This is a genomic window from Pseudalkalibacillus sp. SCS-8 (genome assembly GCF_040126055.1).
Lineage (GTDB): Bacteria > Bacillota > Bacilli > Bacillales > Fictibacillaceae > Pseudalkalibacillus > Pseudalkalibacillus nanhaiensis.
Genome location: NZ_CP143541.1, coordinates 1,785,865 through 1,842,980 on the forward strand (window position 1 = coordinate 1,785,865; position 57,116 = coordinate 1,842,980).

Consider the following 57,116-nt stretch of genomic DNA (forward strand, 5'->3'; position numbering starts at 1 on the left):
TCAACTGAAAAACGGGTGATGAGAGCAAAATTCGGCTATCAATCGAATCAAAAATTGATGATCTACACAGCAGAGTTCAATAAAAACAAAAATCATCAAATGTTGATAAATGTATTGCGTTTCTTAAAAGAAGATAGGCCAAACATTAAATTATTGCTCGCTGGCGATGGTCCTCTGTTGGAGCAATGCCGAAATTATGCCAAACGATTGGGCGTAGCTTCTGAAGTTGATTTCTTAGGCTATCGGAATGATATTTCGAAAATCGTCCCAATGTGTGATTTAGCTTTATCCAGCAGTTACAGAGAGGGCTTGCCGGTCAATATCATGGAGACGATGGCATGTGGCTTACCGGTGATTGCAACTCGTAACCGTGGACATGTTGAATTAATAAAGGAAGATGAAAATGGATATTTAGTGGGTTGTAATGATACCAAAGCGATGGGAGAGCGAATAAAGCAAATTCTAAATGATTCGGACCTTCAGTTACGGTTAGGACAATCTGGTAGGAAAATGATCGAGAATAAATATTCAACCGTATCGACATTAATGCAATATAAGAGGATATATGAAGGAATCATGAGGTCAGATGGGGGAATTGAATGGAAAGCCCAATGAGAGTGCTTCATACTGTAGTGAACATGAATCGTGGTGGAGCAGAAACGTTACTGATGAATCTATATCGGAGAATCAATCGTAAGACAATACAATTTGATTTCTTGACTAGTCGGGAAGGGATATTTGATGACGAAATCCGGAAATTAGGTGGCCGTATTTATCGAATTCCTTATATCACTGACTTAGGTCCTATAGCATATCAGAAAGCTCTTGAACAATTTTTCTCCTCAGATATGAAATACCAAATTGTACATTCTCACATGGACAAGATGGGCGGATTGATTTTAAGTACAGCAAAGAAGAGCGGAATTCCGATACGGATTGCACACAGTCACAACACAATGAGTGAAGGGAATAAGCTGCAACAACTCTTTAAATGGTATGTCGGGAGAAGAATTCTTAGTGATTCTACCCATCAAATTGCTTGTTCGAAAGATGCTGCTAGTTGGCTCTTTTCCAAACAGGCTGAGAATGCGTATATTCTTAAGAATGGTATCGAGACTAAAAAGTTCAAATTCTGTGCACTAAACAGGTTGAAAAAGAGGTTCGAATTACAGTTGAGGGAAGATGATTTTGTAATTGGGCATGTAGGCAGATTTAACCAACAAAAGAACCATAACTTCCTTCTGGATATCTTTGCAAAGGTGAAAAAAGTAATTCCTAATGCGAAGCTGGTTCTGGTCGGTGATGGTGCATTGCAAGGAGAGATGAAGGCACGTGCGGAGGTTATGAAAATTGAAAAGCATGTACTTTTCACGGGTGTCCAGGAAGATATCGCTTCTTATCTTCATGCTTTCGATCTATTCCTATTTCCATCCTTACATGAAGGATTGGGGATTGCCCTGATTGAAGCTCAAGCGGCAGGATTGAATTGTATCGTTTCAGATCAGATTCCCAAAGAAGTGGATTTGGGAATAGGGCTTATACATTATACACCATTGGATGATCCTTTTGAATGGGTTAAGAAAACCATTCATTTTCAAAACAATCGTTTTCCGCGCTCAATTTATCAAGGCAAAATTATAGAGGCTGGATATGATATTCAAAATGTCACCATGGAAATGGAACGTTTCTACCTTTCTTTAAAAGGAGGCAATCATGAAAACGTTGACGGTGTTTACGCCAACTTATAATCGAGCTTACTGCCTTCATAAATGCTATGAAAGCTTAAAGAGACAAACGTGTAAAGATTTTAAATGGCTGATCGTTGATGATGGCTCGACAGACCGAACAAAAGCACTGGTATCTTCTTGGCAGGAAGAAGATCTTGTGGAAATCATCTATGTAGAACAAGAAAACATGGGCATGCATGGTGCCCACAATACTGCATACGAAATCATCGATACTGAACTAAATGTCTGTGTCGATTCCGATGATTATCTTACAGAAGAAGCGGTAGAAAAAATACTATCCTTTTGGAAGGAAAGTGGGGGAGAGCATGTTGGTGGGATCATGGCACTCAATATTTCTCCAGAAGGAAGAGTCATTGGAACACCTTTTCCTGCTTCATTAAAGACTTCCACGCTATATGATCTCTATCAAAAACATCATATACGAGGAGATAAGAAGCTGATCTATCGGACTGAACTAACAAAGCGATACCCGTATCCCATCTTTGGTGCTGAAAAGTATGTCGGTCTGGATTATAAATATCTCAAGTTGGATCAGGAATTTGAATTGTTAGTTTTGAATGAAGCGATTTGTGTGGTCGAATACCAGGAAGATGGATCCTCAAAGAATATGTTGTTTCAATATCGCAACAATCCAAGGGGATTCTCCTTCTATAGGAAGGAATTGATGAAGCTCCCATTCGCGACCTATCGGTTCAAATTACGACAGTCTATTCACTATGTATCTAGCAGTTTACTCGACCGGAACTCTCACTTCATCAAAGAGAGTCCATCGAAATTCCTGACACTCATATCAATACCTTTTGGACTACTTCTCTACTATTACATCATTAGTAAGACGACGATCGCAAGAAAAGAATATGTGAGTAAGATGCGATCTTGGAAGGATAGTTAGTATGGGCATCTTGTGGGTTAATCTAGGTCTTGTTTACAGCTTTTCATTATTAGCCCGATATTTTTCGTACTCCAAGTCTCATTTTGAAAATAAGCCGAACATGTTTTTTGTTCTGAGTACGATGCTTTGCCTCATTCTTGTTTCTGGATTGCGTTCCAATATTGGTGATACCTATTATTATATGCATGCTTTTGTCGTCAACGAATTTACATTGGAGACGATATTAGGGCAAAAAGATATCGGTTTCGGCCTTTTACAGATGATTATTAAGCAATATACGAATGATCCACAGGTTCTTATCTTCTTATGTGCTCTCATAACCAACCTACTGATCGTACTTGTTGTGTACCACTATTCGAGATTGATTGAATTGAGTTTATATATTTATATCACAAGTGGCCTCTTTCTTGTTTCCATGAATGGTATAAGACAATTTGTAGCAGCCGCGATCCTGTTTGCTGGCACGAAATTCATATTAAATGGTGACTGGATCAAGTTTCTGATGGTCGTTTTGTTCGCATCGGCTTTTCATCAAAGCGCCCTTATCATGATACCGGTTTACTTTGTAGTTCGTACCAAAGCTTGGTCAAAAGCTACCCTATATATTATCCTTGGCTCTTTCGTGTTTGCCATCGGATTCGAACAAACTTCTTCCTTGTTCTTCAAAATAATTGAAGATACTCAGTATGGTCACTATGTAGAATTTGAAGAAGGTGGCGCAAACTATATCAGGGTCGGAATATATAGTTTGCCGATCATTGCAGCATTTTTAGCAAGAAACAGATTAGGTCAAATTTTTCCGTATAGTGATTACCTTGTAAACCTTAGCATCATCGGATTGGTATTCATGATCATATCCACACAAAATTGGATATTTGCCAGATTCTCCATTTATTTCAGTCTATATCAATTAATTCTCATAACGTGGATTGTGAAATCCTTCCGTCATCATGATCAAAAGTTTGTTTATTATTTAATCTTAATTTTCTATGCCCTATTTTTCTATTATGAACATGTTGTCACGCTTAATGTATTTTATAAGAGTGACTTTATCCAGTTTTAAGAGAGTGGAAGGCATGAGGTGATTAATCATGGATAACGTAAAATATTCCATCCCTAAAAAAATTCATTATTGCTGGTTTGGTGGTTATGAAAAGCCGACGATCGTGAGTAAGTGTTTGGAAAGTTGGAAGGACAAACTTGATGGGTATGAGCTGATCGAGTGGAATGAAAGGAACTTTGATATTGAGTTCAACCAGTATGTAAAGGAAGCTTATCGGAAGAAAAAGTATGCGTTCGTAAGTGATTACGTTCGATTATATGCATTAAACACCATCGGGGGAATTTATCTTGATACGGATGTAGAAGTGTTGAAGCCATTTGACGACCTCTTAAATCATCAATCATTTTGGGGTTTTGAACAAGAGAACTTCATTGCTACTAGTACATTTGGAGCTAAGAAATCACACCCGATCATCCAACAATTACTTGATTCATATGAGGAGCGCCCATTTGTTCTGGAAAATGGAAAGTTTGATAGCTTGACCAATGTGGCTATGATAACCAGAACGTTTCAGTGTATAGGTGTTAAGTTGAATGGAGCCTTTCAGGAACCTACAAGTGAAATTACGATCTATCCGCAAACCTATTTTTCCCCATATGATTACATCAATTGCAGGTATTTCACCAATGACGAAACATACACAATCCATCATTTCCATAAAAGTTGGTTAAAGCCCAGTGAGAGGATGAAAAGTACACTCAAGAAATCCTTGTCGAAGGTAATAGGTGGAGATAATCTCCATAGAATGCGTACCTTCGTGACAGAAAGCAGGAATCGATCATGAAAAAAGTGTTGATATCCACATTCGATCTAGAAGTAGGAGGTGTTGAAAGAAGCCTCCTCAGTTTATTGAACCATTTTGATTATGAATCCTATGAAGTTGATTTGATGTTGTATAAGCAACAAGGTGATTTTCTCCAACAGCTGTCTCATAAGCCCACGCTGTTAGAGGAGGTCCCAGAATATGCCACCTTTAGACAAACCATTAGTGACACCCTTAAACAAAGGTATTTCCATATCGGCTTGGCAAGATTGATGGCGAAAAGTATGGCATCATATGCCGGCAGGAAAAAAAGATTGGAAGAACCCGGGTATTATCAAATGCAGCTGATGTGGAAATTATCCTTACCCTATCTTCCGGACTTGGGCAGAACGTACGATGTAGCGATCAGCTACCTGTGGCCCCACTATTTTGTTGCCGATAAAGTAAAAGCAAAAAAGAAAATCGCATGGATTCATACAGATTACTCGACCATTGATACGAATACACGCATGGATTTGAAGATGTGGAAGAATTTCGACCACATTATCGCAGTGTCCGAAGCCTGTAAAACATCTTTTATAAAGAAGTATCCCGAGTTAAGTGGGAAAGTCATCATCATGGAGAATATCACCTCACCAGATTTAGTAAATACACTGGCAGATCATGAGGAAGCACAGGAAATGAAAAATGATCCTCGCACCAAATTGTTGACCATAGCGAGACTTTGTCATCAAAAAGGAATTGATAATGCCATTAAAGCGATGAAACGACTTCGAGATAAAGGATATGAAAATGTAGCCTGGTATGTCGTAGGTTATGGTGGAGATCGAGGAGAATTGGAAAAACTGATTCGTCATCATGGTCTTCAAGATTCATTTTACCTCTTAGGAAAGAAAACGAACCCATATCCATACTTGAGAGCATGTGATATCTATGTTCAACCATCTCGTTACGAAGGTAAAGCCGTAACCGTCCTCGAAGCACAAATCATGGGAAAACCCGTACTCATCACAAATTACGCGACAGCAAACAGTCAACTGAAGCATGGAATAGACGGTTACATTACTGATCAAGGTGTAGACGGTATTGTCCAAGGCGTCGAGGAACTATTGTCAAACCACACGTTATGTAATGAATTGATAAAGAACACTAAAAAAAGGAGCTATCGTAATCAAAGCGAAATCAAGACATTGTATCAATTGATTAATCAATGATCATATCATTTGGAGTTGTTGCCCGATGAAAAGGATATTCGACATCATCTTTGCAATCGTCCATCTCTTCCTCTTTTCGATTTTGCTAGTGACGTTATATTTCTTAGTAAAAGTAAACATGGGGAAGCCTGTAATCCTTAAACAGCAACGTCCGGGCTTGTATGGTATGCCTTTCTATGTATACAAGTTTCGGACGATGACAAATGAAAAAGATGAAAAAGGGCGATTACTTGAAGACAGCAAACGGTTGACTTCATTCGGGGGTTTTCTTCGCAAATATAGTCTCGATGAACTCCCACAACTTTTCAACGTATTAAAGGGAGATATGAGTGTTGTCGGCCCAAGACCACTCTTAATGGAATATCTCCCATTATACAGTGAGGAGCAAATGAAAAGACATGATGTACGACCAGGAATTACCGGTTGGGCACAGGTCAATGGACGGAACGATCTTTCCTGGGAAGATAAATTCAAAATGGACACATGGTACGTCAAACATCAGTCCTTTAAGTTGGATTTAAAGATTATCGGAATGACAATTGTAAAAGTGCTAAAGGCAGAGGGAACAGCGAAGAAGGGACATGTTTCCACTGAAAAATTCAAAGGCTCCATTAAAAAGGGAGTGTAAATATGGACATCGTCGTGATAGGTAACGGAGGCCATGCTAAAGTCATACTTGATCTCATAGAAGCTGCCGGATTATACCGTGTGATCGGATATGTTGATGAAAAGTATGAGCGAACATCCTTTGAACAAGGTGTTTTTTATACCTCTTTTCATTCATTGGATTTGAAACGGCTCTCTCCTGAATGTAAAGTCATCATTGCCATCGGTGATAATCTCACTCGAAGGAAAATATACAAGAAATTAGCACTCTCAGAAGAAAAGTTTGCCACACTGATTCATCCGACAGCAGTCATCAGTCCACGAGCTTCCATCGGTCCGGGGTCCATCATAATGGCAAACGCGGTCATACATGCCGATGCGAACGTTGGAAGCCAAACGATCATCAACACCAATTCAGTAGTAGAGCATGACTGTCAGATCGGAGATTTTGTCCATCTTTCTCCTAGTGCCACTTTGACGGGTAACGTAACAATTGAGGATGATGTGTTCATTGGAGCAGGTTCAACAGTGATTCCTAGTGTATCCGTGAGAAAGGGTTCAATTATAGGAGCAGGGTCGATTGTCATCAAAGATGTTCCTCCAAACCGGAAAGCAGTCGGAAATCCAGCCGTTGTATTGGAGAAAAGGAAAGAGGGTGCATAACATGTCAGTACGAGATAAAGAAAAGATCTTTCTGTCTCCTCCACACATGACAGGTAATGAAATGGAATATGTCCAAGAAGCTTTCAATTCGAATTGGATTGCTCCATTAGGACCGAATGTGGATGCATTTGAAAAAGGGATAGCAGAATATGTTGGAGCCAAGGGAGCGTTAGCGGTCAGTTCAGGGACAGCTGCCATCCACTTGGCTCTTTCATTATTAGGCATCGGAGAAGGAGATACGGTATTATGTTCAACGTTGACGTTTGTTGCCAGTGCGAATCCAATACTCTATCTAGGGGCTGAACCTGTCTTCGTGGACTCGGAGCCTGATTCATGGAATATGTCACCGGCAGCACTCGAAAAAGCAATAAGAGAAGAGATGAAAAGAGGTAAAATTCCGAAAGCGATTATTGTCGTCCATATCTATGGACTAGTGGCTGATATGGATAAAATTTGCGAAATCAGTAAGAGGTATGGAATACCCATCATTGAAGATGCGGCAGAATCACTCGGATCAACGTACAAAGGGAGACAAAGCGGATCAATTGGAGATTTTGGCATTTATTCCTTCAACGGGAATAAGATCATTACCACATCTGGCGGCGGGATGTTGGTTTCGAATGATATCGAATCCATTGAGCGAGCACGATTTTTATCAACCCAGGCAAGGGATCCTGCGATTCATTATCAACATAGTCAAGTAGGGTATAACTATCGAATGAGCAATATCCTTGCAGGTATAGGTCTCTCACAATTAAAGGTGATCAAAGAAAGAATTAAACAGAAGAGAACAGTTTTCGAACGTTATGTCCATGGCTTTCAAGGTATCCCAGAAATTACATTTATGCCCGAATTAGAACAAACGTATTCGAACCGTTGGTTGACCACGATCCTTCTTCAACCTTCTCGGGGACCAGGGAGTCCTTCTTATATCTTAAATAAACTAAGAGACGAACAAATTGAAGCAAGACCAATTTGGAAACCATTGCACCTACAACCATTGTTCAAAAAGATGCGTTTTTATACGCATTTCAATGATAAGAGTGTCGCAGAAGGCATTTATGCAAATGGGCTATGTCTTCCTTCAGGATCAAACCTGAGCCTAATCCAACAGAGAAGAGTGATTGATTGTATACTTGGTTGTTTCATGTTAAGGGTTAAGTCCGGTTGATCAAGTTTCCTGATGGCCGGTTACGACTAAAATAAAATGGGGTAAAGCTATGATCGGGAAAAATATTATTGGTCTTCGTAAAAAGAAAGGACTTTCATTGACGGAATTAGCTGAAAGGGCGGGGATCAGCAAATCATATTTAAGTAACATCGAACGTGATGTGAATACCAATCCATCCATCCAGGTCTTGCTTAAACTCGCTCATGTTCTGCAAGTAGATATCGCAGACATCGTGAAAGACCGTAAGGAGACGACAATAGACAGAGAAATGGAGGAACTAATCAGAGCGTTTAAGCAATCCGGTGTGAAAAAAGAGGATATTGAGGACTACCGTAAATTGATTGATTTTATCCAATGGCAAAAGGAGCACGACGGGAAATGAGCAGGGGGTGAGTTGAAATGTCAACGGTGAGTATCGTCGTACCCATTTATAATGTTGAACGTTATCTGAGCAGATGCCTTGAAAGTATTAAGAATCAAAGCTATAAGAACCTGGAAATCATCTTGGTGGTGGATGGAGCAACAGATGGGTCTTTAAAAATTGCGAAGGGATATGAAAATCAGGATAGCAGGATTAAAGTCTTCCAAAAGGAGAACGGTGGACTGTCAGATGCAAGGAATTATGGAATGGGAAAGGTTACTGGAAGATATACGATGTTCGTAGATAGTGATGATTGGTTAGAAATGAATATCGTGGAACGATTGAAAGAAACCTTGGAAGAACATGAGGCCCAAGTGGTCCAGTCCGCTTTCTATTATACCTATGATCATTACATGCTTGTCGATGAGAGAGAGAGGAAAATCGGTTCTCCGCCGGTCAAATTGAACAATCTTCAGCTTATGAACGAATTAATCCGGAATAAACTTGTGAAAAACTTCGTATGGGCAAAGTTATATCAAACAGAATTAATCAAAAATATACCTTTCAAGAAAGGGGTCATTTTTGAGGATATGTACTGGAGTTATAAGGTCATGAAGGAAGTTCAACAGTATGTAATCATCAATGAACCCTTATATCACTATTACCAGCGATCCAGCAGTATATCAGGTACTTACAGTCCGAGGAGTATGGATTTAATCTATGGTATGAAAGAGCGACATACTTTTTTGAAGGAACAATATCCTGATTTGGTCTACGAATCATCAAGGCATATTCTTATGGAATACCTCAACCAGTATCAAAGGCTATTCTTACATTCACATGGATATAGAAAGACAAAAAAACATCGAGATGAGGTCCAGAAACATATTGAAAATCATCGAGATTATTATTTGGATCTGTTAAACGAAGAAAAGGATATGATCTTGATGTTACGTATGTTCCTAATTCACCCATTACTTTATATGACTCTAATGGTAGTGAAGAAACTCTTGAGCCGGCTTAGAATCCTGCAAAAAGATGAACCATTGACTATTGTGAAGCAAGATGCAAGTTAATTGAATAGACATCTCCAGTGCTTGGTCTGCTTCCATAAATGAGGAGGCTTTTTTTATGCAATCGATACTCATACAAATACGCTCCAGACTTAAAGAGATTTTAGTACTGATGGTTCAACAGCTGATGATGCTCTTTCCTATAAAGAAAAATAAATTGTTCTTCTATAGTTATTATGGTGCTCAATATGGATGTAATCCGAAGTATATAACAGAGTATATACGAAAGCATTATCCAGAAGATCATTTCAGATTGGTGTGGGCGTTCCATCAACCAGATGAGAAACCTAATTTACCTGGTGTTAAGAAAGTGAAGACGATGTCCCTTTCGTACTTTTATGAACTTTGCACCTCGAAGGTCATTATCACGAATTTTCGAACGACAAACCTTTTTAGAAAAAGAAAAGGACAATATTATATACAAACATGGCATAGCTCAATTCGTTTAAAAAAGAGTGAGAAGGATACGGAAGCTTCCTTGCCAACCAAGTATGTCAAAATGGCTGTTGAAGACTCTGAAAAATGTGATTTGCTCCTATCAGGAAGTCAGTTCAGTTCAGAGTTATACAAGCGGGCGTTTTGGTATGACGGGGAAATTTTTGAGCACGGAACTCCTCGAAACGACTTGCTGGTCTGTCATGACCTTACAGAAAGACAGAGGATTCTAAAAAAACTAGACCTGTCCGAAAAGGACAAGGTCTTATTGTTTGCACCTACCTTTCGAAATCATCATAAAGTAGACATTTATGATTTGGACTATCGACTCATTCTAAAAACGCTTAATGAAATTTCTTCGGCGAATTGGAACATATTAGTCAGGTTGCATCCCCATCTTTACAATGAGGGTGCTCATTTAGCAATGCCTGAGAAGGTAACAGATGTATCAAAATACGATGATACTCAAGAGCTATTGAGTATAGCTGACATACTCATCACAGATTATTCCTCTTTAATGTTTGATTACTCTTTGACAAGGCGCCCTTGCTTTCTTCATACACCAGACTTAAAAGAATACCTTGAAAAGGAAAGAGGACTTTATTTTCAAATTTGTGATTTGCCATTTCCTCATGCATTAAACAACGAACAATTAATCAAGCAAATGCAAGAGTTTGATGATGGGATCTTTCAGCAAAAATTGGAGCAGTTTATGAAAGAAACGGGCTCATATGAAAAGGGTGAAGCATCTTACAATCTTGTCAAAAAAATCGAATCGATCTGTTATCCCGCAAGTAATCTTCAGACGAATCAATCCAAACCGATTCAGATCCAATAAAAAGTTTTAAGGTGGAAAGTCAATGTACAAGTATATTCCAGTAACTGAGACTGTAAGGATCAATAAAGAAATTCCAGTCATGAAACTACCTTTCATTTTGTATCGATGTAAACCGCTCATGCCTCAGAAAATAGTTAAACAGATGAAGGTCGTTTTGACATATCTAGCTCTGTACATGAAAAAAGATTATGGTGAGCAACACCTACCGATTAAAGGAGATGTAGCTTTGAAGGTGGGGGATGGCCATCATAAAGTGATTGACCTGAGTTCAAATCGAATTTACACCCTTTTTCGTGAGCGTGATAAAAAACTTGTCCTCGATCAATTGGGATTTGAAAATCATAGCGGCATGTATGAGGAGATCATCTCGATTAATTGCTCTGCACATATTATTGAAGCCATTTTTTACAATGGTCATCATCCTGATCTATGTGATCATTCTCTAAAGTATTTAAAGAAACTCAACAAGATGTTTTTGAACCTCCTATTGGAATCAGAATTAACTTCAATTGACGAAATCACCTATGTAAGAAAACTTCGAAAACAGTGCCTTGAACTTCTTATGAGAAACCAGAATAAAATGACGAGCCATCAATTTCGAATGATTAAGGAGTTCGTTGACGATACGTATGCACAATTCATGGAATGTGCATACGATGCAACAATCGATTTGACATTGAGCCATGGGGATGTGAAACAGGAAAATATCATCGAAATGAAAGGAGAATACAAATTAATTGATTGGGAGTTTTGCAAGTACCGTAATCCTTATTTTGATCTTCTCAAATTCATTACGAGGTACCCGATGTTTTCTCCTTTAATGACTCAAATCCACCATGAAGAAGCACACAACCTGAACAATACCTTAACGAATCGATCACGTTATTGTCTATTATTCTATTTGGAAGACATCGAGTTAAGATTGACTCAGTCAGAACATCGAGCATTTGCAAAGGATATCTCTAAAATCATCAGATTCATAAAAGTCATGAAAGAGGATCGACCATTTAGGGATTTTTAAACGCCTTTAACGTACTTTTGGATATGAACAAATTTTGAAAAGGTGTGAAAAGAATGATGGACATCTTAAACAAACTGAAGACTTTGTTCAATAAAAAAGAAAAGAACAAGATGATCCTTCTTTTTATAATGATGATCATAGCAGCTTCAGTGGAAACCCTAGGGATTGGTTTAATCGTTCCGTTCGTCAATATCATCACTAAACCTGATTTTATCAAGGAGAACGTCGTATTGGACAACATCTATACGCTTTTTGGATTCCAAACGTATACGTCCTTTGTCATTTTTTCAGTCGTTTGTTTACTGATGGTATATGTTTTGAAGAACGTTTATCTTTACTTTTTCAATCACATTCAATTCAAGTTCATTCTGAATCAAGAGGTAGTCTTATCACGAAAACTATTGTCTCAGTATTTAAGAAAACCTTATGTATTCCATATTGAGCAAAACTCTGCCAATCTTAATCGAAATATCAATAGTGAAGTATCAAAAGTGTTTCAAGGAATCATTATCGCTGGTTTTCAGCTTATAACAGAGGTGCTGGTCGTTATTTGCATCCTCGGATTGTTATTATTCGTGGCACCTTTAGCAACAGCTACAACTGTTCTTATAATGGGGAGTACAGTTTTTATCTTTTTCATCTCTTTCAAGAAAAAAATGAACATGATGGGAAAACAATACCAAGGAGTAAGCGGACTGGTAATCAAGTGGATCAACCAGGCTTTAGGTGCACTAAAAGAAATCAAAGTGAATGGTAAGGAAACCTTTTTCCTAGAGGCGTATACAAAACATAGCCAATTGAAGGCAGATACAACAAAATACAAAAAAATAATGGAACAAGTTCCACGGTTGGTAATCGAGTCTATACTCGTCTTTACTGTTTTACTTACAATGTTGATCACATTCTTCCAATATTCAGATACTAGTCAGATGGTAACAACTATGGCATTGTTCGCGATGGCAGCCTTCCGTCTAATGCCTTCCATAACACGAATACTAGCGTTGTTAACGACGGTACGTTACAATCAGCCAGCTCTCGATGTTGTTTACGAGGATCTTCTAAGCATGAAAGGTGATTCAACAGCGTCTGAGGATAATATAAAAGATGTAAAAGCCTGGAATGAAAAGTTCTTTACGAACGAAATACGTTTATCAGGCATTTGCTTTCGATACCCAAATCAACAGCAGCTAGCATTAAAGGATTTATCGTTGTCAATTCCTATCGGTGGATCCGTAGCAATCATCGGTCCTTCTGGATCAGGGAAGTCGACTTTATTGGATGTCATGCTCGGCCTGTTAGAGCCTGAATCAGGTTCCGTAATCATCGATGGGAAAAAACTCCGCTCTCAAGAAAAATTATGGAAGAAAAAAATCGGTTACATTCCGCAATCCATCTATTTAACAGACGATACGATAAGAAATAACATCGCATTTGGTATCTCTAAAGAACGTATTGATGATCATAAAATTTGGAGAGTACTTGAACAAGCTCAGTTGAAGGATTTTGTAGCAGGGCTTCCAGGTAAACTGAATGCTACGATTGGTGAAAGGGGAGTTAAACTATCAGGAGGGCAAAGACAACGGATCGGTATAGCCAGGGCCTTGTATCATGATCCGGAAATATTGTTCATGGATGAAGCTACCTCTGCACTTGATGACTCCACAGAAAAAGAAATCATGCGTGCAATTGATGGTTTAAAGGGAGACAAGACATTAATTATCATTGCACATCGGTTAAGTACAATCGAAAATTGCGACCTTGTCTTCAATATTAACGACGGCAAACTCGTATCAACAACAAAAAAAGTGAATATGATAAGCAGTTGATTATACTGCTAAACACCCCCGTATCGGTGGTGTTTTTTTATTTTCTATAGAAGGAGTGGATTATATCATGCTCGTACTCGTAACCGGGGGGACTGGATATATTGGAAGTCATACTTGCATTGAATTGATCAATGAGGGATTTGAGGTGGTGATTCTTGATAACTTATCGAACAGTTCATTTGAAGTCATACATCGTATCAAAGAAATAACAGGTAAGAAGCCTCATTTTATTCATGGCGATCTCTTGGATGAAAAGGAACTCCAAAAAGTGTTCAATGTATACGACATAGAAGCCGTTCTCCATTTTGCAGGTTTGAAAGCAGTAGGGGAGTCGGTCCATTTTCCACTTCGTTATTATCATAACAATGTTACAGGTACACTGAATTTGTCTAAGGCCATGCAAGAAACTGGAACAAAGAAGATGGTTTTCAGTTCTTCAGCTACTGTTTATAGTTTGCATGGAACTCCCCCTTTCAATGAAGAAACACCTTTGGGAGCGATGAATCCCTATGGAAGAACAAAGCAAATGGTAGAAGAGATGATGCATGATCTTTATCATGCGGATCCTGAATGGAGCATTTCTCTTCTAAGATATTTCAATCCAATAGGAGCACACCCAAGTGGATTGATAGGTGAGGATCCTCAAGGTCTTCCGAATAACCTGATTCCATATATCACTCAAGTCTGCGTCGGGAAACTTCCGTATTTGAACATCTATGGGAATGATTACGATACACATGATGGTACAGGGGTAAGAGATTATATCCATGTTTGTGATCTAGCTCGAGGTCACGTGTTAGCACTAAAGGACTTGTATAACAAGAGAGGCGTTTCAACTTATAACTTAGGTACTGGAAGAGGATATAGTGTCATGGAAATCGTTGAAACCTTTGAACGGATTACCGGAAATCGGATTCCATATCGATTCACGGAAAGAAGACCTGGAGATATACACGTTTGTCTTGCCGATCCGAATAAAGCAGCGCTTGAATTAGGCTGGCAAGCAGAAAAAGATTTGACGGAGATGTGCAAGGATACATGGAAATGGCAGAAAAACAATCCTGATGGTTATTCCACCGCAAAGAAAGTAGTCGTTACAAGCTGATTTGTCCCGCTATGTTCGTTATTAAGAATTAAAAAGCACGCCACTATATCGAAGAGGGTGATTGTATGATCCGTAAATTGAATGGGGAGCTTATTTCGTATATCCATAATCGAAAAGTGAGTTTAACGCACATTGAAGAGGATATCGGCTTGTTGAAAATCGACAATCAAACCGTGGGGAAATGTCCATTTTCATATACGAAATCGGAGATTGAAAAGGTAGAACAGATGGCAAAAACCAGAAGGGTATACATTGAAGACGATGAGGTCTTATATAAAGATTTGTCAGTTGGAACGTTAATTGACTACAAAGGGTAGGTTTGAATATTAAAAATGAAGCATTGCGAGTCTTCAATATGACTTGCAATGCTTCATTTTGTTTCTTGTTTCTTTTTCCACTTGTTAAATTCCAAAAAGTCTTTGAAATCATCTTTTGATATTCCGGATGCCATCGCTTCATGAACAAGATCGAGCCATTCATCGTCGAGCGATTCATCATCGTTTGTTTTTGCAGGTTCGTCTAACAAAGCTTCCAATGGAACATGTAGAACTTTCGAAACCTTCTCCAGGAACTGTATGGAAGGGTTTGATTGAATATTACGTTCAATGGAACTTAGATATGATTTGGCTATTCCAGCTTTCTCAGCTAGTTCGGTTAAAGATAAGCCATTTCGATTTCTGTAATATTTTAATCGGTCTCCTATCATAATTAACTCCTTAAATCCTTTATTACTACTCACAAACCATTATATCATATTTATGTACCATAAGGTTAAGCAACTAACTTTTATTACTTACTTGACCTGTTGAAAGAGTCTTTATGAATGATCGGACTTCAGCTACCGTAAATCCTTGGCGTTTCGCTTCCTTAATTAAATTTACCCATTGCATGTCCAGGTTGTCAGATTGACTTCTCTCACTCATTAGAGATTCCCTCCTTCGAACACTCTCCCTCATGGTAGTCCAGCCCTCATAGTATAAGAACCTTAGATCTGTGACTTTGCGTCCCCGCTTTTCAACGGGTTTGCCGTTTAACAGAGAGGTTGTCCGGATTTTATCTTATTACTATGATATGACAGAGATGATACAAAAGTTGTAGTTCCGCGTAAGAAAAAACTTCTATTTTTGTCGAATGGACATAGAACATCCGACAAAATGCCCTGTTAATTCCCTTTAACTACCTTTTACTTCCCCTTTAGTCGTAATGTTAAAACCTTTATTTTCCAATCGAGCAACCTATTATTTTCGAATCTTTTGTATTTGCGTGGTCTGCTTTACAAAAGGAATGATACTCGTTATAATAAAATTCCTGCATTGTTAGTGACACGTTTATGTCTTAAACCGATGTCATGACATAGGGAACCCTAGATCTCAATCTGGACGTCATGCCGTTATTCGGAAGACGAAAGGATTGATGCGGGTACCCACCTGCCAATAGTGGGTTTATGAGTCATGAAGTGTCACGGCAAGTGCGGGATACATATAACATTTACAAAGTGAGCCGGCTTCTATCAGAATTACATGGAGGCTGGCTCTTCTTATTTGTAGGATATGATACAATTGGATTGGGTATGTCCATTGCAAAGGGGATTTTATGATGAAAAATCGATTTATAATTATAGATGGATTCAATTTGTTGAGCAGATGTTATTTTGCAACGAGCTATGGTCGAGAGGACCATGAATTAACGACGAACAGCGCAGGGCTATATACGAATGCACTACGGGTGAAGATTCAGAAGCTGCTTAATCTCATTGAGGAGTATGAGCCTTCTCATTTTGCGATTGCATGGGATGTGAAGCGGGAAGAAACCCTTCGCCGACAGCGATATGCAGATTATAAGGATACAAGGAATGAACTTCCTGAACCATTGATCCAACAATATAATACAGTCACAGAAGTATTTGACATCATCGGCATTCCGCAGCTCACGATCAGCCCTTATGAAGCGGATGATATTATGGGAACCTTATCAAGGCGGTGGTCGGAGGAAATGGATGGCGATTGCTTCATCTACAGCAACGATCGCGACCTACTTCAACTACTGACCGATAAAGTATCACAAATCATTGCAAAGAAAAAAGAAGAAAATCCATATACACTCAAACATTTTACTGATGAATATGGCATCCAGCCTAACCAGTGGATTGATGTGAAGGCATTACTTGGAGATAAAAGTGATAATATCCCTGGTGTCCATGGTGTTGGTGAAAAAGCTGCATTACCGATGATCCAACAATATGGATCTGTTGAAGCGATTTATGAAGAAGAAGAATTGGACCCGATTTTCAAGAGATACAGGAAGCAGATTGAGGCAGGCCGTGATATGGCGATACTAAGTAAAGAACTTGTCACAATTGATACGCAAATCCCATTATTGAATGAAACACCTTGGGATGGATTTGCGATGAGGCTGGATCGAGAAAAATTGAAACAGGAAGTGGATCGTCTCGAATTACGGATCAGAATGTAGAAAAGATAAAAGAGCTGACTAAAAAGTATGGTAAAACGTCCTTTTTAGTCAGCTCTAATTTTTGTAATCATATAAGAATAGGCCAGACCATAAGGTCCACCTCATTCTTTATTCAGATGAATCGCTTCACGAGCCAGTTTATCAGCGTTTTTATTTTGGGAGCTCGGAATCCATTTTATAAAAAAGAGATCCAGTTCATCTTTCAGGACGAGGACCTGTTGAAGTAATGGCTGATAAAGATTTTTCTTCACGTATTCTTTTTCGACTGCTTGTTCCACGAGCTGTGAATCTGTTCGGAAAGACACGATTTGATAGCCATTTTCAATACATATTTTCAATGCATGGATAAGTGCGTGATATTCCGCTTCATGGTTGGTCATTCTTCCCAAAGGGATGGAAAAAGATTTTGCACCCTCCGGTGTCCCTTTTATGAAAATTCCGGCGCCTGATGGACCTGGATTTCCTGAGCTTGCACCATCTACATAAACATCAATCATACAATCACCTGTTATTATTGATAAGGTTTATTTTAACATACAAGTTGGGAATAGCTACTACCGTATCTGAATGTAGACCGTTCACGGTCTGTTTGTTTTTGATCTGTACGAAGTTTTTTAAAAGAGGATGATCTTTATAGGAAATGATTCTCGTCATCCTCTTTATAAAAAGGAGGTTCACGCGATGAGGCTGGAGAATAGTAGAGTGATGGCATTGGTTGAAAACGATTTTGAAGACCTTGAGCTATGGTACCCCGTATTGCGGTTACGTGAGGAGGGGGTGACCGTCCATATTGTCGGTGCCGAAGAGAACAAAGAATATAAAGGGAAATACGGCGTTCCGGCAGTAGCCGACTACAGTTATGAAGACGTAAACTATTATGAGTACGATGGCATTCTTGTCCCAGGTGGTTGGGCTCCAGACAAACTTCGTCGAGATAAAAAAGTCATTGAAATCGTACAATATATGAATGACCAGAAACGAACAATCGGGCAGATCTGTCATGCAGGCTGGGTATTGATCTCAGCGAATATCCTGAAAGACAAAGTGGTGACGAGTACGCCAGGAATAAAAGATGATATGAAAAATGCAGGTGCAATCTGGCGAGATGAAGCCGTGACGGTCGATGGACATATCGTTTCCAGCCGCCGGCCACCGGATTTACCGGATTATACGCGGGAGCTCATCAAGGTGCTAGAAGAAAACAACCGAGATTAACCACTCCTTCGCGGGTGGTTTTCTCTTTTATTCGTGGTATATGGTTTCTTTTTATCAATAAAATAAAACTAGAAAAGGCATACTGAAAGTAAATGAACACACAGGAGTGAGACAAGTGGAAAGAAGGGTTGTGACAGAAGAAATTGAATGGACATTAAAGACGTATTGCAGGGATTGTTTTGTATGTGAAGCGTTTAAAAAGGACTATGGGAAGAATTACGCGCAAAGCTTTTGCAACCGAGATTGTTCAATCGGTAAAAGACTTCAGATGCTTGGGGAATCATTATCCTCGAAAAGAGTAGAAGGATAACGGATTTTCTGTTACTTTTGCTCCACATCCTCGCATTTATGGTAAAATAAACGTATCATTTTCAGATAGAGGGTAGGGCAAAAGATATATGCATCATAACTCGACAGGAGAATTCATCCAGTTTCTGAGTAGCAAAGGCTTCCACCTAAGCGATGATGACATCGCGTTCATCTATTTTGGGAAAAAGTATACGGATGCACCAGATGAGCTGGTCAACGTTGCGATTGAAACGACGTTGAAGGTACAAGTCTCATTTGATGGAAGCTATTACATCGCTTTGTTAGAGGCGATGAAACAATCGGGTGCTCAAACTCAATATGAAGCGAAACGATTTGTGCGTAGGGAAGAGATCGTTCCGAATACATAAGAAGAACAGCATGAAGGCTATGCTGTTTTTTACATTTTTAAGCCAAAGATCTTTAAGGGGTTGAGAATAGATGCTCGAATCGATTGAAACGTTTGTAAAGGGAAGGATGCAGGGGGATTCAACGGGCCACGATTGGTTTCACGTAGACAGAGTTCGGAAGTTAGCCCTGCATATCGGGGAAATAGAAAGAGCCGATTTGATGATTTGTGAGACGGCTGCACTGGTCCACGATCTAATTGATGATAAGCTCATTTCCGATGAAGGGGCTGCTTTGGATGAAGTCGTTCAATTACTTCGGAATAATGGAATGAACTCAGATGATTTGGACCATGTTGTAGAAATCATCACGACAATGTCGTTTAGCAGTAACAGTGGAGCAGGGATGAGCACACTTGAAGGGAAGGTCGTCCAGGATGCCGATCGATTGGATGCTTTAGGTGCAATCGGAATCGCAAGAACATTTATGTTTGCGGGCGCAAAAAGTGAGGCGATGTACAATCCGGAAATTGAAGCTCGAACTGGAACGATGTCCAAAGATGAGTATCGTGAAGGGGAAAGTACCGCCATAAACCATTTCTATGAGAAATTATTCAAGCTAAAGGATTTGATGAATACAGAAGAAGGCAGACGAATAGCAGACAATCGTCATCGCAATATGGAACGGTTCGTAGACCAATTCGTAACAGAGTGGGACGGAAAGGATGTCGAATGAATAAGAGGATGACCACCAGATCATCCTCTTCCATACATTCTTATTCAGCTGGACGCGGTCCCGCATCCATGTCGGAGTTTTCTTCTGTCATGACAGGTTGAACAGTTACGTCCTCATATACACGAACTTGACACGATAGACGAAGACCCTCTTGAATCCCCTTTTTAGAAAAGGCTTCTTGCTCAATGTCAGTCAGTTCTCCGAAGTCACCGTTCTCAACTTCGACTCGGCAAGTGGTACATTTCGCTTTTCCCCCGCAACGGTGGAGGATGTTGATTCCATTGTCTTCAAGAGCAAGGACGAGCTTTTTTCCTTCTTCTACTTCAAATGTTCCATGGTCTGGTACCGTAACTTTTGGCATGATCTTCCTCCTTTAGAGATTGATTCCTGTTTATTATACTATACCATTACCTGAACCATACAACGCTAAACCAGTGAAAGGAAAGATGACTGATGGAAAAAACACTTGATCATATCGGTATTGCAGTCCGTGATTTAGATGAAGCGCTCGAGTTTTATATTGAAATACTTGGAGGTGAGCTTGAGCATCGCTATACAAGTGAAACCCCAGGTGTTGAAGTACATGTGGCAGCGGTAAATGTGAATGGGGATCTGATTGAACTCCTACAACCTACTTCCCACTCATCACCTGTCGCTCGGTTCATCCGGCAAAAAGGAAAAGGGGTCCACCATATCGCATACCGGGTCCCAGACCTGCCTAAAGCCATTGAAGAAAGCCGAAAACAAGGAATCCGTTTTCTTGAAGATACGTATCGAACGAATCAATTAGGCAGAAGACTCATCTACCTGAATCCTGCCTCCACCCAAGGAACCATTATCGAATTTTGCGATTATCCGAAGCGATGATTCTGCTATAATGGGGAAGAATAGAAAGACAAAGCATGCAAAGGAAGTTGAATAGATGAACACTTTAGAAGTCGGAAACATTGTAAATTTGATTGTAGCCCGAAAGACAGAGCTTGGTTATATGCTCACGAATGCAAAACGAGAGGAAGTATTTCTCCATCATTCTGAAACGAATAAAGAGCTTGAGGAAAATGAAAAGGTCCAGGTATTCCTTTATCACGATCACGAAGGTCGGCTAGCTGCAACGACTACGATGCCATTCATTGATATGAACAGTATTGCATGGCTTGAAGTTGTTGGGGTCCAGCCGAAGTTAGGCGTCTTTATGGATATCGGAATCAAAAAGGACGTTCTTTTGTCTAAGGACGACCTCCCGAAGGGCCGGACTTTATGGCCGAAGGAAGGTGACAAGCTGTATTGCGGGCTAAGAACCGATAAAAACGGTCGACTGTTTGCGGATCTTGCTACGTATGAGGAAATTGAAACCCTTTCTGAGCCTGCGCCTGAAAGTTTGCGAAATCAGTACATAACAGGATATGTGTATCGATTCAACGAAAATGGCGCGCTCCTTTTCACAGATGATCGATATATTGCTTTTTTACATGAAGACGAAGGGGATAAGCCTCTTCGGATCGGACAGCGTCTTCAGGTGCGTGTAACGTTTATTCGAGAGGATGGCCGGGTCAATGTATCCTTGAAAGCCCCGAAGGAAATTGCGTATGAGGAAGATTCCGAACGCATTCTCCAATACATTGAAGAGCAAGGTGGATCCATGTCTTTGAACGATAAATCAAATCCAGATGAAATCAAGCAAGTGTTCGGGATGTCGAAAGCCGCGTTCAAGCGTGCAATGGGGAAATTACTGAAAGAGAAGAAAGTGGAGCAGACACCTGAAGGCACAAAAATAAAATAACCAATCGTATATGAAAGTGCTTTCATTTTCAAAAGAGTATTGTTATCTTTGAAATGGAAGGCACGATTGACCGTGCTGTCGTATAAATAGAAATCGTGAAAAGGTGGAGGAACGTCAAATGGTTGAAAATACGAAAGTGAAATCAGACATTGAGATCGCCCAAGAGGCGAAACTTTTACCAATTCAAGAAATTGCGGAACAGTTGGATCTGACGGAAGAGGAATGGGAACCATACGGGCGTTACAAGGCAAAGATTTCATTAGATGTGATGGATCGGTTGAAAGATACGAAAGATGGAAAAGTGGTGCTCGTAACATCCATCAACCCTACACCTGCAGGGGAAGGGAAATCTACCGTAACGGTCGGCTTAGGACAAGCGCTGAACAAAATTGGGAAAAAAGCGGTGATCGCTTTACGTGAGCCATCACTTGGTCCGAGCATGGGAATCAAAGGTGGAGCGGCAGGAGGTGGATACTCCCAGGTTATGCCGATGGAGGAAATCAATCTTCACTTCACTGGAGATATCCACGCAATCACGACGGCTAACAACGCGTTATCTGCGTTAATCGATAACCATATCCACCAGGGGAATGAATTGAACATCGATTCACGCCGGATCGTTTGGAAGCGTGCGATTGATATGAACGATCGAGCGTTGCGCAATGTCGTAGTCGGTTTAGGTGGTGCTGTCCAAGGTGTACCACGTGAGGATGGATTTGATATTACGGTCGCATCAGAGATCATGGCGATCTTCTGCCTGGCACGCAACGTCCGTGACTTGAAAGAACGCTTATCTCGCATGGTTGTTGCCTATGATGTGAACAAAGAACCGGTTACGGTAAAAGATTTAGGTGTAGAAGGAGCCCTGACGCTTCTGTTGAAAGATGCAATCAAACCGAATCTTGTGCAGACGTTAGAAAACACGCCAGCTCTCATTCATGGTGGACCATTCGCGAATATTGCCCATGGATGCAACAGTGTCATTGCAACCAAAATGGCTTCAAAGCTGGGCGATTATGTCGTTACTGAATCCGGATTTGGAGCAGACCTTGGAGCTGAGAAGTTTTTAGATATCAAAGCGCGGTACGGTGAAATCGATCCGAACCTCGTTGTCGTCGTTGCCACAGTCCGTGCTCTGAAAATGCATGGCGGGGTCCCGAAGGATCAACTTGAGAAAGAAGACTTAGGGGCATTGGAAAAAGGGATGGTCAACCTCGAAAAGCATATTGAAACGGTTAAAGCATTCGGTTTGCCATTTGTCGTTGCATTGAACCACTTCGTGAAAGATACGGATCGTGAAGTGGAATATGTGAAAGAATGGTGTGCAAAGAAAGGTGTAGAAGTAGCCGTAGCAAAAGTATGGGCTGACGGTGGTAAAGGCGGCGAAGAGCTCGCTCAGAAGGTCGTTGATATGATAGAGACAGCTGAGAACAACTACAAGCCGCTCTACACATTGGACCAACCGCTAGAGGAAAAGATCGAAACCATTGCAAAGACAGTCTACGGTGCAGAAGGCGTCGATTTCGCCAAAAAAGCGCAAAAACAATTGAAGGAATACGCTGATCTCGGGTGGGATAACCTTCCTGTTTGTATGGCGAAATCCCAATATTCCTTATCAGATGATCCAACGTTGCTTGGACGTCCTGAAGGGTTCCGAATTCAAATACGCGAGCTGAAAGCATCCATCGGTGCAGGGTTCATCGTTGCACTCACGGGTAACGTCATGACGATGCCAGGTCTGCCGAAAAAGCCTGCAGCACTCAACATGGACGTTTCGGATGATGGAAAAGCTGAAGGTCTATTCTAGAAATTAAATTTGAGAGGACTGACATTCGAGTCAGTCCTTTTCATATATGTAGATCAATTCACAAGAACTTCAATAAGTTTACCTGTTATAATGAATTTAGAATTCAAAAGGGGGTAATCGAGTCGTGAAAGCACTAGTGGTGATCGATTATACAAATGATTTTGTTGCTGATGACGGTAGATTAACGTGCGGTGAGCCTGGTCAAGCGATTGAAGCGCGTATTACAGAATTGACGAAAGCTTTTGTAGATGCAGGTGAGTTTGTCGTTTTCGCAGTAGATGTACATGACGAAAATGATCCGCATCATCCTGAAACCAATCTGTTCCCGCCTCATAATATCCGCGGTACTGCGGGACGTAATCAATATGGAAGTCTAGGTAAGTTGTATGAAGGCGTGAAAGAGCGGGTTTATTGGATGGATAAAACCCGTTACAGTGCTTTTGCAGGGACAGATCTTGAATTGAAGCTCCGTGAACGGGGGATCCAGGAACTTCATCTCGCGGGCGTTTGCACGGATATTTGTGTTTTGCATACAGCAATTGATGCGTATAACAAAGGGTTTAAGATCGTTGTCCATGAAGATGCGGTTCAAAGTTTCAATCAATCTGGTCACGAATGGGCACTCGATCACTTTAAAAACACTCTCGGTGCAGAAGTTGTAAAGGCGGCTCAAGGAACGAATGCCAGCAAGTAATTTTGAAAACGTGAAAAAGGCTCTTGATGTTGTTTTGGAAGACTGGTCGCTTATGCAGAACACCACAGGTGATGAAGGAGCGGAATGGGCAGAGCGGTTCGAGCGTCATTTTTATGAGATGATCGAGGAGCTGCATGATTGGTATGAAAATATGGAGCAAAAACCGAACCGATATGAAGCCTTGGAGTCTATGCCAGAAATCGTTGAAATCCAAGAAAAGCTTCCCGGTCCATTAGAGTTGAATTTTCTGACTGAACTTGAAGATATGTATGATGGAGTGGAAAAGAAATCATACGATTGAAAAAACCTGATCTCTCTTTTTTGAGATCAGGTTTTTTTATGTCTTGAAACGTTCAACTATACACCAGGCGGGATATATAAGTTAAGGAATACGAAAACAGAAAGATTACCGACGTCCACTAACATGTGAGAGTAAACGGACCACCTCAGGCTCCCGGTTTTGTAACGGATCATGGCCCAGATGATGCCCATGACGAAAAGCGATATGTACATTTGATACGAACGGTTTGCAAGGGAAAAGACTCCCCACATAAGTGGATGGCTCAATACGAATAAAATCGTTGAATAGGCAACAATCAACCAACGCGGAAACGTTTGGCCTGCATCAAGCAGTAAGCCGCGCCAATATCCCTCTTCGAACCAAGGATTGATTAGTGCGAAGACGAATAGGAAGACTGTCCATTTTGGATAGTCGATTAAAAGATTCAGATTCGGGAGCAATATACCCAATGAGGGAAATACTCCGATCGCTAAACCGATGATCAGCCATTTTCGGAGCATTTTTGGCTTTTTGAACCAATCCCTTATATTTTCATTCGGTGCGAAAATAACTTTTACCAAACCCGTCAATCCCCAATAGGATAGAGCTGTGATGAGCCAGCAATAATCAGGATAGGTTTTGTAAGTAAGTGTAGCAATGAAATGAACAAAACCGATTATAAATAGTGGGGATAATAAGACCATTGTACTGGTACGGTTGTTAAGATAAATAAGCTCACCTCATAACATTAGCATTAGTTGAATTGGTCCCACCCGTAGGCAATCAACCTGTGTTCATTTCCTTCTAGCCTCTGGTGGTCGTCTGCTATAACAATTCCACCCATCTTCTCATAAAAATGTTTCGATGTATTTCCTTCAAGTACCCAAACGACCATCGATTGCCAGCTGCGTCCTACGAATTCCTCCTGTGCTTTTGCGAACAAGTTCCTTCCGATCCCTTTGTTCTGATACTCTTTCAACAGATACATCGCATAGATTTCAGCCTCGAAGGGGAGTTTCTTTGAACGACTTTTCCCCCCATTTATAAATCCGACGATTTTCCCTTCGGCTTCTGCTACATATATGAACGAATCTGCTTGTGCTAAATTTTGTCTCCATTGCTCCACCTTATTTTCAACAGAGAGGGATTGCAGGAAGTGATCTGAAAACACCCCCTGATAGGTCGTTCTCCAGCTTGAAACATGGATTTCAGCGACTTGTAATACGTCGTCATAGTTGGCTCTTCTTATCAAACTACCACCCCTATCTACTAAATTATGGAATAATTAATACCAACTATGATACCCTGAGAAACAGAGTTTGCAAAGAGGTATATGGGAATTAATTGAGAAAAAATTAGAACTCTTCCATCCCAGTTGCTAAACATGCAGCTGGTTTTTTGTTTAATCCATGATTAGCAAATTGCTCGCCAGTTGAATAGGATATACCATGCATGACAATCGCCTAGCGTCCGACAAGAAAGAGGGAATAACATGTTTGATACGATAGAGCCGGTCAAAGTCATCACGATTAAGAAGGAACAGGAACACGTAAAGGTGTCTTATCCGAAAATTGTCAATATGAAAGATAAACAGGTCGAACAAGCAATCAATCATAAAATTCGTGAGCTGGTTATGTATTTGGAGGAGGAAGGGAATCTGCCAGACACGACAGTCGATATCCGTTATACGGATAAGGTGAACCGAAATGGTGTCTACAGTGTGGTCTTTGTTCTATTTTATTACACTGAACATGCCGCCCATCCGATGGAAATCCAAAAGGCATTGACGTTTTCAACGTTGACAGGGAAGTGCTATTCATTTTCAGATCTCTTTCAACCGAACAGCTACTATAAAACAAGGTTGACCCGTTATGTGAAAGGGTTCGTAAAAGATGAAAACATCCAGCTGATCCATGAGATACAACCTGTATCCGATGAGCAGGAATTCTATTTAACAAATGATTCATTGGTGCTCTTTTACCAGTTGTACACGTATACCCCTTATGTCTATGGTTTTCTGGAAGTCCCGATCCCTCTAAATGATGTCCGATCGATGTCTACCATTGACAGTCCAATTCGACAATTGACATCGCGGTAGCGTATAAGCCTATTCAGACGCGGTTCCCAAAGCATGTGGAAACGTCTGAATGGGTTTATGATTGTGATTTTACAGGCTTATCTATATGAGGAATTTTAGGAGAAAGCAGGATTTGTGATACAATAGACGTTATGGATAAAGTAAATTCCGAACGTCTGTAGTTAGGAGTTCGTCATGATTACATATTATCATTTGCAGATGACTTTCATACCTTCCCTGGATGAACGAGGGAAATTTCTAATATGGGTGACAAAGCCTGATGGAGAGCCGATGTCCATTAGTCGATCACGGTTTCAATGGCTTCTCGGTGAATCCGGGCTTTCGCATGCGTTCACAAGCGAAACAGGAGAAAGCAGGAGTCTTGTCCTCGAATGGAATGAACAACATCATGAGGTGGAAGGCCTCCTAGTGGACATGTGGCGGGTCTATTTATACTTGCAACAGCCTGTGGCGAGTACGACAAAAGGTTCGTTTTTCTTTGGCGAAAGTTTCACTTATTGGGAAACAATCGCACGTAGTCTTGAACTGTTAATCGAAAACAATCACTACCACCCGGCGATTTATGAGTTTTCAAAAGAGAAACGTCATTATGCCTATGCCCAATGGATGATTGGACGACAAGCATTGAGTAGCGGCATTCAATCAGATTGGCTGAAGACCGCTTCTCCTCTCATTTTTTCTTTTGAACATCTTTCCACATTCCCTATCCGTGAATGGCAGAATCTGATGATTGATATTTGGGCGGACCAAGTGGTGAAGGTACTCATCACCTCCCGTCCTCCGATTGAATTGGACGAGACGTCAACGGATCAATCAGATTTGATGCTCCGATGGGAACGAGCTTTGCTGACAACGAATGCCAGCTTCTTTCATATCGTCGATCAAAAATCAGAACTTCAAGACCTTCATGTTCTGATCAGGGAAGTGCGCAAATGGCATGCCCCGTTAAGTGATGAGTCCTATCGATCAAGAGTAAAGGGACTTATACAGTTCAAACAACAGTTCATCCAAACCGGGTACACGGTAAATTCCATGGATATCAAGTGTTTTCCGGTGCATGATGATGATCTTAACAGATGGACGATTCAACTCTATATCCAAGGTGATCACCAGGGTGAACCGTTCCATTTACCGTTGAATGATACAAATATCATCCGTTCCCATATAAAAAACTGGGTGGATGATCGGATGAATTATCTTGTTCAAATGGATGATTCCCTGTATCAAACTCAGAGGTTATTACGTCAAACCGGTTCAGCAGACATTAATTTAGATACACTTCGGACGTTGCATGAAAATGAAAGTGTCCTGAAATCAATGGATATCCAGCTTGCTTTTCCGGCTGGATTGTCACTGAAATCCCTTCATCAAAAGGACGTACAGGTCTCACTCCGTGTCGATAACAAGCATGGTGACGGAATCGGATTGAGCAGCCTGTTGGATTTTAATTGGCAGATTGCAATCGGGGACATCGAACTTTCTGTCGAAGAATTCAAACGTCTTGTTTATCGTCAGCAGTATGTCATACAGAAAGACGATACGTGGGTCATGCTGCCGAAGTCCAAGATTGAAGAGATATTCGAAGAGATCAATCAGCTTGAACCGATTATTAAGAGTAAAGCATCTTTTTCAACTCTGGTTGGTGTCAATTCCAAAAGCAACGAATTCGATTCTGATATTGATTTAAAGATGGATCGTGAAGTCCAGGATTATTTGGAACATTTTCTGAAACCAACAGAAGATGCCTATGAAATCCCAGACCAATTACAGGGGGATCTCAGACCTTATCAATTGAAAGGCTTCCAATGGCTGCGTGCACAACGCGATAAACGCATTGGGGTTTGTCTTGCGGATGATATGGGGCTAGGAAAAACCATCCAAGCCATCACGTATTTGCTTGACCTTGAACCACAGTCTGAACCGCATTTAATCGTCTGCCCGACTTCTGTACTAACGAATTGGAAGCAGGAGTTGGAACGGTTTGCACCAACCCTTCAGGTGCTAGTGCATCATGGAGCTGAACGCGCGAAAACGCAAGAGGCCTTTTACAGTGAGATGGAAGGTATAGATGTTATTGTGACAAGCTATGCCTTATTGTTAAGGGATCAAGAGCTCTTTGAAGACCTTAAATGGAATGCGATTATTCTTGATGAGGCACAAATGATCAAAAATCCGACCACAAAGCAAAGCAGACTCGTCCGATCTTTGAAATCAATCCACAGGATTGCATTGACAGGGACGCCGATGGAAAACAGGCTGGAAGAATTGTGGTCGATTGCAGACTTCTTGAATCCTGGCTATCTCGGGAATAGGACTACGTTTAACCAACAATTCATCAGACCGATTGAAAAAGAAGGGAAAAAAGAACGTATTGATGTCTTGAAAAGGTTGATTCAGCCGATCTTGTTAAGACGGTCGAAACAACAGACGTCGATTGTAGACGAATTACCTGAGAAGACAGAGACGAAGATCCATTGTCCTCTGACGAAGGAGCAAGCGTCACTCTATCAAACAGTCGTCGATCAAATCCGTGAAAAGCTATCATCCACCCAAGGGATGGAGCGGCGAGGTGCGATCTTAGGCGGAATTACGAAGTTGAAGCAGGTATGTAACCATCCTTCCTTGCTCACCTGGGATGATCCAGTAGTCGCTCATTCTGGTAAAATCCAAACGTTCATGAAGATATTGAAGGAACAAGTGAAGGATGGAGAGAAAGCCCTCGTATTTACCCAATACGTAAAGATGGGGGATTTGTTGAAAGAAATGCTTACCCAAGAAATGAAGAACCTCAAGGTGTTTTTCCTTCATGGGGGTATACCATCTCAAAAGCGTGCTGAGATGCTGAAGGATTTCAAAGAGACGAAAAGCAAAAGATGCGTATTCATCCTTTCGATCAGAGCGGGGGGAGTGGGATTGAATTTGACGGAAGCCAATCATGTATTCCATCTAGATCGATGGTGGAATCCTGCAGTTGAGAATCAGGCCACTGATCGCGCATTCCGAATTGGCCAGCAACAGAACGTAAGTGTGTATAAAATGATTACAAACGGTACGCTTGAAGAGGGAATTGATAAGATGATCGAGCGGAAATCCCACTTGACTTCCCAAATTGTCAGCCATGAGGACCAATGGGTTACCGAGATGAGCAATGAGGAACTGATGGATCTGATCCGTTTGCGAGAGAAGGTGCTGGATACATGACTCGAGTCAATCGAAACCAGGGTGTTACAACAGTCCAGCAATGGTTGAAACAATTCTCAAGCCAAATAGACTTCAATACCTTCCAAAACGGAATGCGTGAATATAATGAACAGCCCATCCATTCTTTCAATATTTTTCCGAATCATTTTGAATGTGTGTTAGAAGATGAGGAAAAGGATTTACAGTTGAAAGGCTTTTTCCAGCTTAACGATGGTCTACCAATATTGAAGAGTTATCAAATCGACTGTCCTTGCTCGGATGAAGCAGCCTTTTGTAAACATGGGGTATGTGCCACGATGTATTTTATCCTGGATGGATTGGACCGTTCCCGTTCTGCTGAACGCGACAAGCATGAAAATAACACTGCTCGTGATACACTGATCGAAGCGCCTTTAAAGCGACTGAAGGCAAACCTTGATTCGACAGACCTGACGTTGTTGACTCTGCATGAAAAAAGAGGGAGTCGTCAAATCAAAAACCAACCCTTCTTGAAAGAAGTGGATCAGCGAATACGTGAGGTCCTTCATGACATCCATCAAAGAAACCATAAATGATAAAAGAAAAAGGTTGATCTGTGCTTAGTAGATAAGCGTTACAAATCAACCTTTTTCAGCTTATGGTCACGTGCATCATGCTGTTTGTTCCTTCAAGGTAGGAGGGACGATTTCATAATAAGCTCTGTTATAAGTAATTACCTGCTGACCTTGGACGGTTACGATCCGATCCTCTGTAATGCTGATGATCCTGCCTTCAACCGGGAGCTTTTTCATGGCATCCACTCTCCTTTTTGGTTTTGGAATGAAAATAAGTATGATAGCTATATAGTCCTATACCCTTTTTCATCCGAATATGAACATAAAAAGTTGATAAAAAACAGAAAATTCCGACTATTTTACCGTCAAGAAGCTCTAAGATTATAACTAGCACAAAGGATATGTTATATTTTTTGATAGAATGAAAGTGTTCAGGAAAGGAGATTTGATCGATGAAATTACGTAGTATTGAACCGACCCCAAGCCCGAATACGATGAAGCTGATTATTGATGAAACACTGCCTAGCGGAAAAAATATGAATTTTAAATCTGACCAATCTGATGAAGCACCTGCTCCCCTTAATGATTTGTTGAAAATTGAAGGCGTGAAAGGACTTTATTATGTTGCCGATTTCATCGCCCTTGAAAGGAACGCGAAATTTGACTGGAAGGTTATCTTGCCGAAAGCAAGGCAAGTATTAGGGGATGAAAGCGCAGAAGTACAACACACAGAAGAGCAAGAGGATGAAGATTTTGAAGAGGTTAAGGTCTTCATTCAGAAATTCCGTCGGATTCCTATGCAAATCAAGCTCATTAAAGGTGAAACGGAGGAGCGTGTCGGCTTGCCAGAGCGCTTCATGGAAACGGTGATGGCAGCCCAAAGTGCTTCTGATAATGTCGTCATGGAACGGCAATGGATTGAACAGAGCCCTCGTTATGGAGACATGGACCAGGTAGGAAATGAAGTTGCGGAAGAAATCAATGCCGCTTATGACGAGGCAAGACTTTCTGCATTGAAAGAGCAAGCTTTTGAACAAAATACGAACGACATTTCCAAACGGAAGCAATCCTACAAAGTGACGATTGATATGATGGAACAGCCTGATTGGAAAGATCGTTATGCCGCTCTCGAACAAATGGAGCCGACAGAAATGGATCTCCCTGTGCTTGAAAAAGCATTGGATGACGAGAAAACGTCAATTCGACGTCTCGCAACCGTATACCTTGGTATGATTGAGGATCCAAAGGTTCTGCCATATTTGACGAAAGCCTTGAAAGATAAAAGTGTCACAGTACGCCGCACAGCAGGCGACTGTATGTCCGACCTTGGATTAAAGGAAGCGATACCTGTCATGATCGAGTCATTGAAGGACAAAAACAAACTTGTCCGTTGGCGTGCGGCGATGTTCCTATATGAAGTTGGCGATGAATCTGCAATTCCAGCTCTGAAGGAAGCGAAAGACGATCCAGAATTTGAAGTTGCCATGCAAGTGAACATGGCCCTTGAACGGATTGAGGGTGGAGAAGAAGCGAAAGGTTCGGTTTGGAAGCAAATGACGGACTCGATTCAGAAGGGGAAGTAATCATACTGAATTGATGTTACAATAAGCACATGATAAAGTTAAAAGTAGACGAATAAATTGGAGGTATGTTCCATGTCGATGGCATATGAAGAATATATGAGACAACTTGTACAACCGATGAGAGATGAATTGACGGAAGCAGGCTTCAAGGAGCTCCGAACGCCTGAAGAAGTGGATGAATACATGGAAAATGCAGAAGGTACAACACTCGTAATGATCAATTCGGTGTGTGGGTGTGCTGCAGGTCTTGCACGTCCGGCAGTCCGTCAGGCTGCCCAACATGAAAATGCACCGGATCATTTTGTGACCGTTTTCGCGGGTCAAGATAAAGTGGCAACATCCGTTATGAGAACTTATTTCATGGATGTTGAGCCTTCTTCACCTTCCATTGCTCTATTGAAAGGGAAAGAATTGGTTCATTTTGTGCCAAGGGAAGAAATCGAAGATCATGAGCCTGAGGATATCGTCCAGAACCTAGTGAATGCTTTCGAAACGCACTGCAAATAAGGGCATAACTTAAATGATAACCACAACGCTGTTGACCCTATCAAATTGTGAATTTGGTAGGGTTTTTTTCATACACTCATGTATAAGTTCATTGTTTTTGTGAAATGAGATGCATGCCGACATATAAGGAGTGATTGTTTTGGCTACACCGATCATCAAAGCAGAAAATCTTAAGAAAACATTCAAAGGTAATGTAGAAGCAGTAAAAGATGTATCGTTCGAGGTGAAGGAAGGGGAGTTTTTTGCCTTCTTGGGGCCCAATGGTGCCGGGAAGTCGACGACTGTACAAATGCTTACTACGCTGCTTACTCCTACCTCAGGACAAATTACGGTAGCAGGATATGATACGGAGAAATCGCCAGAAAAAATCCGTCAAAACATCGGGGTCGCCTTGCAGGAAACAGGAGTAGATCCGAATTTGACTGGAAGAGAGCTTCTCATCCTCCAATCAAGGCTTTTCGGATTGACCGCCTCTCAAGCGAAGGCACGTGCGGCTGAATTGCTTGAACTTGTTGATTTGACAGGTGATGCCGATCGTCAATGTGGAAATTACTCAGGAGGCATGCGTCGTCGTTTGGATCTCGCTCTGGCCCTAGTACATAGCCCGAGAGTCCTTTTTCTTGATGAGCCGACCACCGGGCTTGATCCGATGAATCGGAAAGCTGTCTGGGAAGAAATCCGACACTTGAACAAAGAAATCGGTACGACGATTTTCCTAACGACGCAATACTTGGAGGAGGCAGATCAATTGGCTGATCGGATCAGCATCATAGATAAGGGGACGATCGTTGCCACAGGTACTGCTGAAGAATTGAAAAATTCAATCGGTGTTGATCTTGTCACCCTCCAGTTCGAGTCCAGGGAAGATGCGCTTACTGCTAAAAGATTATTTGATCAAAAAGCAGACAATATCATTGACTTGAAGGAACAGCTGCAAATCTACATTGAAGATGGTACCGCTCAACTTCCAGAAATCATCCGTCAGCTCGATGAATCCCATATTCCATTAATCAAATTGAATGTTGCGCCTCCGACCTTGGATGATGTCTTCTTGAATGTAACAGGCGAACGTCTGAAAAAGGCGCAAAGGGGTGTGGAGCAAGCATGAGCAAAGCCTCTTTCTTTGTAGAGACGTATCTACATACGAAACGGAGTGTTTTAGTTACGCTCCGTAATCCTTTCACGTTCATCCCGAACTTGTTGATCAGCTTGTTTTTTCTATTCGTTTATGAAGGAGGCTTGAGTGGTATTTCATCGCTTCCGGAGTTTGAAGGGGCGAACTATCTCGCCTTCATCATACCGGTATCAATCGTATCCGCAGCAATCGGTGGGGCGGGTGGAGCAGGTCAATCCCTCGTCCGAGACTTGGAAAACGGATATTTCTCAAAGCTCCTCCTTACACCATCATCGAGGCTAGCCATTGTCCTTGGGCCGATTATTGCAGGGATGCTCCAGCTGTGTATACAGACGATCCTCATTCTGTCTGTCGGTCTGCTATTGGGCCTCAACGTTGCAACCGGGTTTGCGGGAATGATCATGGTGATTTTGCTTGCGATTGGATGGGGGCTCGCGTTTGCGGGTTACTCAGCAGGTGTGGCGTTGCGAACGAAAAACGCACAAGCGGCTCAGGCTGGCACGCTCATCTTTTTTCCGCTCATCTTTTTAAGTACGACATTTGTCCCTTATGAATTGATCGAAGCGCAATGGCTGAAAGTAGCCGCGACAATCAATCCGACAACCTACATTTTTGAAAGCATGCGAGCGGTTTTGATTGATGGATGGATTTGGGAGGAACTTGCGAAAGGCTTAATTGCTATCGTCGTCATTTGTGTGATCACGATAACCTTTGCTGCCGTTAATGCAAAGAAAGCCGTCAGCCGAGGCTGACGGGAGCTTCAGTTAGTCTGTAAAGAAACCCTGTGTTTCTTCACAGGCTTTTTTATTGAATAATAGCTGAAAAATCCACTTTTGTAGATAAATTCTTATTTTTGTAGATGATTCTTTGTTTTGGTAGATAATTCTTCATCTTCGTAGATATTTTCAAATTTTTGTATGAAAATCTTCATTTTTCGTAGATAATTGCTGATTCAAACGATTTTAGCCCCAAAAGGGTGTGAAATTGAGGATTTTTCGTATTCTTTCGTTCATATTAATCCCTAAAGCAAGTTTTTTTGAAGAAATCTAAGAAATACACAAAGAAAAGCTGTCGAGCAAGGTAGTCTCGACAGCCTGACAGTGTGATCTCAGCCACTTTTATGTTGTTGTAGGTCTTAACTCGTTCGCCTTAGTTTTGGAAGCCACCAGTTCCAGTGACCCATCAGTTTCATGAGAGACGGGACGAGGACCATCCTGACAAGGGTAGCATCAATGAGGATCGCCAGAGCAATCGATACACCCATCTGTTTGACAGGTACGACACCGGTGAACGCGAAGGCTCCTGTAACGACAATCATGATCATTGCAGCAGAAGTGATGATTTTACTCGTTGCCGTAAGACCCATCAATGTCGCATAGTCATTATCCTTCGTTTCATGATAATACTCCTGGATCCTCGAAATGAGGAAAACCTCGTAATCCATGCTTAATCCAAATACGATTCCGAACGTAAATACCGGTATCATCAATCCTATACCATCCGTTGGATCAACGAAGTGTCCTTCCTGGAAGATCCAGACGACGATGCCGAATGTGGCACTCAGGCTGATCACATTCATCACAATGGCTTTTAGCGGGATGAAGAGGGAACGGAATGCGAACAACAGGATGATATAGGTGGAAATCAGCACAAATCCGATTGCATAGGGTGCTTTTTGATAGATTTCATCAAAAATTTCTTGAGTGAATTTGCTGTTACCGCCTAATATCAGTTCGAAGCCATCATGTTTACCGTTCCAATCGCGTACCCAATCTTGGGCTTGATCTGAAGTGGTATCCACATTCAGGTACACTCTAAATAACGACTTATCCTGTTGGACGAACGTATCAACAGCCTGATGAACGCCACTTGGTAAGGTTTCTTGTTCCACCATCGGTAGGAGTTGGTCGGCTTTTAAATCTGTCACCGAAAAGAGTGACTCGACTCTGTCAACAATCTCTTCTTGAGCGATTTTCGACTCCAGTTGTTGTAGTTTTTCAAGATGATCGTTTGAAAGCATTTGGTCGGCCTCATCTAGTTCCACAATCATCGTAACAGGATAAAGCTCCTTTTCACCGAACGTTTCCTTGAACGTTTCAAAAGCCTGACGGGATTCGTACGATGGCGGCAACGATTCTGCCTCTGGTATCGTCAGGTTCAAGTTTGCAAGCGGTGTGATGGCAGTCACGAGGATTACGAGTGCAAGCAGGAACATCGTAACGGGACGGTTCATGACGAGTCTCGCAAACCGGTACCAATTACTCGTCTTCTTTTCTTGAACTTTAAAAATCATCCATTTGTTGACCCTATGTCCTAAAACTCCTAGCACTGCCGGCAGAAAGGTAAGCGCACATATAACGGACAAGATGACGACAGCCATTCCACCAATGGCAACGGTTTGGAAAATATCAATGTCGATGAACAGCATCGAGGATAGTCCAAGAAATACACATAAGCCTGAAAATGCGATGGATCTTCCAGCTGTTTGAATCGAGACTTGAATGGCAGCCTCTATTGAGCCATTCTTGATTTCTTCACGGAATCGATTCACGAGCAAGAGTGCAAAATCGATTCCAAGAGCAAGACCAATCATAGGTACGACATTCAGAAGGAAGATTGACATATCCAGCTGGAGGCCAAGGAAATATAAAACCCCGAAAGCACTGATTACACTGATAATTCCGATGAAGAGGGGGATCAAGGCAGCGACTACCCCTCCAAATGAGATTAAGAGGATCACTAGTGCTGCAGGGATACCGATCGCTTCTGCTCGCTTCAGATCATTCTGACTCGCTTCATTCATGTCCTCTGAAACGACTGGTCCACCCGTCAGGCTAGCCTCAAATCCTTCTTCGTCCTTCAATCGCTCTCGGATTTCCTCAATCGAATCCTTCAAATCATTAAAACCTCTATCAAAACCAAGAAGTATGTAAGCGGTACGCTCTTTTGTCATATCGGTATTCTGATTGGGCGATGTGATGCTTGTTAAATGGACAACGCCCTCGAGATTTTCAATCGTCTTCCGCACGAAGGATTTGAAGGCTTCAGAATCCGCATCATGCTTATCCGATTGAATGATAATCGTCATGGAGGATTTCGGTTGATCAAATTCTTCTTTCAATATTGTTTGTGTTTCGTTGTAAGAACCTTCTGTTTCAAACCCGCTTCCTTCCAGGATTGAAGGTATTTTGAAGGCAAAGAAGCCAAGAGCTACAGCCAAGACAATCCAAAAGGTGATGACGGATTTTTTGTATCGATATAAAAAAGTGCCGACATTATGTAAGGTCCTGTTATTCATTTTTTCCTCCCATTTTCCAAATTCTTGCCTAATTTTATTATACACTTCATTCCATTAGAGATGGTGCTTTCCTTTTGTGGGATGTTTTCTTTTTATAAATGTTCACATTTGGACAGAAAAAGAGGTGACCGATGTATGCCTGGATGGCTTACGGTCACCGACAATGAGTTCGGCTGTATTTTAACATGCAAAAACATTCACTCAATAAACCTGTATCCCCCCAGGAGGTATTGAGCAGAATGGCATGATCACAAATTAGTCTTTACCTTTTCCCCCAGCACAAGTACAACCTACAATTATCAATAAAATGAACAATACGACGATGATGACGAAACCATATCCGTCCCATCCACCATATCCGTCGTGATAACCATGATGCATTGGATAACAGTGATCATATCCATAATCCATCATTTCTTTTTTCTTAGGCATATATTTTTTCATCTTTTCCAAGAGAATTCCCCTCCAATATTTGATATAATCTGGTCTGTCATACTACCAAAATATGTACAATTGCCTTATTGGCAACGGGGACACTCGTGGAATTTTTGTGTACAAACCCATTTTAAAAGAGGTGCAGGATGATCATTACAACAGGAGGAAAGGCAAGAAGTCACTTGCGTTCCAGAGCAAGAGAGCTTGGGATGGAGCTTGGAATCAAATACATCGAGCGGAGCAATCAATCGATTGAGAAATTACTGGAAATGACAGGAGAAGGGATCGTGGTTGTCGAAAAGGAACGAATTAAATTATATGCACAGAGTGATGAAGACCCGATCTTCTTTCATCCGAATTCCTCGATGTTCAGAATCAAACGGCTGCAAAAAGGTGAAGACGATCCACTCATCCGGAATACTGGCTTGCAGGAAGGTATGTCTTTCCTTGACTGTACACTTGGCTGGGCATCAGACAGTATCGTAGCAGCATATGTGGTCGGTGAGGGAGGGAAGGTCGTCGGTATAGAGGGGAGTCCGACGATTTCGTTATTGACGAAAATAGGATTAAAGCTTTATCAGCATGAAAACTGGAATATGGTACAAGCAATGCGTTCCATTGACGTACAAGAAGGGAACCATCTTCCATACTTGGAAAAGCTGGAAACAGACAGCTTTGATGTTGTTTATTTCGATCCGATGTTTGAGGAATCCATATTGTCTTCTGATGGAATCAATCCATTGAAGAAACATGCAATCTATGAAACGATGACAGAAAAAGGGATCGAAGAAGCAAAGCGTGTCGCACGAAAACGTGTCGTATTGAAAGATCATTGGAAAAGTAAACGCTTTGAACGATTCGGATTCAAAGTGGAAAAACGCAAAACCTCGGCTTTCCACTTCGGTCATATTGATCTGGTGTCAGACACTTCCGACAAAGACTGTTAATCCAAAGGTTTCTTGAGGTGCCTGACACTTCACTAACAGAAGGCAGGGAAAATGATGAAGGAAACGTGGAAAGCTTACAGGGAAATGGACCGTAATGTATGGATCAGATTTATCGGTGAGTCGATAAATGGGATAGCCTTTATGATGCTGTTACCGTTCTTGGCCCTTTATTTGAAAGATCGAGTCGATCATATTTGGGAGGTCGGAATTGTAATGGGGGTATCCCCATTAGCATCTGTCATAGGGACGATGATTGGTGGCCGGCTGGCTGATTTATACGGTAGAAAGCCATTGATGGTTGGATCCATGGCGGGAAATGGCGTCGTCATGCTCGGGTTTGTTTGGTTCGATGATTTTTGGTCTTTCGTCGTCTTGTCACTTTTGCTTGGATTTTTCAATTCGTTGTTCCATCCAGCAGCAAGTGCGATGGTCGCAGACGTAACGGAACCGGAGAAGCGTACGGAAGCTTTCGGCCTCCTCCGTATGGGGCATAATATCGGGGCTGCAATCGGTCCACTTATAGGCGCATCCGTCGTGCTTTTCTCGAAATCGATCATCTTTATGATTTCAGCGATGAGTATGTTTTTTTATGCGTTGATTGTCATCCTTTGGATCAGGGAAAGTTTACCCAAATCGATTGTGAAAGCGGAATCTGACAAGGAAAAAACGCAACCTGAACCAGATGAAAAGCTGCCTAGTCCATTCCAGGTCATGGTAAAGGACAAGCTTTTATTGATATTCATCCTAACGGGTGTCGTCATTTCGATGTCCTTTACACAGACGGAAGGGATGCTCCCGTTACACTTCGATCAAACGATGCCACAGTTAAGTGATGCCCAGAATCCATATACCTATATGCTGGCGTTCAATGGCTTGTTGGTGGTCCTGTTCCAATTCCCGATTTCAAGGTGGGCAGGGGCAAGAGCGATTGGAAAAGTGATGCTTTATGGATGTGTTTTATTTGGCTTCGGCTTACTAGCTGTCGGATGGCTCCCACAAGTGTTCACGGCTGTTGGAATGAGCTATTGGCTGATCATCGTCATTTTTCTGATCATTTACGGGCTTTACACGTTAGGGGAAATGCTCATGTCACCTGTCCAAATGACATTCGTCGCGAATCTTGCCCCCGAAAACTTACGCGGTACATATATGGGAGCTGCAGGACTGCAATGGATTTTAGGAGGAGTGACGGGTCCACTGCTTGGAGGATTTCTGTTTGATGTCGGCTTGGGTAATCTCCTTTTTACGATCTTAGGAGTAGGCTGTATTGTTGCAGGCGTCATTTATTTATCAATCGATCGCTGGGTGGACGAGCGTCCGGACAATCAGGAACCTATAACGGAAACAGTTGTGATTGAAAAATGACATGAATAGTAGGGCTTTCTGATTCGTTGTCGAAACAGAAAGTAGAGAATAAATCAATTTAAGGAGATGTGTAAATATGATTGATTTAAGAAGTGATACGATAACACGACCGACTGAGGAAATGCGACGAGCAATGTATGAAGCAGAAGTAGGCGATGACGTTTTTGGAGAAGATCCTACTGTACGAAAATTAGAAGAGAAGGCTGCTGAAATACTAGGAAAAGAAGCTGCGTTGTTTGTTACGAGCGGCACACAGGGCAATCAAATCGCTGTATTGACTCATTGTCAACCAGGAAATGAAGTGCTACTCGAAGAGGATGCTCACATCTTCTACTATGAAGGGGGAGCGATTTCTGCGTTTGCCGGTGTCCAGACACGTACGATCAAAGGATATCGTGGTCAAATCAACCCGCATGATTTAAAGAAGGCCATCAGAGGAGACGATATTCATTTTCCAGAGACAGGTCTGATTTGTATCGAAAATACCCATAATCGTGCAGGCGGAGCAATCGTACCAATTGAAAACATGTGTGAAATCCATCAGATTGCAACAGATTTTAACATCCCTGTTCACCTGGATGGTGCAAGACTTTTCAATGCTTCAGCTGAACTGGAGATGCCCGTGTCTACCTTTACACAACACACGACAACGGTACAAATCTGCTTGTCGAAAGGATTAGGTGCACCCGCTGGCTCCATCATCGCTGGGGATCAAGACTTCATTAAACGTGCACGTAAATGGCGGAAACGTTTGGGGGGAGGACTGAGACAGGTCGGAGTACTAGCCGCTCCAGGTCTAATTGCCTTGACAGAGATGGCTGAACGATTGAAGGAGGATCACGTCCGTGCAAGGCGATTGGCGGACGGTCTGAAGGATTTACCTGATGTTGAAATTTTGAACGAGGTAGATACCAATATCGTCGTCGTCGATATCAGCAATACGAGCAACTCTGTTGAAGAGCTGTTGGCAGCTTTGAAAATGCAGGGAATTTTAGCCGTCCCATTTGGACCAACTACGATCAGACTGACGACTCACCATCACATCACAGACGAAGATATCGATCAGACGATCAAGACTTTTCATCAATTGCTTCAAACCGTGTAAACATTGAAGTTAATATACAATTTAGTAAAAAAGGACTTGCCAAAAGCAGGTCCTTTTTGCTATCATATTATGTCGTAACTGGTGTTGTACCTGCAATACAATACTAATGAAATAGGTGATTCAACATGACAAAACCATATCGCGTATTACTTTATTACAAGTACGTTCCCATTGAGAACGCAGAACAATTTAGAGATGAACACTTGAAATTTTGTAAGGAGCTCGGCTTGAAGGGCCGTATCTTGATTGCTGATGAAGGAATCAACGGTACGTTGTCCGGTCCGGTTGAAAAGACGGACGCTTATATCGAAGCTCTAACAAGCGATGAACGATTTAAAGATACTGAGTTTAAAATAGATGAAGCAGATGGACATGCTTTCAAAAAGATGCACGTCCGCTATCGTCCGGAACTCGTAAACTCTGGTGTCCTGAAAGAAATTAACCCGAATGTCACAACAGGGAAACACTTGTCACCTGAAGAGTTCTACGAGGCGATGAAGATGGATGATGTCGTAATCATCGATGCTCGTAATGACTACGAATATGACATCGGACACTTCAGAGGAGCGATTCGTCCGGACATTCAGACATTCCGTGAATTACCGGAATGGATCAAGAAAAATCGTGAAAAATTTGAAGGTAAAAAAATCCTCACATATTGCACAGGCGGAATTCGTTGTGAGAAATTCTCTGGATTCCTGAAAGAAGAAGGATTTGAAGACGTAAACCAGTTACACGGTGGAATTATTAACTACAGCAAGAACCCGAAAACGCAGGGTCAATTATACGACGGAAAATGCTACGTCTTCGATGAACGAATTTCAGTACCAATCAACCAAGTAGAGGATAAGGTTGTCGGGAAATGCTACTACTGCGGTAAGCCAGAGGATCGTTACGTAAATTGTGCGAACCCAGAATGTAACCTGCAGCACGTTGCATGTCCTGAGTGTGAAGAAGAGCATATGCGCTCTTGCTCAGATGAGTGTCGCGAACACCCACGGAACCGTTATAAAGCAGCAATGCAACAACAAGAAGCATAAGAGAGCATTAAAGCACTGCATAACCTGCAGTGCTTCTTTATTTCACTAAAGAGGTGTCAGGCACCGTTTCGAAAGACTGTTGTACCAACGGGTCCGAAACGGTGCCTGACACTTTCAAGCAAACTTTTTGATTAATTTCGTTTGATTTTGGTAACTTAAGAAACAAAGGAGTGATTTGAAGATGACACAACCAAACGTTATTGTTTATTCCCAGCCTTCCTGACCCCCTTGCCATATGGTGAAAGAGTTTCTTTCACATCATAATGTCGAGTTTACACAGTACAATGTGGCAGAAAATGCGGAGGCAAGGGACGAAATGATCGAGAAGTATGATTCGATGTCAACTCCGACGATCATTATCGGTGACCAGGTGTTGACTGGCTTTGATCCCGATAGACTGACGAGAATATTAAATCTAGCGTAAAAAAGGGCGGCATTCATGCTGCCTTTTTTATGGACGATAATAATGTTATGTAAACAATGCTCATGATTGGAAAAACATGCATACACTTCCGTTAAACTCCTATTGAGACAGACATTAGGGGTCTCTTACAATATATAGGTGTAGTGGAACCTAGGAGGTGTAAACATGATAAGTAATGTGATGAAAGTGTTACTTGCTATTACCCTTTCTGTTGGAACAGTCGTATCATTGCCTACAGAGCAAGCAAGTGCGCATACGAAGACAGTCCAAGTAGGTGATCGCTATGGACAAGTATGGAGCTTGCAAAATCGTCTTCAACAGATCGGTTATTATAAATCTGATGTAGATGGCATTTTCGGTCCGATTACGAAAAATGCTGTTATCCGCTTTCAAAGGGATCATGGACTAAAAGCTGATGGTATCGCAGGCCATCAAACATTCCAAACACTTTATAATGCGACATTCAGCAATGAAGAGATTCAGATGATGGCTCAAATGGTTCATGGTGAAGCACGTGGCGAGCCTTTTAAAGGGAAGGTCGCAGTAGCTTCTGTTATTTTGAACCGAGTTGACTCATCCGATTTTCCAAACACAGTTGAAAATGTATTGTTTGACAGTCTCGCATTTACTGCAGTAGCTGATGGGCAATACAACATGAAGCCGAATAAAGATGCTTATCGCGCTGTGTATCACGCAATTCGTGGTTGGGACCCATCAAAGGGAGCAACATTCTATTTCAACCCGGACACAGCCACATCAGATTGGATTTGGTCGCGTGATCAAATCGTCAAAATCGGAAAGCACATTTTTGCAGAATAATAAAAAGAGATGACTCAATGTCATCTCTTTCTTTATTCAATCGTACATCCTCGTTCGTCTCTTTCTAAAATCCATTGGACCGCCTCAAAAAGCGTTTCCGCGACATAGTCTGCCTCAACCATGTCCGTCCCGATAAAAATGGTTTGCGTACCCGCTTTTTCTCCTGCCTGGATATCTGTTATCCGATCACCGACCATATAACTATGCGGCAAATCGATCTCATGTTTATCAGCGAGAGTCAAAAGCATCCCTGCGTCTGGTTTTCGACATACACAGCCCGCATTCGGTTTATGGATACAAGCCTGGATTTCATGCACATATGCTCCTGCTGCTTTCAAGTCTTCCTCCATTTTTTCATGGATGTCGTGAAAGTCGTTTTCGGTTAAGTATCCAAGACCGACTCCGCCCTGGTTCGTAACTACAAATACGGAATATCCCGCTTCATTCAACAATCGAATGGCTTCACCGGCTTTCGGGAACAATATCAGTTCATCCGGTCGATTCACAGGACGCTCATTCTGATTGATGACACCATCACGATCGAGAAAAACAGCCTTTTTCATGTTCGCTCAACCTCCTTGCTACATACATCATACCCACATTCAGCAATAACATGTGAAGATTGGCTTGTTTTTTGGTAAGATATACGTTGGAAAACTTACAAAAAGGTGATTGCATATGACAAATGAAAAAAACAGCTATGAGGTTTTGCTTTTTTATAAATACGTAACGATTGATGATCCAGAATACTTTGCGCGTAAGCATTTGAAATTCTGTAAGGAGCTTGGCGTGTTAGGACGTGTCATGGTCGCAATAGAAGGACTGAATGGTACGGTTTCAGGAACGCTGGAACAGACGGAGGCGTATATGGATGCCTTGCATGCCGATCCTCGCTTTAAGGATATGGAGTTCAAACGGGAAGCTTCAGAAGGGCACACCTTCAACCGGATTTCTGTAAAAGCGAGAGATGAAATTGTTTCCTTGCGACTAGAAGATGATCTAGATCCGAATGAAGTGACTGGAAAACATCTTTCCCCAAAGGAATGGAAAGAAGCGTTGGAAGATGAAGATGTCATCGTGTTGGACGCACGGAATGATTATGAATACGACATCGGCCACTTCCGTAATGCAATCCGCCCGGATATCAAAGCATTCCGTGAGCTTCCGGAATGGATCAAAAAAAACCTTGCAGATAAAAAAGACAAGAAGATTCTGACCTACTGTACCGGTGGGATCCGCTGTGAAAAGTTCTCCGGGTACCTTGTCAAAGAAGGTTTCAAGAACGTCAATCAGCTTCACGGCGGAATCATTAAATACGGCCAGGACCCTGAAACAAAAGGACAGTATTTCGACGGAAAGTGTTTCGTGTTCGATGAACGTTTGGTGACAGACATCAACCAGACCGAAGATCAGAAGGTTGTCGGTAAGTGCCATCATTGCGGAAAGCCTGCTGAACAATTTGTAAACTGTCCAATTGATGAGTGTGACAAGTTACACATTACATGTGATGCGTGTAAAGAGGAGTATGAAAGCTGCTGTTCAAGTGAATGTAAAGAAGCCTACATGGCAAATCGATAAGAAGAGGTGATCCGATGGCAACGATTGAGGTCGGGGATATGGTGACAGCGTCGTACAAAACAGGACGTTATATCGGAGAGGTCATTGATTTCAAGCCGAAGCTTCAAAAAGCGGTTGTGAAGGTGTTAGCTGTACTTGTACATCCGAAACAAGGGGATCTGCATGCACCGAATCAGGTTGATGTCCAATTTTTCCACGAACGCAAGGCGCTCGCCTATACAGAAAAAGCGCTGGTTCCGTTATCAAACATCAAACGATATGAAGGAGAAATTCCTGATTATCAGTCATCCTTGATGGAAGCCCTTCACAAGCAGATGGATGATTTGAAGAAGGAAGACAGTGACTTTGCAAAGGCATCCTATCAAAAGCTTGAAATACTAGTGAATGACTATCAAAAGTAAATCTATCGAACCGTGTCAATTAAAGATTGATGCGGTTTTTTTCTATTGTGCATACTGGACTTTCCTATTAAAACATCCAAATCTCTTAAAAAACGAATTCTATTTTGATCAGCTTGTACATATCCATAGGATATAAAGCTAAATGGAAGGAATGGGTTTGGATGAAGCACAATCGACTCCTCTATAATTTGAAAAAGTCGAACAAAGAGACGTTCGTGAAACGTGCAGGTATGTATACGGTCATTGTATTGCTTCTTTTCATTACTGTTTCCATTCTTGCATCGTCTTTCTTTGAAAAGAGATTCCAATCCAGTTCAATGAAGGGGACATTGAACATTTTTTCAACGGAACAATTGGTCACCTTTATGGGGACAGTCAACCCATATTTCCAGCAAGGCTTGCCTCAATCTTACGTACCCCCGTCAATCCAAAGCTTATCATTTGAATTGGCAACGAACATCAAACCAGGAGACATCCGCTCCTTGTTAGGGAGGGAGCTGCCCGGTTTTGCGATCTTTGATACAGAAATCTTGGTAGCTGGAGAGGGGACCGATTATACGAACTTACCGATTGAGTCAGCCCCACCTCTTGATGTGTTATTGAAAGAACGTGAGGTTGCAGAAGAAAAGCTAAAGGTTGAAGATAATAATGATAAACCTGCTCCTAAAATGACAACGAATGGCCGGAAGGTTGTGTACGTCTATCAATCTCATTCGTATGAATCGTTCCTTCCTTTGCTGAAGGGAGTAAAAGACCCAGATGATGCGACTTCTCCAAATTCAAAAGCGAACATGATCAGAGTAGGAGAGATCCTCACGAACGAACTGGAGCAAAAAGGGATTGGCACTCTTCAAGATCGGACGAATATGGGAGAAAAATTAATCAACCGCGGCTGGGAGCATGCACATGCATATCAATTATCACGAGAAATGGTTACTGCTGCTTTTGCACAAAACAAAGACCTGACTTATTTATTCGATTTACATCGAGATTCTCTGCGTAAAGACAAAACAACTGTCGAGATTAATGGTAAACCTTATGCCAAACTATTTTTCGTCATAGGTAAAGGTAATCTTGAACATGAGAAAAATGCACGGTTAGCAGAAGAATTACACTATTCATTGAATAAAAAGTTCCCTGGTCTGAGTCGAGGTGTCTTTTTAAAGCCAAAAAGCGAAGGAAACGGCGTATACAACCAAGACTTATCCAACCGGGCCATTTTGCTAGAGGTCGGCGGAGTGGATAACAATTTAGAAGAAATCCACCGATCCTTAGAAGCGTTCGCAGACGTATTCGCAGATTATTATTGGAAAGCTGAAAAAGTAAATGCAGGAGGACAATAACCCATGTCGAATTGTTTAAGTGACGTAAAATCTTCACATTATTCTCACACTTTGGTTCATCCACCTATGAGATAATGACATTACGAAATCACTTAAACTGAGGTTGAATGCTGATGCCGAACTGGTTAAGGAAAACACTTGTCGTACTGATTACGGTATTTACGTTAGGAACAGTCACACCTCCGCCACATCTATTGGCAGAGAGCGATGAAGGAGCAGCAACGAAATCGAGTGCTTCCATCGACTTTGAAGGTTTCACAAATGATTATGATGAAACCGGTGAATATAGTGAACCAGCAGAACTCCTGAAAAAACCGTGGCAGGAGATTGCTGCTACATACGACAACACTGAGGAATTACAGGAAGCATTTATCGCTTACACCGTTCATCAAGCGACAGAACAGACGAAAGAGAAATTTGGTGAGCGAATCGAGGCTAAACGCGGGGACGAGTTCCGTACTGTCATTTTGCCGAAAATTGAAGAGACGATTGCAAAATTAAGTGAACAAATGGATGATATGGCCTTGAGGAATTTGACCATTTCAGAACGTCCGGCCAGCGGAACGGGGGAAAAGATCTTCCACATCAAGAATGAAATGACAAAGAAGGATGTTTTCCGGTTGCATGTGCGAAGGGAACACCCTCCAGGACAGGGCTACTGGTTTACGTTCCATTATCATGATGCTCGAGACGACTTCGCGAGTCATCATGAACTCGGAAGCATCTACTGGGACAAAAATACGCCACCAAATTGGATGAGTTAAGCAACCTATATCTAGGTTGCTTTTTTATTGAGCAAGGCGTTCGATTTAACATTTCGACCTCGATTTCATAATGCTATAATTGGTACAAGCTATAAAAATTTGAATGGAAGAGAGGGATTTCATGGAACAATACCTGGATTTGTGCCGACATATTTTAGAAAATGGTACAAAAAAAGATGACCGCACGGGAACTGGAACGATCAGTGTATTCGGGTACCAGATGAGGTTCGACCTACAAAAAGGGTTTCCGATGGTCACCACGAAAAAGCTCCATTTAAAATCGATCATTCATGAACTGCTTTGGTTTCTAGATGGCGATACGAATGTCAAATATCTTCAGGAAAATGGCGTTCGGATCTGGAACGAATGGGCGGATGAAAATGGAGATCTCGGTCCAGTTTACGGAAAGCAATGGCGTTCCTGGACGAAACCGGATGGTGGAACAGTCGACCAAATTACGCGAGTCATCGAGGAAATCAAGCGAAACCCCGACTCGAGAAGACTTGTGGTCAATGCTTGGAATGCGGGAGAACTCGATGAGATGGCTCTCACCCCATGTCACTGTCTGTTCCAGTTCTATGTGAATGACGGCAAGTTATCGTGTCAGCTTTATCAGCGTTAACAGTTGAGCGCCTTTACAGAGTAATCTGTATTGAAAAACTCTACTAAACGGGGAAACTCTCTCAGGAGACAATCCCGTGCTAAACTTCCAATGAGGAAGTAATGCCGAACGACTAGAGCTATTCGCTCGTAGGGTGTAAGCGATTGACACTCGAAACGTAGAGCATCCTTTTTTAAGGGATGATGATATAGTCTAATCTGCATGGTGACATGCAGCAGTTCATAAGAGAACGGGTCATGACTAGCGAGCATGGTCGAATATTTTGTCAGCTGACACATTCTTAGGAGTACCATTTAACATTGCATCCTATGCATTACTAACGATGATGATTGCACAGGTGTGTGACCTCGAACCAGGTGAGTTTGTACATACGTTCGGGGATGCGCATATCTACTTGAATCATATTGAGCAGGTTGAATTGCAGCTCACAAGAGAACCGCGTGAGCTTCCAACAATGAAAATCAATCCGGAAGTGAAATCGATCTTTGACTTTAAATTTGAAGATTTCACCCTTGAAAATTACGATCCACATCCACACATTAAAGGAGCCGTTTCTGTATGATTTCTTTACTTTTCGCGATGGATAAGAACCAGGTAATTGGAAAGAACAACGATCTGCCGTGGCATTTACCTGAGGATTTGAAATGGTTCAAACAAGTGTCTACTGGACACACCATTATCATGGGTCGCAAAACCTATGAATCGATCGGTAAACCTTTACCGAATCGTAAAAATGTCATTGTAACCAACGATAAAAACTACACAGCAGAAGGGTGCATCGTGACCCATTCAATTGAAGAAGCGTTGCAGCAAGATGGGGATGAAATGATCGTCATCGGTGGGGCGAAAATTTTCGAACAAGTACTTGATGATGCTGATCGTCTCTACTTGACTTACATTGATCATGAATTTGAAGGGGACACATTTTTCCCTGAATTTGATGAATCAGAATGGAAATTAACATCAAAAGAAAAAGGGATTAAAGACGATAAAAACCCTTACGACTATTATTTCTGTATTTATGACCGTAAGACAGACTGACATCAAGTGTGTATCAGAAGGTGTCTGACCCAAGTCAGACACCCTTCTTTTTCTTTTAAAGGAGTGAAAACATTGTACATAAAGGACTCATTATACGGCACATTTGAGCTTGAACCCGTGTTGGCGGATTTAATAAACTCCGATGCTGTACAACGGCTGAAGGATGTCCATCAAAACGGAGCGAGTTATCTCGTCAACCCGAAATGGAAGAATACAAGATTTGACCACTCGGTAGGCGTCATGTGTTTAATCCGACTATTAGGTGGTAGTTTGGAAGAGCAGATTGCAGGGCTTCTCCACGACGTATCTCATACGGCCTTTTCCCACGTTGTGGACGATGCTTTGAAACAAAAAGAAGAAAACTACCATGAACTGATCAAGGACAAGATTGTCCTACAATCGGATATACCGGTCATCTTGAAGAACCATCAGTTTGATCTGGAGCCAATTTTAGATGAATCGAAATGGGGAATTCTCGAACAGCCTGCACCACACTTATGTGCTGATCGTATTGATTATACACTGAGGGATCTCTATGAATATGGAGAAATTACAAGAGCAGAGGTGGAGCAGTTCATTGAAAGCATGACATTATTCGATGGCAGGATTCATCTGAAAGATGATTATGCAGCAGAATGGTTTGTAGAAGTTTATTATCGGGAAGTATTGGATTTCTTCTTACACCCACTGAACATATACAGCAATCATATGATGGCAGAACTTCTGAAAGCATCACTTGATCTAAACATCCTTACGGAGGATGACTTCATGTTAACCGATGAAAAACTTCTAGAAAAATTGAAAGACTCAACTAATTCAGATATAAAAAGGATGCTGGACGGCTTGACAACGAACGTTCAACTAGAATATGCGGACGTAGATTATGACATTTCAGTAAAAAAGAAGATGAGGCTGATTGACCCGGATGTCATCGTGTCGGACACGAGTATACCAATCAGTGAACGCTCAGAAAAAGTGAGAGCGATGAAGGAAACAGCTCGGAAAAGATCAATGGAAGGTACAAGAATCAAAGTAACAACATAAAATTTCACGTACCGTACTAATATTAAAAATATTAACTTATCTTTTATAAAGAAATTGACTCAAACTACTTTGAATTTCAATCGATTTTTTGTAAATAATTTAAATTTCAGCAATACCCATAAAGGAAAGGACATTCGGAAAAGCATCACAAATCGTAGAGTTGGATTCAAAGGGGGGGTTGGGTTGGAAGTCGTTTATGAAAAGGGGTTTCGATATCTCAAGGATCTGACGTATTTTACTTATCATGAAGCGATGTCTTGTATTTTTCCTCTAATCATCTTTACGAGCTTGTTTTTGACTGATCAATTAAAAGCTTACATAGCAATCCCACGATACGATATGCTGTTACTGATCTGTGTAACGACTCAGATTCTCATGCTTGTCACACGTTTTGAATCAATAGATGAACTGAAAGTCATCTGTGTGTTCCACTTAATCGGTATTTTATTGGAATTATTCAAAGTGAATATGGGATCGTGGTCCTATCCAGAGGAAGCCTATTCAAAATTGTATGGCGTCCCGTTATATAGCGGGTTCATGTACGCAAGCGTCGCCAGTTATTTATGTCAGGCATGGAGAAGGCTTGACGTGGAGATTAAGGAATGGCCAAATTCGATTATGACCATCGTTCTTGGGGCAGCCATTTATCTGAATTTCTTTACCCACCATTATACGGTCGACATACGCTGGTGGTTGATTGCCCTGCTATTCATCTTGTTCTTTCGGACACGTGTCCTGTTCCGGGTAAGAGGCCATCTTTATCAAATGCCCATCACTCTTGCTTACTTTCTTATCGGGTTCTTCGTGTGGGTCGCTGAAAATATCGCTACATTCTTCAAAGCGTGGCACTATCCTTACCAACAGGAAGCGTGGTTAATCGTGGATTTAGGAAAACTCAGTTCCTGGTTCTTACTTGTCATTGTGAGCTTCCTAATTGTTGCCCAACTTAAAATGTTGAAGCAAGAGAAGGGTTGATCATATAACGGGAAACAACCCTTTCATGCTGATGAATCTTTTTTGCCGTTCATCCGTACATTAAATGGAAGAGGGTTGGACGTACAGGATATAAGCACGTCGATCTTCATCGATTTCAGCAGCAACCTTTTCATATTCATTACCCTGCAATTGGATATAATCAGATCCAATGTAACCGAGAACCTCTTCGTGGTTTTGACACGCAATGGTGTGAAGAATAGGGGAATCAACATATTCTTTCCATTCGCGAAGTTCAAGTGTGACATATTCATAAGTAGGCGCATCGTCAAATACTTCTTCTTTTGAGTCAATCGATAGGTAGATGACGAACAAGTCGGATTCATATGCTGTGGAGGTCTTCGAGTAGATTTGGTTGTTCTTAATATAAAAATCACACATTCGTCGAGCGAAAAGCTCGCCTGTGGTCAAACCTTCGTAATGATAGAGAGCTGGAAAGCCGTTTCTTTCATCGAATAGCCGATATTCCAATCGATCTGTGAGTGTATTCATTGCATTCACCACCATAGTAGAGATAGTAAGATTATATAAGAGGAGGGAACCTGATGAAAGGGTCAAAAACAAAAAAACTCATGACAGGGGTATTATCCACTGTCGTAGCGTCATCCATGACAGGATGCAGTCAACAAAGCCTTCCACCTGAACCTGATGATCCAGATTGCAATGAGTGGGAATGGGAAGCAGATGAGGGTGTATATGAATGCGAAGATCGGGATTCAGATTATTATGGGCATTACTTCTATGCAGGCAAGTATTATAAAACGAAAAATCTATTGAAGAAAAGCTCTGCCTATAAGAAATATCGTTCCAGCAAAAGCTTTAAAGGTGGATTCGGATCCGGTTCAAAAGGAGGGTTCGGCGGATAATCGTGTTTGATCAAGAGCGTCATAACAAAGAACGTGATCAATTTTACAAACAATTCGATGAATTTTGGGCTGATTTAAATGGAGAAGAATATGCGTTATATGATTGTTATGGGATGACAAGAGGCGAAATTGATGAAATTCGAAATGTGACAGAAAAGGTCGGGCAAATTTATATAAAAATAGCTGGTTTGTTACGCAACCTTGACGACGAAACGTTGTTACAACTTGATCTTCCAGAGGAAGTACTTCCATTTATCCGCATGAAAAGCCTTGCAGCAGAGATGTTGATAGCAAGGGTGGATCTTGTGAAAACATCTGAAGGTTTGAAAGTGCTGGAAGTGAACGCAGATACGCCGACTTTTGAAAAAGAGGTATTCTGTATAAACCGTCAAGCAGCAAGCCATTTTGGTTTTGCAGATCCGAACGATGGGTTTGAGGAAAGACTTGCAGAGACGATACATATGACCGTAATAAAAAGCATCCAAGCCCAACATAAACCTGCCGACGCAAATATCGTATTTACCTCCCATGAAGACCATGAAGAAGATCGATTGACCTCACGTTATCTGATGGAAATCAGCCAGCTGGAAGCACGATATGTCCCTCTTCATAAGCTACAGTTCTGGAAGGAAGGTGAAACGAGCCTTTTACTAGATGATCGGGGTGAACCGATCGATGTATTGTTCAGACAAACATATCCATTAGAACATCTTATTGATGATCGAGATCCAATGACCGGAGAGCGTATTGGAATTGACCTGTTGAGGCTCATCCATGACAAAAGCGTCATCTGTTTCAATCCTTTGTCAGCATTCCTTCTCCAATCGAAGGCGGTCCAGGCTGTCATTTGGGGACTTCATGAAGAACAGCATCCTTTCTTCGATAACGAGGAACATGATTGGATTCACAGCTATTTCTTACCGACATACCTGGATGAATCCCCATTTCTCGAGAAGGGACTTCCGTTTGTGAAAAAACCAAGCTATGGGCGGGAAGGGGATACAGTAGAAGTCTTTGATGGTGAAGGTAACTTGCGAAATGCAGATGAGAACAAAACCTATCATGATTCAACCCCTGTCTATCAGCAATATGTGCCATTACCATCAACAACCATCAAAACGACAAAAGGATTACAGGTCGGGCACCTCTTGATCGGCAGTTTTTTGATAAAAGGGAAAGCAAGTGCCATCGGGCTACGAGCAGGAAACGAAATCACGGATAACAAAGCGTACTTTTTGCCTTTAGGTATGAAAGGATAATAAAAGAAAGGATGACGTTGAATGGAACTATTATGGAACTTTTTGACCTACTTCATTGTAGGCTTAGGACTTTTGATTGTTGGAATATTACTATTTGAAGTAACGACTAAAAATAAAGAATTTAAATTGATTGCAGAAGGAAACAAAGCTGCAGCCTATGCGCTGGGAGGAAAGGTCATCGGGCTTTCAATTGTCCTTTATGCTTCAATTGCGAACTCCATCAGTCTTTACGATATGGTGGTTTGGGGAGCTGTTGCCATTGTCGTTCAAATCCTGGCATTCTATATCATTGAATGGTTGACACCGAAATTCCATATTACGAAAGCGATTGATGAAGATAATCAAGCAGTCGGGCTGTTCTTGCTGTTTGTCTCCATCGCACTCGGACTTACGATTGCAGGCTCCTTAACGTATTGATTCCATATTTCAAATCCTTGCTTCCTCTATGTGTATGATATATCATTACCGCGTAAAAGATAGAACTATCATAAAGATTGAGGGGTAAGTAAAAGATGACGTTAAAAGCGAAAAGTGTAAGAGAGTCAAGGACTGTAAAGAGCAGTCACGTACTGCCTCCAGATACGAATACACATGGTACATTATTCGGTGGTAAATTGATGGCCTACATTGATGATGTAGCGGCTATTGCTGCAACCCGTCATGCACGTCAACATGTGGTTACTGCTTCTAGTGATTCGGTTGACTTTCTGCATCCGATAAAGGAGGGATATTCCGTATGCCTTGAAGCCTTCGTTTCTTGGACACATCGTACGTCAATGGAGGTTTTTGTAAAGGTCGTTTCGGAAAACCTGCTGACTGGAGAGCGGAAGTTATGTGCTTTATCTTTCCTGACTTTCGTTGCAGTCGATGAGAACAGTAAGCCGGCTCCTGTTCCTGGTGTCATACCTGAAACAGAGGAGGAAAAGTGGTTATTTGATGGTGCCCCGAAGAGAGCAGAACGAAGAAGGAAGCGAAGAGACGAAAGTAAGCAGCTGGCTCAAAAATTCGGTACTGAAAAACCGTGGGAAACAACATAACCAAAAGAAGGTGACCTAATCGGTCACCTTCTTTTTACTTCATCTTAATTGAGGCTTTTCTTTCAATGCAGGAAGGATGTCCATCCTTTCAATTTCTTTCTTCGTATTGGACGTTCCTAACGTATAGATCCACTTATAAATTTCGAGCAACTTGGAATATGTGACTTGTCGATCCTGATCCACTTCAGATTCTTTAAAGTGAGCTAAGGACCAGAAATCCTCTTTCTCCGCATCTTCAGACGAATTGAAATCTTCGACAGCAGCTTTGAAATAATATAATTCTTCATCGGTCGCTTCAATTTCAAACAATTGCAATTGTGCATCAGTCTTCATAGGGTATAGGTCACCTTTTGGAGATACAAAATACGTATTCCGTTCTTTCAAGTCAACCACCTCTTTAGTAAATGTCTTATACATACAAGTTCCACATTAGCCGGAAAACGAAACGTTCACCGTACATCTGAGTATAATCGACATCAAATCAAATATATTGACAAAAAAACAGAATTTTTACAAAAATGAGCAGGTGAAATGCGGTATTTGTCTAATAATGTATAAAGAATAAAACCAGTGAGGTATCCGTATGTATTCCAATCGTAAAATGACTTCTCAAACTCAAACCCATGATTTACAGCAACTGCTTCAATCATCCATGTATCAGACCTTATTCGAATTGAATGATGATGCGATTTGGGCCATCGATTTGGAAGGTATGATCATCAACGTAAATAAAGCCGGAAAATCCATTATGCGAAAGATGAAGGAGCATCCGGTTGCCCTAAATGAGTTGATTATTTTTCATGATGAAGAAACATTTTTTAATGGAATGCACCTACGTGACACACAAAGGTTGAAAGGGATTATCAAATCAGAAAGTAAAGACAACATGATCGATATAAGCAGTATACCGATTCTTTACGATGGAGAAGTGATCGGCAGATTTGTTCAAGCGAAGGCAGTGGATGATGAAATCTCTCAAAAGAACGATTCGAAGGTAGCCAACACATACTGGGAATCCTTCATTAACCATTCAGCAGATGCAATCGGGTTATTTGATCTAGACGGGAATATCATAAAGCTGAATCAAGCTACTGAAGACATTTTTCTTTATTCCAGGGAGGAGCTGATCGGCAGCAAAGTCGTTACGATTCCCGATGAATCCTATCGGAAAGAAGTCGAGTTCCTTCAACGAAAGGTGAAATCAGGCAAATCCGTTGTGGAATATGAAACTGTTCGAAAACGTAAGGATGGGAAGTTGATAGACGTCGCAATTACCTATTCGCCGATCTATGATGAAGATGGTGAAATGATCGGTATGGCCAACATTCTTCGGGATATAACAGAGCGTAAGAAATCTGAGCTTGAATTGAGGGAAAGTGAAGCGAAGTATCGTCTTATTGCTGAAAATACGGCAGATATGATCCGAGTCATCACGGTCGACAACGAAATCATCTATATCTCACCTTCCCATCAGATGATTCTCGGAAAAGAAGTGGAAGACTATCCATCAGGAGATGTATTCGCCAACGTCCATCCCGATGATCGAGAGGAACTCTCTACAAACTACAATGAAATGCTTCATAAGAAACAACCGATTAACATTGAATTCAGAGAACGGCACTCTAATGGAAATTGGATTCCTCTAGAAGCAAGATGTATGCCTGTCTTGAATAAGAAAAATGAAATCACCTCGATTGTCATGGTCGTACGAGATTTAACGGAGAGAAAGGACACTGAGGAACTGTTGCGGAATTCTGACAAGTTAGCTGTAGTAGGCCAATTAGCAGCAAGTATTGCCCACGAGATTCGTAACCCTTTGACCTCTCTTAAAGGATTTTTACAATACTTTCACTCGAACGGTGATGAACTGTCAAAGAATTATTACGAGCTCATGTTATCAGAAGTCGATCGGATTAACATGATTGTTAGTGAGTTCCTACTATTAGCTAAGCCACAAGTTTCAAAATTCAAAGAAACACAGCTTGATCATATGTTGACGCATGTGTTGACCTTGATTGACAGCCAGGCTCTAATGGAAGGGATCGAGGTGAATGTTGATATGGATGAGGATTTGCCTGCTATATTTTGTGATGAAAATCAATTGAAACAAGTATTATTGAACTATACGAAGAATGCGATTGAAGCATGTTCTTATGGCGGAAAAATCCAAATCTCTTTGCGTAAGAATCAGAAACATATCCATATCATTATTGAAGATAACGGTTGTGGGATATCTGAGGATGACCTGGATAAGATCGGGACACCCTTTTTTACGACGAAAGACAACGGAACAGGACTTGGTCTGATGATCAGCAAGAAAATCATTTCCAATCATGATGGAACGGTCACGTTTGAGAGCGAAATTGATAAAGGCACAAAAGTGACAATCTCATTACCCTATCAGTAATGAATTCGGTGATTGTGGTGGGGGCAGGTGATGGGGATAAAAATGAAAAGGTTGACCGATTGGACTTTGTTTCCAGACGGTCAACCTTTTTGTCATGTTATTCAAGTGGCTTCAGGTTTTCGGTTCCATCTAAGGACAAGATCATTTCTGTAATAAGTGCAATCTCATCCTCAATGTCTTGAAGACTTGCGGTCTCGACAGGGGAATGCATGTAGCGTAATGGAAGGGATACAAGGGAGATCGGTACACCTTTTCCGGTAAGGCGCATACGATCTGCGTCAGTTCCCGTCACACGTGGAGTCAGTTCATATTGAAGGGAAATGTTGGATTTACGCGCGGTCTCCTCAAGCAAATTATTAATTTTGAAGTGGATCGGAGCACCTTTTGCCAGTACAGGCCCGCCATCCAAACGAATATCGCCATGCTTGTTCTTATTAACACCTGGATAGTCGGTTGCAAATGTGACATCAATTGCCAATGCAAAGTCTGGTTGTACTTGCGAAGCGGCAAAATAAGCACCGCCCATGTTCGTCTCTTCATTCACTGTACTGACTGCATATATTCCGACCTTCGGATTCTTTTCAGAGAGTCTCTTAAGGACTTCGGCAACGATGAAAGCACCAGTCCTGTTATCGAGACCACGACCGCTTATCCGGTTGTTTAGGAGAAATTCTACACTCCGTTTATAGATGGCCAAGTCTCCGATTTGAACATATTCTTCCATTTCTTCTTTCGTCTTAGCTCCACAATCTATGTAAAGATCCTCAAATCCATAGTCATCACGAATCCCACCATGATGTTCGGCATTTACGCCAATGACACCTGTTATCGTCTGCTTGCTTCCAAGTATTTCGA

65 protein-coding genes, 1 other RNA gene, 1 pseudogene and 1 riboswitch (2 of these 68 only partly in view) are annotated in these 57,116 nt (G+C 41.5%); of the genes and pseudogenes, 54 read left to right on the top strand and 13 right to left on the bottom strand.

Annotation, left to right across the window (positions count from 1 at the left end; translation table 11 throughout):
* The 16 genes from V1497_RS09210 to V1497_RS09285 form a co-directional block, all read left to right on the top strand.
* Positions 1-615, top strand: the 3' portion of a protein-coding gene (locus V1497_RS09210; RefSeq protein WP_349410674.1) for a glycosyltransferase family 4 protein. The gene continues 540 nt to the left of window position 1, outside the view; the window shows 615 of its 1,155 coding nt (coding positions 541-1,155); the start codon falls outside the window, past its left edge; the stop codon is at positions 613-615.
* Positions 600-1,748 (top strand): glycosyltransferase family 1 protein, encoded by a 1,149-nt coding sequence (locus V1497_RS09215; protein ID WP_349410675.1) that lies wholly within the window; start codon positions 600-602, stop codon positions 1,746-1,748. The genes V1497_RS09210 and V1497_RS09215 overlap by 16 nt, the downstream gene beginning before the upstream one ends.
* A complete protein-coding gene (locus V1497_RS09220; RefSeq protein ID WP_349410676.1) occupies positions 1,714-2,640 on the top strand; it encodes a glycosyltransferase family A protein in 927 nt (308 codons plus the stop codon). The genes V1497_RS09215 and V1497_RS09220 overlap by 35 nt, the downstream gene beginning before the upstream one ends.
* Position 2,641: 1 nt before the next feature.
* Positions 2,642-3,703, top strand: coding sequence for an EpsG family protein (locus V1497_RS09225; protein ID WP_349410677.1), 1,062 nt, complete (start codon positions 2,642-2,644; stop codon positions 3,701-3,703).
* Positions 3,704-3,731: 28 nt separating this feature from the next.
* Positions 3,732-4,487: a glycosyltransferase family 32 protein gene (locus tag V1497_RS09230; RefSeq protein ID WP_349410678.1), complete on the top strand. Its 756-nt coding sequence runs from the start codon at positions 3,732-3,734 to the stop codon at positions 4,485-4,487.
* Positions 4,484-5,680 (top strand): glycosyltransferase, encoded by a 1,197-nt coding sequence (locus V1497_RS09235; RefSeq protein WP_349410679.1) that lies wholly within the window; start codon positions 4,484-4,486, stop codon positions 5,678-5,680. Before V1497_RS09230 ends, V1497_RS09235 begins: the two co-directional genes overlap by 4 nt.
* A gap of 25 nt (positions 5,681-5,705) precedes the next feature.
* On the top strand, positions 5,706-6,308 hold the full coding sequence (locus V1497_RS09240; RefSeq protein WP_349410680.1) for a sugar transferase: 603 nt from the start codon (positions 5,706-5,708) through the stop codon (positions 6,306-6,308).
* Between the two features lie 2 nt (positions 6,309-6,310).
* Positions 6,311-6,949 (top strand): acetyltransferase, encoded by a 639-nt coding sequence (locus V1497_RS09245; protein WP_349410681.1) that lies wholly within the window; start codon positions 6,311-6,313, stop codon positions 6,947-6,949.
* 1 nt (position 6,950) lies between these two features.
* Complete coding sequence (locus V1497_RS09250) at positions 6,951-8,120, top strand: DegT/DnrJ/EryC1/StrS family aminotransferase (RefSeq protein WP_349410682.1); 1,170 nt, start codon at positions 6,951-6,953, stop codon at positions 8,118-8,120.
* Positions 8,121-8,169: 49 nt separating this feature from the next.
* Entirely contained in the window at positions 8,170-8,502 is a 333-nt protein-coding gene (locus V1497_RS09255; RefSeq protein WP_349410683.1) for a helix-turn-helix transcriptional regulator, read from the top strand.
* Positions 8,503-8,519: 17 nt separating this feature from the next.
* Complete coding sequence (locus tag V1497_RS09260) at positions 8,520-9,557, top strand: glycosyltransferase family 2 protein (RefSeq protein ID WP_349410684.1); 1,038 nt, start codon at positions 8,520-8,522, stop codon at positions 9,555-9,557.
* A 55-nt stretch (positions 9,558-9,612) separates the two neighbouring features.
* A complete protein-coding gene (locus tag V1497_RS09265; RefSeq protein WP_349410685.1) occupies positions 9,613-10,827 on the top strand; it encodes a CDP-glycerol glycerophosphotransferase family protein in 1,215 nt (404 codons plus the stop codon).
* Between the two features lie 22 nt (positions 10,828-10,849).
* On the top strand, positions 10,850-11,848 hold the full coding sequence (locus V1497_RS09270; protein ID WP_349410686.1) for a hypothetical protein: 999 nt from the start codon (positions 10,850-10,852) through the stop codon (positions 11,846-11,848).
* Between the two features lie 53 nt (positions 11,849-11,901).
* Positions 11,902-13,674: an ABC transporter ATP-binding protein gene (locus V1497_RS09275; RefSeq protein ID WP_349410687.1), complete on the top strand. Its 1,773-nt coding sequence runs from the start codon at positions 11,902-11,904 to the stop codon at positions 13,672-13,674.
* Positions 13,675-13,741: 67 nt separating this feature from the next.
* Complete coding sequence (gene galE / locus V1497_RS09280; protein WP_349410688.1) at positions 13,742-14,779, top strand: UDP-glucose 4-epimerase GalE; 1,038 nt, start codon at positions 13,742-13,744, stop codon at positions 14,777-14,779.
* 65 nt (positions 14,780-14,844) lie between these two features.
* Positions 14,845-15,096: a hypothetical protein gene (locus tag V1497_RS09285; RefSeq protein WP_349410689.1), complete on the top strand. Its 252-nt coding sequence runs from the start codon at positions 14,845-14,847 to the stop codon at positions 15,094-15,096.
* 53 nt (positions 15,097-15,149) lie between these two features.
* Here the strand turns inward: V1497_RS09285 and V1497_RS09290 are convergent, their stop codons facing one another.
* Both V1497_RS09290 and V1497_RS09295 read right to left on the bottom strand, forming a co-directional pair.
* Positions 15,150-15,485, bottom strand: a complete 336-nt coding sequence (locus tag V1497_RS09290) for a helix-turn-helix domain-containing protein (protein WP_349410690.1) — start codon at positions 15,483-15,485, stop codon at positions 15,150-15,152.
* 73 nt (positions 15,486-15,558) lie between these two features.
* Positions 15,559-15,702 carry an anti-repressor SinI family protein gene (locus V1497_RS09295; RefSeq protein WP_349410691.1) on the bottom strand — a complete coding sequence of 48 codons (144 nt, stop codon included), beginning with the start codon at positions 15,700-15,702 and terminating at the stop codon, positions 15,559-15,561.
* A gap of 30 nt (positions 15,703-15,732) precedes the next feature.
* Positions 15,733-15,817: riboswitch (cyclic di-GMP riboswitch) on the bottom strand.
* Between the two features lie 264 nt (positions 15,818-16,081).
* Here V1497_RS09295 and ssrS point away from each other — a divergent pair.
* Both ssrS and V1497_RS09305 read left to right on the top strand, forming a co-directional pair.
* A non-coding RNA gene (ssrS, locus tag V1497_RS09300) (6S RNA) lies at positions 16,082-16,260 on the top strand.
* Positions 16,261-16,375: 115 nt separating this feature from the next.
* Positions 16,376-17,251: a 5'-3' exonuclease gene (locus tag V1497_RS09305; protein WP_414703638.1), complete on the top strand. Its 876-nt coding sequence runs from the start codon at positions 16,376-16,378 to the stop codon at positions 17,249-17,251.
* Between the two features lie 101 nt (positions 17,252-17,352).
* On the opposite strand, the gene V1497_RS09310 is transcribed toward V1497_RS09305, so the two are convergent.
* Entirely contained in the window at positions 17,353-17,748 is a 396-nt protein-coding gene (locus V1497_RS09310; RefSeq protein WP_349410693.1) for a reverse transcriptase-like protein, read from the bottom strand.
* Between the two features lie 184 nt (positions 17,749-17,932).
* Here V1497_RS09310 and V1497_RS09315 point away from each other — a divergent pair, with 184 nt between their 5' ends.
* From V1497_RS09315 to V1497_RS09330, 4 genes are all read left to right on the top strand, one after another.
* On the top strand, positions 17,933-18,466 hold the full coding sequence (locus V1497_RS09315) for a type 1 glutamine amidotransferase domain-containing protein (protein ID WP_349410694.1): 534 nt from the start codon (positions 17,933-17,935) through the stop codon (positions 18,464-18,466).
* 115 nt (positions 18,467-18,581) lie between these two features.
* Positions 18,582-18,776, top strand: a complete 195-nt coding sequence (locus V1497_RS09320) for a zinc-finger domain-containing protein (RefSeq protein WP_349410695.1) — start codon at positions 18,582-18,584, stop codon at positions 18,774-18,776.
* 88 nt (positions 18,777-18,864) lie between these two features.
* A complete protein-coding gene (locus V1497_RS09325; protein ID WP_349410696.1) occupies positions 18,865-19,143 on the top strand; it encodes a DUF6123 family protein in 279 nt (92 codons plus the stop codon).
* A 70-nt stretch (positions 19,144-19,213) separates the two neighbouring features.
* Complete coding sequence (locus V1497_RS09330) at positions 19,214-19,855, top strand: HD domain-containing protein (RefSeq protein WP_349410697.1); 642 nt, start codon at positions 19,214-19,216, stop codon at positions 19,853-19,855.
* 40 nt (positions 19,856-19,895) lie between these two features.
* Here V1497_RS09330 and V1497_RS09335 read toward each other — a convergent pair whose 3' ends face one another.
* A complete protein-coding gene (locus V1497_RS09335; RefSeq protein ID WP_349410698.1) occupies positions 19,896-20,216 on the bottom strand; it encodes a 2Fe-2S iron-sulfur cluster-binding protein in 321 nt (106 codons plus the stop codon).
* A 92-nt stretch (positions 20,217-20,308) separates the two neighbouring features.
* Here V1497_RS09335 and V1497_RS09340 point away from each other — a divergent pair, with 92 nt between their 5' ends.
* The 5 genes from V1497_RS09340 (at position 20,309) to V1497_RS09360 (ending at position 24,437) form a co-directional block, all read left to right on the top strand.
* Positions 20,309-20,722: a VOC family protein gene (locus V1497_RS09340; protein WP_349410699.1), complete on the top strand. Its 414-nt coding sequence runs from the start codon at positions 20,309-20,311 to the stop codon at positions 20,720-20,722.
* A 55-nt stretch (positions 20,723-20,777) separates the two neighbouring features.
* Positions 20,778-21,635, top strand: a complete 858-nt coding sequence (locus V1497_RS09345) for a S1 RNA-binding domain-containing protein (protein WP_349410700.1) — start codon at positions 20,778-20,780, stop codon at positions 21,633-21,635.
* A gap of 118 nt (positions 21,636-21,753) precedes the next feature.
* Positions 21,754-23,442 carry a formate--tetrahydrofolate ligase gene (locus V1497_RS09350; RefSeq protein WP_349410701.1) on the top strand — a complete coding sequence of 563 codons (1,689 nt, stop codon included), beginning with the start codon at positions 21,754-21,756 and terminating at the stop codon, positions 23,440-23,442.
* 124 nt (positions 23,443-23,566) lie between these two features.
* Positions 23,567-24,136, top strand: a complete 570-nt coding sequence (locus V1497_RS09355) for an isochorismatase family cysteine hydrolase (RefSeq protein ID WP_349410702.1) — start codon at positions 23,567-23,569, stop codon at positions 24,134-24,136.
* Complete coding sequence (locus V1497_RS09360) at positions 24,123-24,437, top strand: hypothetical protein (protein ID WP_349410703.1); 315 nt, start codon at positions 24,123-24,125, stop codon at positions 24,435-24,437. Before V1497_RS09355 ends, V1497_RS09360 begins: the two co-directional genes overlap by 14 nt.
* Positions 24,438-24,493: 56 nt before the next feature.
* Here V1497_RS09360 and V1497_RS09365 read toward each other — a convergent pair whose 3' ends face one another.
* Both V1497_RS09365 and V1497_RS09370 read right to left on the bottom strand, forming a co-directional pair.
* A complete protein-coding gene (locus tag V1497_RS09365) occupies positions 24,494-24,997 on the bottom strand; it encodes a CPBP family intramembrane glutamic endopeptidase (protein ID WP_349410704.1) in 504 nt (167 codons plus the stop codon).
* Between the two features lie 173 nt (positions 24,998-25,170).
* Positions 25,171-25,668, bottom strand: a complete 498-nt coding sequence (locus V1497_RS09370; protein WP_349410705.1) for a GNAT family N-acetyltransferase — start codon at positions 25,666-25,668, stop codon at positions 25,171-25,173.
* 240 nt (positions 25,669-25,908) lie between these two features.
* Between V1497_RS09370 and V1497_RS09375 the strand changes: the two genes are divergently transcribed.
* The 3 genes from V1497_RS09375 to V1497_RS09385 all read left to right on the top strand — a co-directional run bounded on the left by V1497_RS09375 (position 25,909) and on the right by V1497_RS09385 (position 30,269).
* On the top strand, positions 25,909-26,514 hold the full coding sequence (locus V1497_RS09375; protein WP_349410706.1) for a DUF3298 and DUF4163 domain-containing protein: 606 nt from the start codon (positions 25,909-25,911) through the stop codon (positions 26,512-26,514).
* A 174-nt stretch (positions 26,515-26,688) separates the two neighbouring features.
* Positions 26,689-29,715: a DEAD/DEAH box helicase gene (locus tag V1497_RS09380; RefSeq protein WP_349407304.1), complete on the top strand. Its 3,027-nt coding sequence runs from the start codon at positions 26,689-26,691 to the stop codon at positions 29,713-29,715.
* A complete protein-coding gene (locus tag V1497_RS09385) occupies positions 29,712-30,269 on the top strand; it encodes a hypothetical protein (RefSeq protein WP_349407305.1) in 558 nt (185 codons plus the stop codon). The genes V1497_RS09380 and V1497_RS09385 overlap by 4 nt, the downstream gene beginning before the upstream one ends.
* Before the next feature lie 75 nt (positions 30,270-30,344).
* Here the strand turns inward: V1497_RS09385 and V1497_RS09390 are convergent, their stop codons facing one another.
* On the bottom strand, positions 30,345-30,485 hold the full coding sequence (locus tag V1497_RS09390; RefSeq protein ID WP_349407306.1) for a hypothetical protein: 141 nt from the start codon (positions 30,483-30,485) through the stop codon (positions 30,345-30,347).
* A 215-nt stretch (positions 30,486-30,700) separates the two neighbouring features.
* Between V1497_RS09390 and V1497_RS09395 the strand changes: the two genes are divergently transcribed.
* The 4 genes from V1497_RS09395 to V1497_RS09410 all read left to right on the top strand — a co-directional run bounded on the left by V1497_RS09395 (position 30,701) and on the right by V1497_RS09410 (position 34,225).
* Positions 30,701-31,831 (top strand): conserved virulence factor C family protein, encoded by a 1,131-nt coding sequence (locus tag V1497_RS09395; protein ID WP_349407307.1) that lies wholly within the window; start codon positions 30,701-30,703, stop codon positions 31,829-31,831.
* Positions 31,832-31,903: 72 nt separating this feature from the next.
* A complete protein-coding gene (locus tag V1497_RS09400; protein ID WP_349407308.1) occupies positions 31,904-32,338 on the top strand; it encodes a BrxA/BrxB family bacilliredoxin in 435 nt (144 codons plus the stop codon).
* A 139-nt stretch (positions 32,339-32,477) separates the two neighbouring features.
* Entirely contained in the window at positions 32,478-33,446 is a 969-nt protein-coding gene (locus V1497_RS09405) for an ATP-binding cassette domain-containing protein (RefSeq protein ID WP_349407309.1), read from the top strand.
* Complete coding sequence (locus V1497_RS09410; RefSeq protein ID WP_349407310.1) at positions 33,443-34,225, top strand: ABC transporter permease; 783 nt, start codon at positions 33,443-33,445, stop codon at positions 34,223-34,225. The genes V1497_RS09405 and V1497_RS09410 overlap by 4 nt, the downstream gene beginning before the upstream one ends.
* 383 nt (positions 34,226-34,608) lie before the next feature.
* Here V1497_RS09410 and V1497_RS09415 read toward each other — a convergent pair whose 3' ends face one another.
* Together V1497_RS09415 and V1497_RS09420 are read right to left on the bottom strand one after the other, a co-directional pair.
* Positions 34,609-36,771: an MMPL family transporter gene (locus V1497_RS09415; RefSeq protein WP_349407311.1), complete on the bottom strand. Its 2,163-nt coding sequence runs from the start codon at positions 36,769-36,771 to the stop codon at positions 34,609-34,611.
* 255 nt (positions 36,772-37,026) lie between these two features.
* Complete coding sequence (locus V1497_RS09420; protein WP_414703639.1) at positions 37,027-37,215, bottom strand: YjcZ family sporulation protein; 189 nt, start codon at positions 37,213-37,215, stop codon at positions 37,027-37,029.
* A 137-nt stretch (positions 37,216-37,352) separates the two neighbouring features.
* Here V1497_RS09420 and V1497_RS09425 point away from each other — a divergent pair, with 137 nt between their 5' ends.
* The 6 genes from V1497_RS09425 (at position 37,353) to sleB (ending at position 42,906) form a co-directional block, all read left to right on the top strand.
* The gene (locus V1497_RS09425; protein WP_349407312.1) at positions 37,353-38,153 is read left to right on the top strand and encodes a class I SAM-dependent methyltransferase; all 801 of its coding nucleotides are present in this window, start codon (positions 37,353-37,355) and stop codon (positions 38,151-38,153) included.
* A 54-nt stretch (positions 38,154-38,207) separates the two neighbouring features.
* A complete protein-coding gene (locus V1497_RS09430; protein ID WP_349410783.1) occupies positions 38,208-39,518 on the top strand; it encodes an MFS transporter in 1,311 nt (436 codons plus the stop codon).
* A 76-nt stretch (positions 39,519-39,594) separates the two neighbouring features.
* On the top strand, positions 39,595-40,623 hold the full coding sequence (ltaE, locus tag V1497_RS09435) for a low-specificity L-threonine aldolase (protein ID WP_349407313.1): 1,029 nt from the start codon (positions 39,595-39,597) through the stop codon (positions 40,621-40,623).
* A 125-nt stretch (positions 40,624-40,748) separates the two neighbouring features.
* Positions 40,749-41,663, top strand: a complete 915-nt coding sequence (locus V1497_RS09440; protein ID WP_349407314.1) for a rhodanese-related sulfurtransferase — start codon at positions 40,749-40,751, stop codon at positions 41,661-41,663.
* 235 nt (positions 41,664-41,898) lie between these two features.
* Positions 41,899-42,087 (top strand): glutaredoxin family protein, encoded by a 189-nt coding sequence (locus V1497_RS09445; protein WP_349407315.1) that lies wholly within the window; start codon positions 41,899-41,901, stop codon positions 42,085-42,087.
* A gap of 165 nt (positions 42,088-42,252) precedes the next feature.
* Complete coding sequence (gene sleB, locus V1497_RS09450; protein WP_349407316.1) at positions 42,253-42,906, top strand: spore cortex-lytic enzyme; 654 nt, start codon at positions 42,253-42,255, stop codon at positions 42,904-42,906.
* A gap of 32 nt (positions 42,907-42,938) precedes the next feature.
* On the opposite strand, the gene V1497_RS09455 is transcribed toward sleB, so the two are convergent.
* Complete coding sequence (locus V1497_RS09455) at positions 42,939-43,469, bottom strand: HAD family hydrolase (RefSeq protein ID WP_349407317.1); 531 nt, start codon at positions 43,467-43,469, stop codon at positions 42,939-42,941.
* A 115-nt stretch (positions 43,470-43,584) separates the two neighbouring features.
* Here V1497_RS09455 and V1497_RS09460 point away from each other — a divergent pair, with 115 nt between their 5' ends.
* The 9 genes and pseudogenes from V1497_RS09460 (at position 43,585) to V1497_RS09500 (ending at position 50,674) form a co-directional block, all read left to right on the top strand.
* Positions 43,585-44,484 (top strand): rhodanese-related sulfurtransferase, encoded by a 900-nt coding sequence (locus V1497_RS09460; RefSeq protein WP_349407318.1) that lies wholly within the window; start codon positions 43,585-43,587, stop codon positions 44,482-44,484.
* Positions 44,485-44,498: 14 nt separating this feature from the next.
* Positions 44,499-44,885 carry a sporulation phosphorelay system protein KapB gene (gene kapB / locus V1497_RS09465; protein WP_349407319.1) on the top strand — a complete coding sequence of 129 codons (387 nt, stop codon included), beginning with the start codon at positions 44,499-44,501 and terminating at the stop codon, positions 44,883-44,885.
* A gap of 161 nt (positions 44,886-45,046) precedes the next feature.
* Positions 45,047-46,228, top strand: coding sequence for a stage II sporulation protein P (gene spoIIP, locus V1497_RS09470; RefSeq protein ID WP_349407320.1), 1,182 nt, complete (start codon positions 45,047-45,049; stop codon positions 46,226-46,228).
* A gap of 113 nt (positions 46,229-46,341) precedes the next feature.
* Complete coding sequence (locus tag V1497_RS09475) at positions 46,342-46,992, top strand: YpjP family protein (protein ID WP_349407321.1); 651 nt, start codon at positions 46,342-46,344, stop codon at positions 46,990-46,992.
* A gap of 121 nt (positions 46,993-47,113) precedes the next feature.
* Positions 47,114-47,611: pseudogene (thyA, locus tag V1497_RS09480) on the top strand (thymidylate synthase); the annotation flags it as partial.
* 265 nt (positions 47,612-47,876) lie between these two features.
* Entirely contained in the window at positions 47,877-48,176 is a 300-nt protein-coding gene (gene thyA / locus V1497_RS09485; RefSeq protein ID WP_414703559.1) for a thymidylate synthase, read from the top strand.
* Positions 48,173-48,655, top strand: coding sequence for a dihydrofolate reductase (locus V1497_RS09490; RefSeq protein WP_349407322.1), 483 nt, complete (start codon positions 48,173-48,175; stop codon positions 48,653-48,655). Before thyA (V1497_RS09485) ends, V1497_RS09490 begins: the two co-directional genes overlap by 4 nt.
* Positions 48,656-48,727: 72 nt before the next feature.
* The gene (locus V1497_RS09495) at positions 48,728-49,699 is read left to right on the top strand and encodes an HD domain-containing protein (RefSeq protein WP_349407323.1); all 972 of its coding nucleotides are present in this window, start codon (positions 48,728-48,730) and stop codon (positions 49,697-49,699) included.
* 252 nt (positions 49,700-49,951) lie between these two features.
* On the top strand, positions 49,952-50,674 hold the full coding sequence (locus V1497_RS09500; RefSeq protein ID WP_349410784.1) for a DUF817 domain-containing protein: 723 nt from the start codon (positions 49,952-49,954) through the stop codon (positions 50,672-50,674).
* A 60-nt stretch (positions 50,675-50,734) separates the two neighbouring features.
* On the opposite strand, the gene V1497_RS09505 is transcribed toward V1497_RS09500, so the two are convergent.
* Positions 50,735-51,184, bottom strand: a complete 450-nt coding sequence (locus V1497_RS09505) for a hypothetical protein (protein WP_349407324.1) — start codon at positions 51,182-51,184, stop codon at positions 50,735-50,737.
* Between the two features lie 53 nt (positions 51,185-51,237).
* On the opposite strand from V1497_RS09505, the gene V1497_RS09510 reads away from it, so the two are divergent.
* The 4 genes from V1497_RS09510 (at position 51,238) to V1497_RS09525 (ending at position 53,854) form a co-directional block, all read left to right on the top strand.
* Positions 51,238-51,558 carry a hypothetical protein gene (locus V1497_RS09510; protein WP_349407325.1) on the top strand — a complete coding sequence of 107 codons (321 nt, stop codon included), beginning with the start codon at positions 51,238-51,240 and terminating at the stop codon, positions 51,556-51,558.
* Between the two features lie 2 nt (positions 51,559-51,560).
* Complete coding sequence (locus V1497_RS09515) at positions 51,561-52,817, top strand: glutathionylspermidine synthase family protein (RefSeq protein ID WP_349407326.1); 1,257 nt, start codon at positions 51,561-51,563, stop codon at positions 52,815-52,817.
* Between the two features lie 21 nt (positions 52,818-52,838).
* Positions 52,839-53,234, top strand: a complete 396-nt coding sequence (locus V1497_RS09520; RefSeq protein ID WP_349407327.1) for a DUF350 domain-containing protein — start codon at positions 52,839-52,841, stop codon at positions 53,232-53,234.
* 95 nt (positions 53,235-53,329) lie between these two features.
* Positions 53,330-53,854 carry an acyl-CoA thioesterase gene (locus V1497_RS09525; RefSeq protein WP_349407328.1) on the top strand — a complete coding sequence of 175 codons (525 nt, stop codon included), beginning with the start codon at positions 53,330-53,332 and terminating at the stop codon, positions 53,852-53,854.
* A 39-nt stretch (positions 53,855-53,893) separates the two neighbouring features.
* Here V1497_RS09525 and V1497_RS09530 read toward each other — a convergent pair whose 3' ends face one another.
* Positions 53,894-54,271, bottom strand: coding sequence for a hypothetical protein (locus tag V1497_RS09530; RefSeq protein WP_349407329.1), 378 nt, complete (start codon positions 54,269-54,271; stop codon positions 53,894-53,896).
* A 166-nt stretch (positions 54,272-54,437) separates the two neighbouring features.
* Here V1497_RS09530 and V1497_RS09535 point away from each other — a divergent pair, with 166 nt between their 5' ends.
* Complete coding sequence (locus V1497_RS09535) at positions 54,438-56,261, top strand: PAS domain S-box protein (protein WP_349407330.1); 1,824 nt, start codon at positions 54,438-54,440, stop codon at positions 56,259-56,261.
* A gap of 97 nt (positions 56,262-56,358) precedes the next feature.
* Here V1497_RS09535 and V1497_RS09540 read toward each other — a convergent pair whose 3' ends face one another.
* On the bottom strand, positions 56,359-57,116 hold the 3' portion of the coding sequence (locus V1497_RS09540; protein WP_349407331.1) for a M20/M25/M40 family metallo-hydrolase. The gene runs 298 nt beyond the window's last position; 758 of the gene's 1,056 nt are visible here — the last part of the coding sequence; its start codon lies off the right edge, out of view; it ends in the stop codon at positions 56,359-56,361.

Coding starts and splice junctions, on each gene's coding strand:
- V1497_RS09215 (WP_349410675.1), top strand. CDS start 600: ATGGAAAGCCCAATGAGAGTGCTTCATACTGTAGTGAACATGAATCGT.
- V1497_RS09220 (WP_349410676.1), top strand. CDS start 1,714: ATGAAAACGTTGACGGTGTTTACGCCAACTTATAATCGAGCTTACTGC.
- V1497_RS09225 (WP_349410677.1), top strand. CDS start 2,642: ATGGGCATCTTGTGGGTTAATCTAGGTCTTGTTTACAGCTTTTCATTA.
- V1497_RS09230 (WP_349410678.1), top strand. CDS start 3,732: ATGGATAACGTAAAATATTCCATCCCTAAAAAAATTCATTATTGCTGG.
- V1497_RS09235 (WP_349410679.1), top strand. CDS start 4,484: ATGAAAAAAGTGTTGATATCCACATTCGATCTAGAAGTAGGAGGTGTT.
- V1497_RS09240 (WP_349410680.1), top strand. CDS start 5,706: ATGAAAAGGATATTCGACATCATCTTTGCAATCGTCCATCTCTTCCTC.
- V1497_RS09245 (WP_349410681.1), top strand. CDS start 6,311: ATGGACATCGTCGTGATAGGTAACGGAGGCCATGCTAAAGTCATACTT.
- V1497_RS09250 (WP_349410682.1), top strand. CDS start 6,951: ATGTCAGTACGAGATAAAGAAAAGATCTTTCTGTCTCCTCCACACATG.
- V1497_RS09255 (WP_349410683.1), top strand. CDS start 8,170: ATGATCGGGAAAAATATTATTGGTCTTCGTAAAAAGAAAGGACTTTCA.
- V1497_RS09260 (WP_349410684.1), top strand. CDS start 8,520: ATGTCAACGGTGAGTATCGTCGTACCCATTTATAATGTTGAACGTTAT.
- V1497_RS09265 (WP_349410685.1), top strand. CDS start 9,613: ATGCAATCGATACTCATACAAATACGCTCCAGACTTAAAGAGATTTTA.
- V1497_RS09270 (WP_349410686.1), top strand. CDS start 10,850: ATGTACAAGTATATTCCAGTAACTGAGACTGTAAGGATCAATAAAGAA.
- V1497_RS09275 (WP_349410687.1), top strand. CDS start 11,902: ATGATGGACATCTTAAACAAACTGAAGACTTTGTTCAATAAAAAAGAA.
- galE (WP_349410688.1), top strand. CDS start 13,742: ATGCTCGTACTCGTAACCGGGGGGACTGGATATATTGGAAGTCATACT.
- V1497_RS09285 (WP_349410689.1), top strand. CDS start 14,845: ATGATCCGTAAATTGAATGGGGAGCTTATTTCGTATATCCATAATCGA.
- V1497_RS09290 (WP_349410690.1), bottom strand. CDS start 15,485: ATGATAGGAGACCGATTAAAATATTACAGAAATCGAAATGGCTTATCT.
- V1497_RS09295 (WP_349410691.1), bottom strand. CDS start 15,702: ATGAGTGAGAGAAGTCAATCTGACAACCTGGACATGCAATGGGTAAAT.
- V1497_RS09305 (WP_414703638.1), top strand. CDS start 16,376: ATGAAAAATCGATTTATAATTATAGATGGATTCAATTTGTTGAGCAGA.
- V1497_RS09310 (WP_349410693.1), bottom strand. CDS start 17,748: ATGATTGATGTTTATGTAGATGGTGCAAGCTCAGGAAATCCAGGTCCA.
- V1497_RS09315 (WP_349410694.1), top strand. CDS start 17,933: ATGAGGCTGGAGAATAGTAGAGTGATGGCATTGGTTGAAAACGATTTT.
- V1497_RS09325 (WP_349410696.1), top strand. CDS start 18,865: ATGCATCATAACTCGACAGGAGAATTCATCCAGTTTCTGAGTAGCAAA.
- V1497_RS09330 (WP_349410697.1), top strand. CDS start 19,214: ATGCTCGAATCGATTGAAACGTTTGTAAAGGGAAGGATGCAGGGGGAT.
- V1497_RS09335 (WP_349410698.1), bottom strand. CDS start 20,216: ATGCCAAAAGTTACGGTACCAGACCATGGAACATTTGAAGTAGAAGAA.
- V1497_RS09340 (WP_349410699.1), top strand. CDS start 20,309: ATGGAAAAAACACTTGATCATATCGGTATTGCAGTCCGTGATTTAGAT.
- V1497_RS09345 (WP_349410700.1), top strand. CDS start 20,778: ATGAACACTTTAGAAGTCGGAAACATTGTAAATTTGATTGTAGCCCGA.
- V1497_RS09350 (WP_349410701.1), top strand. CDS start 21,754: ATGGTTGAAAATACGAAAGTGAAATCAGACATTGAGATCGCCCAAGAG.
- V1497_RS09360 (WP_349410703.1), top strand. CDS start 24,123: ATGCCAGCAAGTAATTTTGAAAACGTGAAAAAGGCTCTTGATGTTGTT.
- V1497_RS09375 (WP_349410706.1), top strand. CDS start 25,909: ATGTTTGATACGATAGAGCCGGTCAAAGTCATCACGATTAAGAAGGAA.
- V1497_RS09380 (WP_349407304.1), top strand. CDS start 26,689: ATGATTACATATTATCATTTGCAGATGACTTTCATACCTTCCCTGGAT.
- V1497_RS09385 (WP_349407305.1), top strand. CDS start 29,712: ATGACTCGAGTCAATCGAAACCAGGGTGTTACAACAGTCCAGCAATGG.
- V1497_RS09390 (WP_349407306.1), bottom strand. CDS start 30,485: ATGAAAAAGCTCCCGGTTGAAGGCAGGATCATCAGCATTACAGAGGAT.
- V1497_RS09395 (WP_349407307.1), top strand. CDS start 30,701: ATGAAATTACGTAGTATTGAACCGACCCCAAGCCCGAATACGATGAAG.
- V1497_RS09400 (WP_349407308.1), top strand. CDS start 31,904: ATGTCGATGGCATATGAAGAATATATGAGACAACTTGTACAACCGATG.
- V1497_RS09410 (WP_349407310.1), top strand. CDS start 33,443: ATGAGCAAAGCCTCTTTCTTTGTAGAGACGTATCTACATACGAAACGG.
- V1497_RS09415 (WP_349407311.1), bottom strand. CDS start 36,771: ATGAATAACAGGACCTTACATAATGTCGGCACTTTTTTATATCGATAC.
- V1497_RS09420 (WP_414703639.1), bottom strand. CDS start 37,215: ATGAAAAAATATATGCCTAAGAAAAAAGAAATGATGGATTATGGATAT.
- V1497_RS09425 (WP_349407312.1), top strand. CDS start 37,353: ATGATCATTACAACAGGAGGAAAGGCAAGAAGTCACTTGCGTTCCAGA.
- V1497_RS09430 (WP_349410783.1), top strand. CDS start 38,208: ATGAAGGAAACGTGGAAAGCTTACAGGGAAATGGACCGTAATGTATGG.
- ltaE (WP_349407313.1), top strand. CDS start 39,595: ATGATTGATTTAAGAAGTGATACGATAACACGACCGACTGAGGAAATG.
- V1497_RS09440 (WP_349407314.1), top strand. CDS start 40,749: ATGACAAAACCATATCGCGTATTACTTTATTACAAGTACGTTCCCATT.
- V1497_RS09445 (WP_349407315.1), top strand. CDS start 41,899: ATGGTGAAAGAGTTTCTTTCACATCATAATGTCGAGTTTACACAGTAC.
- sleB (WP_349407316.1), top strand. CDS start 42,253: ATGATAAGTAATGTGATGAAAGTGTTACTTGCTATTACCCTTTCTGTT.
- V1497_RS09455 (WP_349407317.1), bottom strand. CDS start 43,469: ATGAAAAAGGCTGTTTTTCTCGATCGTGATGGTGTCATCAATCAGAAT.
- V1497_RS09460 (WP_349407318.1), top strand. CDS start 43,585: ATGACAAATGAAAAAAACAGCTATGAGGTTTTGCTTTTTTATAAATAC.
- kapB (WP_349407319.1), top strand. CDS start 44,499: ATGGCAACGATTGAGGTCGGGGATATGGTGACAGCGTCGTACAAAACA.
- spoIIP (WP_349407320.1), top strand. CDS start 45,047: ATGAAGCACAATCGACTCCTCTATAATTTGAAAAAGTCGAACAAAGAG.
- V1497_RS09475 (WP_349407321.1), top strand. CDS start 46,342: ATGCCGAACTGGTTAAGGAAAACACTTGTCGTACTGATTACGGTATTT.
- V1497_RS09490 (WP_349407322.1), top strand. CDS start 48,173: ATGATTTCTTTACTTTTCGCGATGGATAAGAACCAGGTAATTGGAAAG.
- V1497_RS09500 (WP_349410784.1), top strand. CDS start 49,952: ATGTCTTGTATTTTTCCTCTAATCATCTTTACGAGCTTGTTTTTGACT.
- V1497_RS09505 (WP_349407324.1), bottom strand. CDS start 51,184: ATGAATACACTCACAGATCGATTGGAATATCGGCTATTCGATGAAAGA.
- V1497_RS09510 (WP_349407325.1), top strand. CDS start 51,238: ATGAAAGGGTCAAAAACAAAAAAACTCATGACAGGGGTATTATCCACT.
- V1497_RS09520 (WP_349407327.1), top strand. CDS start 52,839: ATGGAACTATTATGGAACTTTTTGACCTACTTCATTGTAGGCTTAGGA.
- V1497_RS09525 (WP_349407328.1), top strand. CDS start 53,330: ATGACGTTAAAAGCGAAAAGTGTAAGAGAGTCAAGGACTGTAAAGAGC.
- V1497_RS09530 (WP_349407329.1), bottom strand. CDS start 54,271: ATGTATAAGACATTTACTAAAGAGGTGGTTGACTTGAAAGAACGGAAT.
- V1497_RS09535 (WP_349407330.1), top strand. CDS start 54,438: ATGTATTCCAATCGTAAAATGACTTCTCAAACTCAAACCCATGATTTA.